We start from the raw sequence: 56,644 nt of genomic DNA, 5'->3' as shown, positions 1-56,644 counted from the left end.
CGACCCCACCTATAAAAATCAGGTGCAGGTGAGTCGTGATATTCCCGAGTTTGCCCTTGCGGATTTAATGCAGCCACAGGTCATCTACGACCAGAGCGTATTTAGCGGTGAAGTGACACTGCTTAATGTGTGGGGTGTTTGGTGTGTTACCTGTGATGTGGAACTGCCGTTTCTGAGCCAGTTGCGCGAGCAAGGCGTGCGTATTGTCGGTTTGTATTTACCTGAGTCGGTGGATGCTGATTTCGGCACGAAACCATTGGCACAATTGCAGCGTGAAGTGACCGCCAAGTTGCAGCGATTGGGCAATCCTTATCAGTTTAATATCCTCGATGCCGATCGTCAGTATTCCATTGACCTGGGGGTGACAGGCGCGCCAGAGACCTATCTGGTTGATAAAAAAGGCGTTATTCGTATGCACCTGATTGGGGATATCAATCCACAGAACTGGCAGACGCAAATTGCGCCGTTATATCAGGAGTTACTGGCCGAATGATGCGATGGATACTGATAGCACTGATGCTGGTTGTCACCAATGCCTTTGCGGTCGAGGAGATCTGGCAGTTTGATAACCCGGCCCAGCAGCAACTGTTTAACCAATTAAAAGAAGAGTTACGCTGCCCAAAGTGTCAAAACCAGAATATTGCCGATTCCAATGCGGTAGTGGCCAAAGACCTTCAGCGTAAGCTGTATCAATTGATTAAGCAGGGCAAAGATCGTGAGCAGATCCTGCAATACATGAAAGAGCGATACGGTGACTTTGTACATTATCAGCCGCCGGTTACGCCGTTAACCTGGGTATTGTGGGTATTACCGGTACTGGCCATTGTGCTGGGAGCGATATTTGTGCTGCGGCGAAGAACAACACAGACCACAGAACTGGACGTCAGCGAAGCGAAACGTCTGCTCGGGGAAGAATAATGACAACAATATATATGGGCATGGCCGGGTTATTACTGTTGGCCGTGGCATTGGTGATTGTGCCGTTATTGGGTAGTCGCCGTCAGCAGGCGCAACAGCGTGCCGACAGTCGCGAGATGAATATCCAATTGGCGAAGGAGCGTAAGGCTGAATTACAGCAGGAGCGTGAGGATGGATTGCTGTCTGAGCAGGATTATCAGCAGGCCCTTAATGAATTAACCCTGAGTCTGGCCAGCGACATTCAGCCGCAGGCCAGTCACAAAGGCCGTGTATCGGGCATTATTGCGTGGGGAATTGCCGCCGCAATCTGTGTGCTTTCTCTGGGTATATACAGTCAGGTTAGCGAACTGGATAAGATCGCCGACTGGCAGGATGCCAATCAGCAGCTCAGTGCTCTGGCAAAACGATTGGTGATAGACGGTGATGACAATGCCACAGAGCAGGATTACCAGCGCCTTATTCTGGCGCTTCGCACTCGTCTGAATGAACAGCCCGACGATCCAACCGGCTGGATGCTGATTGGCTCACTATATGGTTCATTGGGTTACGCTGAACCTGCGGTTGCCGCATTGCATAAGGCCCTTGAACTGACACCTGATGACAGCAGTATTCGTTTGCGCTTAGTTCAGGCGCTAATGGCCAGTGAGGATGAAGCAAAGCTCAAAGAAGCGGATTTTCATCTGCAGCAGTTGCGCGGCACGGAGCCGGACAATACCGACGTTATCGCGTTGTCTGCGATGCTGGCGGAGCAAAACGGCCAGCAAGCACTTGCAATGGAACATTGGCAACGACTGTTACCCTTACTGCCGGAAGACAGTGACGCCTATCGTGGTCTGCAGAAAAAGCTGCAGCGTATGCAGCAGGGTAATACGCTCATCGCTGTAAATGTAACGATTGCGCCAGAATTAGCAGAGCGCTTGCCAAGGCAGGCCAGTTTGTTTGTGTTTGCCAAAGATGCTGCTGGGCTGAATCCTATGCCGGCGGCGGTGGTAAGAATGCCATTGCCTGACTTACCCGTGACTGTGGTATTGTCTGACGAGCAGGCGATGACCAGCGAATACAGCTTGTCAGATTTGACCGATGTAGTGGTTACCGCGCGTGTTTCGTTAGATCAAAGCGCCGAAACCCGCAGCGGTGAATTACAGGGTCAGGCACAAATCAGTATTCGCGTTGGTGAGGAAAACGAATTGGCGGTAATAATCGACCAGGAGGTTACAAATTAATGGGTGTTTATTGGCGTAGTCTGCCGTTAATTTTATTGTTGCTGGGTGGCTGTGCATCACGTCCTCATGATGATGCCGAGTTGAGTAATAACCCAGGAGACCCGCGCGATCCGATTGAATCGTTCAACCGCGAGATGTGGGATTTCAACTGGAATGTGTTGGATAAACATATCCTGCGCCCGACCACTGAAGCCTATATCACTGTGATGCCGCGCTTTGCCCGTGATGGCTTATACAATGCGGCACTGAATCTGGAAGAGCCCGCCAACGCGGTGAATAACCTGCTGCAGGGTAAAGTCGGCGACTCGGCCGGCAGTGTTGGCCGTTTTGTGATTAACAGCACCATTGGCTTGCTGGGCTTTTTCGATGTGGCCAAACATATGGGCATTGAGCGCACGGAAGAAGAATTTGGCGAAACACTGGGTGTCTGGGGTGTCGGTACCGGGCCGTATCTGATGGTGCCGGCAATGGGCCCGAATGACCCGCGTAATCTGACCGGTGATATTGTGGATGGCTCGTATTTTCCCATGGCAGATTTGAATATCTATCTGTCGCTGCTGAGTACTGGTATCAAGGTGCTGGAAATTCGTGCCAGTCTGATGGAGCAGGAAAAACTGGTTGAACAGTCAGTGGATCCATACGCGCTGGTTAAAGACATCTATTTCCAGCAACAGGAATTCAAAGTTAAAGATGGTAAAGTAGAGAAGCCAGCAGAAGAGAAAGAGCTGGAAGACGATATCGATGCCTATCTGGATAACCTATAAGTGAGCAAAATGGACGCATATACAAAGTTACTTAACCGACTCGACACTGAACAATTCACCTGGCTGGTAACGGGCGCTGCCGGTTTTATTGGTTCGAATCTGGTTGAAGCGTTACTTAAGAAAAATCAGAAAGTGGTTGGCCTGGATAATTTCGCTACCGGTCATCAGAAAAATCTGGATGAAGTACAGGGGCTGGTGTCTGATTCACAGTGGCAGAACTTTACCTTTATTAATGGCGATATCCGTGAGCTGACTACCTGTCAGCAAGCCTGCGAAGGCGTGGATTATGTGTTGCATCAGGCGGCGCTCGGGTCTGTGCCTCGCTCGCTGGCCGATCCCATTACCAGTAATTCTGCGAATATTACCGGTTTTTTAAATATGCTGGTGGCGGCACGTGATGCTCAGGTGAAATCCTTTGTCTATGCTGCATCAAGTTCTACCTATGGTGATCATCCTGCACTACCGAAAGTTGAAGAAAACATCGGTAACCCGCTGTCTCCTTATGCAGTGACCAAATATGTCAACGAACTGTACGCGGACGTGTTCTCCCGTAGTTACGGTTTCCACAGTGCAGGCCTGCGTTACTTTAATGTATTTGGTCGTCGTCAGGATCCAAATGGTGCGTATGCGGCCGTGATCCCCAAATGGACGGCTGCGATGAACAATGGCGAAGACGTGTTTATTAATGGCGACGGTGAAACCAGCCGCGATTTTTGTTTTATTGAAAACGTGATTCAGGCCAATCTGCTCTCTGCCACCACTGAACTGGAGAAATCTGAGGTATTTAATGTGGCAGTGGGCGACCGCACCACATTAAACCAGTTGTTTGAAGCGATTCGTGCTGCACTGGCGGAAAATGGCGTTAATTATGACAAATCACCAGTCTACCGTGATTTCCGTGCTGGTGATGTGCGCCATTCTCAGGCAGATGTGGGTAAAGCGCAGCGATTGCTAGGCTATGCGCCGCAATATCGCATTATGCAGGGTATTAGCCTTACCATGCCGTGGTATATTAAAAACACCTGATAAAAAAACGCGCCAATCGGCGCGTTTTTTGTTTTAAGGAGCTAGCGGTTTATTCACTGTGAAACTTTACATAGGCTTCCAGGGTGTTTTCAATCAGGCTGGCTACCGTCATTGGTCCAACCCCGCCAGGTACTGGTGTGATCCAGCCTGCGATTTCACGAGCGCGTTCAAATTCAACGTCCCCCACCAGGCGTCCATCATTTTGTCGGTTAATACCTACATCAATTACGATGGCACCCGGTTTGATCCAGTCACCAGGGATAAATTCCGGCTTACCCACTGCCACAACCAGTAAATCTGCATGGCTGACATGGAACTGTAAGTCCTTAGTAAATTTATGGCATACAGTTGTCGTGCAGCCGGCCAGTAATAGCTCCAGTGACATAGGACGACCGACAATATTAGACGCACCTACCACCACAGCATTTAAGCCTTTCATGGGCTTTTTGGTTGATTCAATCAGGGTCATAATGCCCTTGGGCGTGCAGGGACGCAGCACTGGCATACGCTCCGCCAGACGACCAATGTTGTATGGGTGGAAACCATCTACATCCTTATGGGGATGAATCCGCTCTAAAATCTCATCCGCATGCAATCCTGCTGGCAATGGCAGTTGTACCAATATGCCATCGACGTCTTTGTCGTTGTTTAGTTGTTCAATCAGGTCGAGCAACTGCTGTTGGGTCGTATTGGAAGGTAAGTCATAAGATTTAGACACAAACCCGACTTCTTCACAGGCTTTTCGCTTACTGCCAACATATACCTGAGAGGCTGGATCGGCGCCGACTAATACCACGGCTAAACCAGGGGCGCGTTTACCACTTTCAACAATTAAACTGACTTGCTCGGCCACATGGCCGCGTACGCGCTGGGCAATTAATTTCCCATCTATGAGTTGAGCTGGCATAGGTGAATACTTCCTGGCTGGTGAGAAAGTCGAATTGTCCCATATTCTTTAAGGCAGCCGCAATCGCCTAATTTTTGAGGAAAAAGTGCATTAAATAAGCATGCTGAGCAAATAATGCGCATTTGAATTTTTTACCCGAAAAAGTGTTTGACGGGCATAGGGCAAGTGGGTAATATTCGCGTCCCGTAGCGGCAGGGCACTGTCGAGACAGTCAAAGTCCGGTGAGTAGCGCAGCTTGGTAGCGCACTTGTTTTGGGTACAAGGGGTCGCAGGTTCAAATCCTGTCTCACCGACCATCTTTGACTGCAATAGAAGTGCAGTACCATGCGCCCGTAGCTCAGCTGGATAGAGCAACGGCCTTCTAAGCCGTGGGTCGCAGGTTCGAATCCTGCCGGGCGCGCCAGTCGCGCTGCAACAATTCTATGGTGGGCGTAGCTCAGTTGGTAGAGCCCCGGATTGTGATTCCGGTTGTCGTGGGTTCAAGTCCCATCGTCCACCCCATATTCTGATAAACCGCTTAGGGTGACTTAAGCGGTTTGTTTTTTAAAGATTCCTGTCGGTGAGTAGCGCAGCTTGGTAGCGCACTTGTTTTGGGTACAAGGGGTCGCAGGTTCAAATCCTGTCTCACCGACCATATCTTCCCTCAATTCTCGCGGTTTCCCCGTTAATTTTGTGTTATTTCGGCTCGACTCTGAAAAAAGCTGTCGATATAATGCTGCGTCTTTTTCTAGGGTGTCGTCCTATAGCGGTTGGAAGGGTGGCGCAAGCCAACGTGGCCTCGCGTGTTTCATCTTAAGTCCCCTGCCTGTAAAACGGATGACCATAACAAGCGCCAGAGCGCAAAATGAGGTAACAAAATGCAAGTTTCAGTTGAGACGACTCAGGGTTTAGAACGCCGTCTGACTATCAGCGTTGACGCTGCTCAAATCGACACCGCGGTTAAATCACGCCTGCAACAGCTGGCGAAAACACAACGCATTAACGGTTTCCGCCCGGGCAAAGTGCCAGTACAAGTACTGCAAAAGCGCTATGGTCAGGCAGTTCGTCAGGAAGTGGCTGGCGATGTAATGCGTAACAGCTTTTTCCAGGCCGTTATCGAGCAAAAATTGAATCCTGCTGGTGCACCGACCTTTGAACTGAAGAACGATAAAGAAGGTGAGAGCCTGGAGTTCGTTGCTTCTTTCGAAATCTACCCAGAAGTAGAACTGAAAGGTCTGGACACTATCAAGGTAGAAAAGCCAGTAGTGAAAATCGCGGCTGACGACGTTAAAGCCATGATGGAAACCCTGCGTAAGCAACACGCGACCTGGAAAGAAGTGAAGCGTGCTGCCAAAGAAGACGACAAAGTAAACATCGACTTCGTGGGTAAAATCGACGGTGAAGAGTTTGAAGGTGGCAAAGCGGCTGGTTTCGATCTGGAACTGGGCAAAGGCCGCATGATTCCTGGCTTCGAAGATAACATCATTGGTGCCAAAGCCGGTCAGGACGTGGTTGCTGAAGTGACATTCCCTGAAGACTACCATGCAGAAGCACTGAAAGGTAAAGCTGCTACGTTTGATATCAAAATCAACAAAGTAGAAGCGCAACAACTGCCTAAGCTGGATGACGAGTTCGCAGTACTGTTCGGTGTTAAAGAAGGCGGTATCAAAGAACTGAAAGAAGAAGTTCGCAAGAATATGGAACGTGAACTGGCACAAACCCTGAAAGCACGCGTAAAAGAGCAAGTGCTGAGCGGTTTGGTAGAAGCCAATGACGTGACGCTGCCTAAAGCCCTGATCGACCAGGAAATCGATGTACTGCGTCAGCAAGCGCTGCAGCGTTTCGGTGGTCAATTTGGTAAAAACACCCCTGAACTGCCAGCCGATCTGTTTGCTGACAACGCCAAGCGTCGTGTCACTATCGGCCTGCTGTTAGGTGAAGTGATCAAGCAAAACGAACTGAAAGTTGACGATGCGCGCGTAACAGCACTGATCGAAACGGCTGCGTCTGCTTATGAAGATCCGCAAGAAGTCGTTGAATACTACAACAGCAACAAAGAGCTGATGGATCAAATGCGTAACGTTGCGCTGGAAGAACAGGCGATTGACCTGATTCTGGAAAAAGCCAGCGTGACCGAAGTTGAAAAGCAATTTGACGAGATCATGAACAAACAAGCCTAATAAATGGCTTGCTCGTTGACTTCCAAGGTCAGCTACTGATTAAATGCCCGGTGAGTACCGGGCATTTTTTTATTTATCAGGAAATGATAAGCCATATGATGAAAAGTAATTTTGACGTACAAGACGCGCTGGTTCCTATTGTTGTTGAACAAACCGCGAAGGGTGAGCGTTCTTACGATATTTATTCCCGACTGCTGAAAGAGCGGGTCATTTTCATGGTAGGTCAGGTGGAAGACCACATGGCCAATTTGATCGTGGCGCAGATGTTGTTCCTCGAGTCAGAAAACCCGGATCAGGACATCTACCTGTATATCAACTCGCCAGGTGGCTCGGTTACTGCGGGTATGGCGATTTACGACACCATGAAGTTTATTAAGCCGGATATCTCCACCGTGTGTATCGGTCAGGCTGCCAGCATGGGCGCGTTCTTATTATCTGGCGGTACCAAAGGTAAGCGTTATTGTTTGCCTAATTCGCGGGTGATGATCCACCAACCATTAGGCGGCTTCCAGGGTCAGGCATCTGACTTTGAAATTCACGCCCGTGAAATCCTGTCTATTAAAGATAAACTTAACCGTTTGTTGGCGGAGCATACCGGCCAGGATCTGGAGCGCGTTGCCCGTGATACCGATCGCGACAACTTTATGAGTGCTGCCGAAGCGGTGGAATACGGTCTGGTAGATAAAGTACTGACCAGTCGATTAGACAAATAATATTTGCATCGCGCGGTATCAGTGACTATCTAAATAAGGAGTCACTGACCCTGCGCGCAGGCAACCTGCAGAAAAACTGAGGTAGTGTTTAATGAGTGATGACCACAGCAAGAATGACAGCAAGCTTCTGTACTGCTCATTCTGTGGCAAAAGCCAACACGAAGTAAGAAAGCTAATTGCCGGGCCTTCTGTGTTTATTTGTGATGAATGTGTCGATTTATGCAATGACATCATTCAGGAAGAAATTTCAGAGCAAGCCCCAAAGAAAGAAAAGGCCTCTCTGCCGACTCCGGCCGAGATTGATAAGCACCTGGATGACTATGTTATCGGTCAGGAGCATGCCAAGAAAGTTCTGGCGGTAGCGGTATACAACCACTACAAGCGTTTGCGTAATGGTGACGTGCACGAAGGCGTAGAACTGGGTAAAAGTAATATCCTGCTGATTGGTCCTACTGGCAGTGGTAAAACCCTGCTGGCTGAAACGTTAGCGCGTTTGTTGGATGTGCCTTTCACTATGGCTGACGCCACTACATTGACCGAAGCCGGTTATGTGGGTGAGGACGTCGAGAATATCATCCAGAAGCTACTGCAAAAATGTGACTACGACGTGGAAAAGGCCCAGCGCGGTATCGTGTATATCGACGAAATCGACAAGATTTCCCGCAAGTCTGATAACCCGTCTATTACCCGTGATGTGTCCGGTGAAGGGGTGCAGCAAGCGCTGTTAAAACTCATCGAAGGCACGATTGCGTCGGTACCACCGCAAGGTGGACGTAAGCATCCACAGCAGGAATTTTTACAGGTAGATACCTCAAAGATCCTGTTTATCTGTGGTGGCGCATTTGCCGGGCTGGATAAAGTGATCGAACAGCGGGCCGTGACCGGTACCGGTATTGGCTTCGGTGCACAGGTCAAAGGTAAGGAAGATAAAGCCACATTGACTAAATTGTTCCAGCAGGTTGAGCCGGAAGATTTGGTCAAATATGGTCTGATCCCAGAATTCATTGGTCGTCTGCCAGTGGTCGCAACACTGGAAGAGCTGAACGAAGATGCACTGATTCAGATTCTGCGTGAGCCGAAAAATGCCCTGACTAAACAGTACGGTGCATTGTTCGCGATGGAAAACGTCGAACTGGAATTCCGTGACGATGCGCTGCACGCCATTGCGGCTAAAGCCATGGCACGTAAAACCGGTGCCCGTGGTCTGCGCTCTATCGTCGAGGCCGTGTTGCTGGACACTATGTACGAACTGCCTTCCATGCAGGATGTATGTAAAGTAGTGATTGATGATTCGGTGATCAAAGGTGAGTCCAAGCCGATTCTGATTTATCAGAACCAGGACAAAAAAGCGGTTTCTGAATAAAAAATCATCAAAAGGCCCTGCGGGGCCTTTTTTGTTTTCGCGCTTTAATTGATCTTTCTATCTTCAGCCCCATATGATGGGATATCGCAAAGACATTTCGTCTTTTTAATCCGAATTTATGAGAGCCACTATGAGCGAAAGCCCGGTCGAACAACTCGACATGCCAGTATTGGCGTTACGTGACGTCGTCGTATATCCGCATATGGTTATTCCTCTTTTCGTGGGAAGAGAGAAGTCCATCCGTTGTCTGGAAGCGGCGATGGACAGCGACAAACAAATTTTTCTGGTTGCGCAAAAAGATGCATCGGTGGATGAACCGGAGCAGGAAGACCTGTATGAAGTGGGCACGATTGCCACGGTTCTGCAGTTATTGAAATTGCCTGACGGTACGGTGAAAGTGCTGGTTGAGGGCAATAAACGCGGCAAAATGCAGGTATTCCGTAACGAGGAAGCGTACTTCTCTGCGACCATCAGCGTTGAAGCGGAAGTGAGCGTGCCGGAAAAAGAACAGGAAGTGCTGATTCGCTCGGCGCTGTCGCAGTTCGAAGGCTACGTAAAATTAAATAAAAAGATCCCACCTGAAGTCCTGACCTCACTCAATGGTATCGATGAGGCTGCACGTCTGGCCGATACCATGGCTGCGCATATGCCGTTGAAACTGGCGGAAAAGCAGAAAGTGCTGGAGATGGCCGACGTCAATGAACGTCTTGAATATCTGATGGCACTGATGGAAGGCGAAATCGATGTGCTGCAGGTGGAAAAGCGCATTCGTTCGCGGGTGAAAAAGCAAATGGAGCGCAGCCAGCGCGAGTATTATCTGAATGAACAAATGAAAGCCATTCAGAAAGAGCTGGGTGAACTGGACGATGCTCCCGATGAATTCGAAGCCCTGTCGAAGAAAATCGAAGAAGCGAAAATGTCTGCGGATGCCAAGCAAAAAGCCACCGCAGAATTGCAAAAGCTGAAAATGATGTCACCGATGTCTGCTGAGGCCACGGTCGTGCGCAGCTATATCGAGTGGCTGGTCAGCGTGCCATGGCATAAGCGCAGCAAGGTCAAAAAAGATCTGAAAATTGCCGAAGATGTACTGAATGCAGATCATTATGGTCTGGAGAAAGTGAAAGAGCGCATCCTCGAATATTTGGCTGTGCAGCAGCGTGTACGTCAGCTTAAAGGGCCGATTTTGTGTTTAGTTGGTCCGCCCGGGGTAGGTAAAACATCGTTAGGTCAGTCGATTGCTAAAGCAACTGGACGCAAATACGTGCGTATGGCGCTTGGTGGTGTGCGTGACGAAGCGGAGATCCGTGGTCACCGTCGCACCTATATCGGCTCAATGCCGGGTAAACTCATTCAGAAGATGGCCAAGGTTGAGGTGAAAAACCCACTGTTCCTGTTGGATGAAATCGACAAAATGTCATCTGACATGCGCGGTGATCCTGCGTCAGCACTGCTAGAAGTGTTGGATCCGGAGCAAAACAGCACCTTCAGTGATCACTATCTGGAAGTGGATTATGACCTGTCGGACGTCATGTTCGTTGCCACATCAAACAGCATGAACATCCCCGGTCCCTTACTGGACCGGATGGAAGTGATTCGTTTATCCGGTTACACCGAAGATGAAAAGCTCAACATTGCTACCCGCCATTTAATTACCAAGCAGATGGAACGTAATGGTCTGAAAAAAGGCGAGTTAGTTATCGAAGACTCCGCGATTATCGGGATTATCCGTTATTACACCCGCGAGGCGGGGGTACGGGCGCTGGAGCGGGAAATCAGTAAGCTTTGCCGTAAAGCAGTGAAGACCATCCTGCTGGATAAGAAAGTCAAAAAGGTGGTGGTCGATGCCGACAACTTGCCTGAGTTTCTTGGGGTGCAGCGGTTTGACTATGGTAAGGCCGATAAGAACAACCAGATTGGTCAGGTCACTGGCCTAGCGTGGACTCAGGTCGGCGGCGACTTACTGACTATCGAGACCACCTCTGTACCGGGTAAGGGAAAAACCACCTTTACCGGTTCACTGGGCGAGGTAATGCTGGAGTCGATTAAAACGGCAATGACAGTGGTGCGAAGCCGCGCCGACATGTTGCGCATAAATGAAGACTTCTATGAAAAGCGCGATATTCATGTCCATGTGCCTGAAGGCGCCACGCCGAAAGATGGCCCAAGCGCTGGTATCGCTATGTGTACCGCTCTGGTATCCAGCTTAACCGGTAATCCGGTGCGATGTGATGTGGCTATGACAGGTGAAATCACCCTGCGCGGTGAAGTGCTGCAAATTGGTGGCTTAAAAGAAAAGCTGCTGGCAGCACATCGTGGTGGCATCAAAACTGTGGTGATTCCGAAGGACAATGAACGGGATTTGCAGGATATTCCGGACAATGTAAAACAGGATTTAGACATCCATGCGGTACAGTGGATCGATGATGTTTTAGCAATTGCGCTAGAGCAGGACCCACGTGGCTTTACGCCTGTAGCGAAAAAATCCTAAAAAAGGGCCTAAAAAGGCCCTTTTTTTTACAAATTTTTCAAATTTGGGGCTTCACAGCAGGAAAAGTTGTGGTAGCCTAAGACTCAGTTTCGCCACAGGCCTTGTCGCAAAAGGGATAGCGGCGATTCTCACGAATCAACTTCAGTTTTTCAGTGTCTAACGTACTGAGTGAACTTGGGGTAAAAAAAACTGGTCACGTGGACCAAACAAATAATAACAATTGAAGGGGATGATATTGTGAACAAGTCTCAATTAATCGACAAAATCGCTGCTGGTGCAGACATTTCTAAAGCTTCTGCTGGTCGCGCTCTGGATGCGATGACTGATGCAGTGACTGAAGCACTGAAAGCTGGTGAGCAAGTTGCTCTGGTAGGCTTCGGTACTTTCAGCGTACGTGAGCGTTCTGCTCGCAGTGGTCGCAACCCACAAACTGGTGCAACCATTCAAATCGCTGCTGCAAAAGTACCTTCTTTCAAAGCTGGTAAAGCACTGAAAGACGCTTGCAACTAAGTCGATACTTGTTTTAAAAAAGGCGATGCGATGTCATCGCCTTTTTAATTGGTGCGGTAAAACCCCATTTGTCCATATTCAATGGGCTACCTTCTTAAAAACACCCCGATTCAGACTGCAAAAACCAGTCATCAGGCGCGTGAAACAGGTTATAATCCCGCCACCAAACCGCTACTGGTTTAATCTGGAGTTTAAAACCACATGTTAGAAAAAATTCGCGAAGAATCGCAGGGCTTTTGGGCCAAAGTGATCCTTGGTCTGGTAATTATTACCTTCGCGTTGGCCGGTGTGGGTAGTTATTTAAATACCCGTGGCGATGAGCCAATTGCCGAAGTGAATGGTGAAGAGATCAGTGTTGCAGCCTTTGAAGCGGCGTACCAGCAGGCACGTAACCGCATGGAGCAGCAATACGGCCAGCAATTTTCTGTATTAGCGGCCGATGCCAATTATCTGAAGACCTTCCGTCAGCAGATTCTGGAGCAAATGATTTCTGAGCGTCTGTTAGATCAGGCAACAGCGGAGATGGAGTTACGCGTCAGTGAAGAACGTGTAAACCGTGAAATCGTCGCGATTCCGGATTTCCAGGTAGAGGGCAAATTTGATAACCAGCGTTATAACGACTTATTACGCTTGAATGGTCGTCAGCCAGCTGAGTTTAAAGCCACATTGCGTGCACAGTTAACTCGTCAGCAATTAATTTCTGCCGTCACAGGCAGTGAATTCGCGCTGGGCTACGAAGTGAACCAACTACTGGCACTGCAACAACAACAGCGCGATGTACGCGTTGCCACAGTCAATGCTGAACAGTTTGTTGGCAGCATTGAGGTTACCGACGCCGACATTGAAGACTACTATCAGGCGAATCTGGCCAGCTACGATACAGAGGAAAAAGTTGCGGTACAGTACATTGAACTGGCACTGGACGATCTGATGGCGGGTATCGAGATTAGCGATGCGGATGTAGAGACTTACTACAGCGCTAACCAAAATCGCTATATGACCGATGCAAAGCGCAACGTAACTCACATTCTGATTGAATTTGGTGATGACGAAGCGGCGGCGCAAGCCAAAGCAGAGGCCTTATTGGCTGACCTGCAAGCCGGCGCGGATTTCGCGCAATTAGCCAAAGACAATTCTGCGGATAGTTTCAGTGCCGAGAAAGGCGGTGAGCTGGGCATGTTTGGTAAAGGTGAAATGGATCCGGCGTTTGAAGAAGCGGCATTTGCACTAAACACCCAGGGTGAATTATCCGCGGTTGTTAAGAGCAGCTTTGGTTTCCATATTCTGAAGTTGGTTGAAGCTCAGGATGAACAAGTATCACCACTGTCTGAAGTCAAAGACCAAATCGTCGCGGCCCTTAAGCGTGAGCGTGCACTGAGTGAGATGTATGAATTGCACGAGCAGGTGTCGCAACTGGCATTCGAACAGCCAGAGCACTTGGATGAAGTCGCTGCACTGTTGAAAAAGTCGCTGCAACAAACTGAACTGTTCAGTCACGATGACGCGCCCGCGCCATTTGATAACGCACTGGTGCAAAAGGCGGCGTTTGATGCTGATCTGATTCAGGACCGGGTAAACAGCGAAGTAATCGAGATTGAACCTAATCACTATGTGGTGTTCCGTGTCAGTGATTATCAACCAATTCGTACGCTGACACTGGACGAAGTCAGTGCCGATATCCGCAGCCTGTTAACTGAGCAAAAGGCACAGTTAGCGGCCAAAGCCTGGGCTGAGGAGCAACTGGCGAAGTTAACTGCGGGTGAGGATATCAGCGCAGCGCTAACTGAAAAAGGCAGTGAATGGCAGGCCCATGATGCGGTTGGCCGTTTCGCCAATGGCCTGGCGCCTGCGGTAAGTTCTGCGGCCTTTAAACTGGGTACAACCGCTGAGAATAACAGTGATGTGGTCGAGTTAAGCGATGGTAACGTTGCCATGGTGCAGGTACTGGCAGTGAAAGCCGGTGAAGCGCCAGCAGAAGACCTTATTAATAACATGCAGGGTCAGCTGCTGAGTGCCAATGCGCGCCAGATCGTTAACGATTTTGTGCAGGCATTGCGTGCCAAAGCCGAAGTGAAACAATACGCCGGGATTTAATCTCCGCGTGCTATAAAAAAACCGCCAGACCGGCGGTTTTTTTGTGGGTAATTGTCAGCTGGACACGCAGATAAGGCTGGGTGTCCGCAATTACTTTTTAGTGGTTAATGTCTGATAGGCCGAGACAATCTTTTGTGAATACTCGGTTTTTGGCCAGGTGAAGATATCATTGGTTTTACCGCTTTCCACTACACGACCCTCACGCATTACCAACACCCGATCACTGATGTGTCGCACAATACCCAGGTTATGGCTGATAAACACGAAACCTAAACCTAAATCATTTTGTAACTTCAGTAACAGGTTAACGGTTTGCGAGCGCACCGATGGATCCAGCGCCGCAAAGGGCTCGTCTGCGACCAAAACCTGAGGGTTAAGAATCAATGCCCGTGCCAGTGCAGCGCGCTGACGTTGGCCTTCTGAAAGCATATGGCGGTAATAATGGGCGTGGTCGGGCAGCATGCCCACCATAGTCAGGGTTTGCTCGATTTTTTCTTTGCGTTCTTTGCTATCCAGCGTGGTATTGAGTTTAAGCGGTTCATCCAGCAGGCTACCCAGGGTAATCGCGGGATTCAGTGATCCCTGACTATGTTGGAAAATCATGCGGATTTTCAGACAGCGCTCGCGAATATTATCCGGTGCCAGCTTTTCACCATTTAGATAGATATCGCCCTGGGTAGGGATTTCAGCGCCAACCAGCAACTTGGCTAAGATGGATTTGCCAGAGCCATTCTCACCCACAATCGCCATGGTTTCGCCGGGCTGTAATTCAAAATTAACCGGTTGCAGTTCAAATACCGAAGGCTTTTGAAACAGGCCGGTTTTAGTGACCTTACGCCAGCTCAGGTTTTCAACGGAGAGTAACGGCGTCATTTGGTCTCCGGTAATAAAGGAAAGTGGCAGTTGTAAAAATGGTTGTGCAGGCGATGGGTTTTCGGCGCTTTAACGCACTCCTTTCCCGCGCGTGGACAACGTGGCCCCAGTCGGCAGCCAATGGGTAAATGCTGCAGAGTCGGGATAGTGCCAGGTAGTGACGACAATGGCGTTTTACGCGGTAAGTCTTTGCGAAAGCTCGGTGCACTGTCCAGCAGCGCTTTAGTATAAGGGTGCAGCGGACTATGACGCAGCTCACTCATACTGCCGCTTTCTACCGTCTGGCCACAATACAGCACGGTCATATTGGTCGCCATGGTGGCGATAGCGAGTAGGTCGTGACTGACGTACAGAATACTCAGGTTTCTGGTTTGGTTTAATTTGGTCAGCAGGCGCAGGATTTGCACCTTGGTGGTGATCTCCATGCCCATGGTCGGATCATCGGCAATCAGCAGCTCGGGCTGCGATACCAGCGACATGGCTAACATCAGTTTTTGACACACATCATCGGCGACCTGATGAGGATAGGCCTTCATGCACAGTTCGTGATCTTTGATACCGACTTTATGCAGTTGCTTTTGGGCTAGCGCGAGACGGTGCTGGCGACGTTGCCAGAACATTGTCTTGGGCAACAGCCGATCCGGCACAGCTTCCAGCAACTGCTCACCTAAGGTTGCAGTGGGATCTAATGCGGTGACCGCATTTTGAAATACCACAGATACTTCATCACGGATAATTCGGCGACGTTTATGTTCTGACATGCCGAGCAAATCCTGACCTTTCCAGGTCAGGCGGTCTGCAGTGATATTCCAGCGATCCGGAATGGCACCGACGATAGTGCGCACAATCAGGCTTTTTCCTGAGCCAGACTCACCGACCAGCGCAGAGATTTCACCCTTTTTCAGCGACAGGCTGACTTTATCCAGCGCTTTAATGCTGCCGGATGCGGTAGGGATCTCCAGCGTCAGGTTCTTGATATCCAGTAACTGCATTATTGTTGTAGCCTGTAACGAAGTGCGGAGCGGATACCATCACCGACCAGATTGACGGACATCAGCATTAACAAAATGGCCGCGCCTGGAATCGCGATGGTCCACGGCGCAATGTAGGCCAGCTCTAATCCCTCTGATAGCAGCGTGCCTAATTCGGCGACAGGTGCCTGCGCCCCCAGATTTAAAAAGCCCAGCGCGCTGATATCTAATATGGCAGTCGAAAGTGCCATGGTTCCTGCCACCACGAGGCGCTCGGTCATATTCGGTAGGATGGAGTCGAACAGTATCCTGGTTTTACTGGCGCCATCCAGTCGGGCAGCCGTCACATATTCTTTATGCCACTCGGTACGCACTAAATCCCGGGTGAGGTGAATAAACTGTGGGATCAGCGCCAGGGTAATTGCCCACATACAGTTGGTCAGGCCGGTACCGACGATGGCAACGATAATAATCGCAATCAGCAGCGTCGGCAGGCTCATGATTGAGTCGAGTAAGTGATTCAGAATACTGGCACGCAGGCCCTTACTCATGCCGGCAAAGGCGCCAATGCTAAATCCAATCAGCATGGCCATCACCACCATTAACAGGCTAATCCCCAGGGTGGTGCGGCTGCCATAAATCACCCGGCTAAGCATATCGCGGCCCAGTGAGTCGGTACCAAACAAATAAACCACCGTACCACTTGGATCCCAGGCCGGCGGCAATAACAGCGCTTCGGTGTCCTGACCGCTGGCGCTATAGGGCGCGATAAGCGGCGCAAACAGCAGAATCAGCACAAAACAGATGAAAATCCACAGGCCGAACAGGGCGATATGGCTTTTACGAAATTCTTTCCAGGTTTGCTGGAAAGGTGAAGGGTAGTGACCTTCCTGATAAAAGTTAGATTGTGCCATGTACATCCCTTCTCTTCAGAGGGTTAAGCGCGCGTACCAGCACGTCCATAGTCAGGGTGAAGAAAATCACCACAGCCGACACTGCCAGCATGCCGCCACTGATCGCCGGGTAATCGCGCTGATAAATCGCCTGCAATAACCAGTTACCAATGCCAGGCCAGCTGAAAATCAGTTCCACGATCATGGCGTTGGTCAGCAATACGGTAAACTGCATCACAATCTGCGGCATAATCGGCAACAGCGCATTGCGCACGCCATGGCGCCACAAGGCCTGTGTGCGCGAGAGACCGCGGGCAATCGCCGCCTTGATATAATCACTTTGAATTACGTCAGCCACTGAGCGACGGGTGATCCGCATCACCACGGCACTGGTCACGATGGTAATCGACAAGGTCGGCAAAATCATATGCAAAAACGCGTTGTACAAGGCTTCGCGTTTATTGGGCACGTCTGACAGCAGAATATCCAGCACAATAAACCCACTACGCTCAGGTATATCAAACAGCAGGCTAATCCGACCCGACATTGGTAACAGGCCCAGATTGAGCGAAAACAGCATAATCAGAATCAGCGCCAGCCAGAATACCGGAATAGAGAAGCCCACCACGCTGCCTGTCATCACCGCATAATCCACACTACGGTGAAAGCGAATACCGGCCCAAAATCCCACCGGTATGCCAATCAATAGCGACATAAACAGCGCGTAAGTGCTCAGCTCTAGGGTGGCGGGCAGGTGGCTCAGGATCTCATCCAGCACCGGCTTACCACTGTTAATGCTTGTGCCCCAATCGCCATGCAGCAAATGGCCCAAATAGGTGAAAAAGCCAAAAATCGGATGGGCATCCATGGCGTATTTTTCTGACAGTGCCGCATAGGTCGTGTCGTTGGGATTGAGCTGACCGCTAAGGTTTTGCAATGCCTCGCCAGGGAATAAATAGGCCAGCGCATAAGAAGCGATGGTCAGAATAAATAGGGTCACCAGCAATAAATTGATTCTGCGCAGCAGATAGGACGTCATCATTTTTTACTGACTCCGACAAAGCTCACCCCACCATAGGGATTGAGCTCAAAGTTCTGCAACTGGCTTTGATAGGCCTGATAACGAAAGGCGTGGGCAATAGGCACCAGTGGCATGTCGTCACTGATAATATTGTTGGCCATATGGTAGAACAACTTACGTTGCTCAAAATCTGTGTATTGCAGCGCTTGATCGATAAGCTTATCAAATTCTTCATTACACCAGTTGGCGCGATTGGTACCGGAAAAAATCGCTGAGCAGCTAAGTAATGGCCGGTAAAAGTTATCTGGATCGCCACTGTCGGCCGACCAGCCGATCAGCACCGAATCATGGGTGCCTTCCTGCAATTTACGCCGGAATGTCGACCATTCAAAACTGACGATATTTACATTAATATCAATGGCTTGAAGATAGCCTTGGATCAATTCCGCCATGCGCCGCGCATTGGGGTTGTAGGCCCGTTCTACCGGCATAGCCCACACATCCATACTAAAGCCTTTCGGGATCCCCGCTTCATCCAGTAACTGGCGGGCCAATACCGGGTTATAACTGATGTCCCGCTGGCTGCTTTGGTAAGCCCAGGAGGTGGGGGGTAATAGTCCTTTGGCGCGTTCAGCAGAGCCGAAATACACCGCATTGATCAAGGTATCTTTGTCGATGGCCAGTGCCAGTGCTCGGCGTACCCGCGCATCATCGAAGGGCGGTTTTATCGTGTTAAATGCCCAGAATCCCACGTTCAGACCCGGTTTTTCATCCAGCACAATGTTTTGCCGTTGCTCGAGGATCTGTAACTCACTATGCGCAGGGTAGGCGATAGCGTCACATTCGCCGGTGATTAACTTGGCGATGCGCATGGAACTGCGCGGCGTAATCGAATAAATCAGTGGGTCGATAGCCACATCGCCGCCCCAGTATTGTTCATGGCGACGGTAGCGGATATAGCTGCCTTTACGAAAGCTTTCGAACTTATAGGGGCCGGTCCCAACCGGCTGGGTATCAATTAGTTCAGGGGTGCCGGCAGCCAGCAAATGTTCTGCGTATTCAGCAGACTGAACCACGGCAAAATTGGTTGCCATATTAGCCAAAAATGAACTATCCGGACGGTTCAATTCAATCTCAATCCGGTAGCCATTAATACGACGCACTTCTTTGATCAGCTGCGCCAGCCCCAGACTGGCAAAATAGGGATATTCGCCACCATTGACCTGATGATATGGATGACCAACCAAGCGCCAGCGGTCGATACTAAAGATGACGTCGTCGGCATTCAGGCTGCGCTGCGGCGTAAAATACGCGGTAGTGTGAAACTGCACATCACGACGCAGTTGAAACACATAGGTTTTACCATCGTCTCGCACCAGCCAACTGGTCGCCAGTGCCGGGACTAAGTCGTTACTTTTCGGATTGATTTCAAGCAGACGGTCATATAACTGGTGGGAGGTCGCATCCACTGTGGTGCCCGACGCATCCAATTGCGGATTAAACGTCGATGGGTCGCCCTCGGAGCAATATACCACGCCGGACTCGGACACACCGGTACGACGGTATTCGCTACAACCCGCCAGGCTGAACAGCACAATTACCAAACAAAAAAGTGGTGTATATGCACCACTTTTGTCATTCCTGATCATCATTATCCAGTAAATTATATTTCTTAAGATAACCACGCAGCTGATGATACGTTAAACACAGCTTTTCTGCGGTCTTTTTCTGGTTAAATTGACTATCAGCCAGCGCTGATTTGAGCAGTTTTATCTCAAAATCCTGCGAAACCTGTTTGAGGTCGAGCGGGAACTCAAATTCGTCATTGTCATTTGAGCTGGTCGCTGCCGGTGTACTTGATGCCGCTTGTGGGGCAGGAGTGGCAGCAGTAACGGGCACGGGCTGGCGATCCTGAGTTTTGATTCGGCCGGATGGACGGAACGGTGACTCAAACGGGTCGAGAATAATCTCGTGCACTGGCAGGTGCGGGTTATTACTGCGGTAGACTGCGCGCTCCACCACATTTTTCAGTTCACGAATATTCCCCGGCCAGTGGTAATCCAGTAGCGTGCGACGGGCTTTTTCGGTGAAGCCGCTGAACAGTTCCAGCTCCATTTCCCGCGCCATATTAATGGCAAAGTGTTCGGCTAACAGCAGGATGTCCTCACGACGCTCCCTCAAGGGCGGCAGCGTGATAACATCAAACGCCAAACGATCTAATAAGTCAGCGCGAAATTCACCACGGTCTGCCAGTGAGGGCAGGTCTTCGTTGGTGGCGGCAATCAGGCGTACATCTACTTTTACCGTGCGTGAGCCGCCAACCCGCTCAAATTCGCCATATTCAATGACGCGCAGCAGTTTTTCCTGCACCAGGCCAGAGGTATTGGCTAATTCATCCAGAAACAGCGTGCCATTATTGGCCGACTCAAAACGGCCTTCGTGGCGTTTACTGGCACCGGTAAAGGCGCCGGCCTCATGCCCGAATAACTCACTTTCCAATAAGTTTTCATTCAGGGCAGCGCAGTTTAAGGTCAGATAGGATTGATCCCAGCGGCGTGATAAATAGTGCAAGCGGGCTGCGATCAGTTCTTTACCCGTCCCCCGTTCACCGATAATCAGTACGGGTTTATTTAAAGGGGCAATTTGTGAGACCTGCTCCAGGACTTCCAGAAAACTGTTGGATTCACCCAACAAATTGTCCTGTTTACGAAAACGGCTCATGGCGTTGGCCTTGCGTTGTTAAAAAGTGGCGTAAACCACTAAAAGTTGGTTTAAGTACATATTATTGTAGTTGCACTCAAAAGGGTAGTAAATTAATAATGCTTATAAATCAGGCGTTTAATTAGTTTTGGCAAGCTGGCAAGGTATTTGAATGTTATCAGTACATACAGTTCAAAACTGCTAAACAGAGGTAAGTATTATGGGTATTTTTTCGCGTTTTACCGATATCGTGAACTCCAATATCAACGCTTTACTGGATAAAGCAGAAGATCCGGAGAAAATGGTTCGCCTGATCATTCAGGAAATGGAAGACACACTGGTTGAGGTGCGTTCTGTGTCGGCAAAAGCCATTGCCAACAAGAAAGACATCACCAGCCAAATGGCTAAACTGGAAGGTGCTGCCGATGAGTGGCAAGCCAAGGCCGAGCTGGCCATCAGCAAAGAGCGCGAGGATTTAGCCCGTGCAGCACTGGCCGAAAAGCAAAAAGCAGCCAATCATGCAGCGGCGTTAAAAGACGAAATGTTGCTGATTGACGAGCAAATCAGCAAACTGCAGGATGAAATCGTGCAGTTGCAGGAAAAGCTGGCGGATGCCAAAGCGCGTCAAAAAGCCATTATCCTGCGCCAGAAGACTGCGTCTTCACGTTTACAGGTGAAGCAGCGTCTGGATAGCACTAAAGTTGATGATGCCATGTTCCGTTTCGAGCGTTACGAGAGCAAAATCAATGAGTTAGAATCACAGGTGGAAGCCTATGATTTAGGCAAGAAATCGCTGGCTGACGAGTTTGCAGAGTTAGAAGCAGGCAACAAGGTCGACGAAGAGCTTGAAGCGCTGAAGAAAAAGATGAGCAAACCTGCAGCGACTAAAGCTAGCAAAAAATAACATCAGCACGCCGGCAGAGGAGTAACGCACATGGGAATTGAAGAAGCGATCTCTATCCCCTTGATCCTGTTCATGATTTTTGTGGCACCGATTTGGGTAATCATGCATTACCGCGCCCGCCGTCAAATCAGTCAGGGGTTGAGTGAAGAAGAGAAGACGAGTCTGCATAACCTGGCTGATAAAGCAGAAAGCATGGCTGAACGTATCCGTACCCTGGAGCAGATTCTGGATGCAGAATCCCCGGACTGGAGGAACAAAGTATGACTAAACGTGGCGAACTCTATCGTATTCCAAGCAAAGGCAAACTCGCCGGGGTGTGTGCTGGTTTCGCCGAGTACTTTGGCATCGAGGTGTGGCTGGTACGGATCATCTTCATCTCAGCGGTACTATTAACCGGCGGTCCGTTCTTTGTGGTGGCGTATATTGCCTGTTGGTTCATTCTGGATAAGAAAACCGACGACAAGAAAACCACCTCGACAGCCAGCAACTACAGTGGTGCAGATGGTAAAGGCTGGCGTAATGAGGACGAAGAAGGCCCGATTGAGGTGAAAACCAAGATTTGGCAGGCAGGCGAACCACCTCGTCAGGCCGCCCGGGACATCCAGACTCGTTATGAGCATATTGAAGCGCGGCTGCGTGGACTGGAAAAGTACGTGACCTCACAGGAATTCCAGTTAAATCGTGAGATTAGCCGTCTATAAACACTAGCGTGGAGGCAGAATTGCCTGCTGTACAGCCCGCCTTCTGGCGGGCTTTTTTATGCCGGAAACACCTCATCACTGGCAGGTTTTGTAAAAAATGCGTTACAAACTTTACAGAATTGTCAAAAGGCCGGTGTCTTTTCCTTAGCGAACAAATCCGTAGACTCTGTGGCCTAAATTTATCGAGGTGGATTGTCCACCACGACATAGGTGAAATATGAGCAAGCAGTCAAAGTACGTATCCAGAATGCCGGACGAGAATGGCATTATTCACTGGAGCGATGTGGAGAATGACACCTGGCGTCAGTTAGTGGAACGTCAGATGACATTGTTACCGGGACATGCCTGTCAGGAATATATGCAGGGCTTAGAGACGCTGAATCTGCCCACTGATCGCATTCCGCAACTGGACGAGATCAACGCCGTGCTTAAGCGCACCACGGGCTGGCAGGTAGCGCAGGTTCCTGCGCTGATTAATTTCGACAAGTTCTTCAATTTGCTGGCCAATAAGCAATTTCCGGTCGCGACGTTCATCCGTACCCCAGAAGAGTTCGATTACCTGCAGGAGCCGGATATTTTCCATGAGATCTTCGGTCACTGCCCATTGTTAACCAATCCTACCTTTGCCCACTTTACCCATGTGTACGGGCAGCTGGGCGCCGCGGCGAGCAAGCAGGAACGGGTCTACCTGGCGCGTTTGTACTGGTTTACGGTGGAATTTGGCCTGATGAATACCGCTGATGGCCTGCGTATTTACGGCGGTGGGATTTTATCGTCGCCGGGCGAAACGCACTATGCGCTACACAGTGAGGAGGCTCTGCGTGAGCCAATGGACGTGCTTAAAGCGCTGCGTACCCCATACCGTATCGACATTATGCAGCCGCAATATTACATTCTCGACCAGTTCAATGATCTGTTCGATATTACCCAAATGGATATCATGAGTCTGGTAAGTCAGGCCATGCAAATGGGTTTACTTCCGGCTCGATTTGAAAAAGCCGCCAGTTAATACAGGAAATAACATGACGACCTTAGCACAACAAAAATGTGAAGCGTGCCGCGCCGATGCACCAAAAGTTTCTGATCAGGAACTGGCAGAGTTGATGAAAATGATCCCAGACTGGGCTCCAATCGTGCGTGATAACGTGATGCAATTGCAGCGAGAGTTCAAATTCAGCAATTTCAAGAAAGCCTGGGCACTGTGCGATAAAGTTGCGCAGCTGGCCGAAGATGAAGGTCACCATCCAGAGATCGTGTTGGAATGGGGTAAACTAACCGTAACCTGGTGGACACATGCCATTAACGGTTTGCACAAAAATGACTTCATCTGTGCAGCCAAAACCGACGCTCTGCTGGAAAATTAATCACACCAACCCGGCGTTCGCCGGGTTTTGTTACAAATTTGCGAAATTCCTGATTGTCCCGTCACCTGCTTTCGTAATAAAATCTTTACGTTTCGTAAACATTTTTGGAAAAGTAGTATGCGCTTGGAAATTAGCTGCGAAGATCGCCTCGGCATTACCCAGAATGTATTGGATATTCTGGTCAGACACGAGATCGATTTACGCGGTATTGAAGTTGACGAAGCAGGCAAAATTTTCCTGCATATTCCGAATATCGAGTTCGCAGAATTCCAACACCTGATGCCCGAAATCCGCCGGATCAAAGGCATCATGGATGTTAAAACCACCCCTTATATGCCCATCGAGCGGGAAAAGCACCAATTAGTCGCGCTGTTACACAGCCTCAGTGAGCCGGTGTTTTCCATCGATGCCCGTGGCCGCGTGTTGCTGGTCAATAACGCGGTGGCCAACGGTGTCGAGCTGGATTTTAAATCAATCGTCGGCCGTGATATCGCCGAATTTATCAAAGGGTTTAATTTCAGCCGTTGGCTGGAAGGTAAAAAGATCACCCCACAATGCACCGCGGTGAAATTTATCGAGCAGGATTTCGTGGCGGAGTTACTGCCAGTGCAAGTCACGGATAAAGACGGCGAGTCAAATCTGGCCGGTGCTATGCTGGTACTCAAATCTGATGCGGTGTTAAGTCCACAACCGGGTGTGCTGCATGACAGTTTTGCCCCCTTAGCCGCTGCCAGTCAGGGCATGCGCAAAGTGGTTAAAGAAGCGAATAAAGTTGCCGGGCTGGACGCCCCTGTGTTGTTTATCGGTGAAACCGGCACCGGCAAAGAATTGCTGGCGCAGGCCTGCCATAAAGCCAGTAGCCGCGCGGATAAGCCATTTCTGGTACTTAACTGTGCCGCGCTGCCGGATAACGTGGCTGAGCCGGAGTTATTTGGCTACGCCCCGGGCGCCTATGGTAATGACAACAGCAAAACCGGCTTATTTGAACAGGCTCAGGGCGGCACGCTGTTACTGGATGAAATCGGCGATATGTCAGCACAGTTGCAGGCCAAGTTGTTGCGCGTTCTGGAAACCGGTTGTTTCCGCCGGGTAGGCGATAGCAACGAAGTGCGTGTGGATGTGCGGATTATGTGCACCACCCATAAAGACCTGGGTCAGTTGGTGATGGACGGTAAGTTCCGCGAAGATCTGTATTACCGTTTGAATGTGTTGTCTCTATCGCTGCCGCCACTGCGTGAACGTAAGCAGGATATCGTGCCGCTGGCGGAAAAGTTCGTGAAACAGCATGCGGCTAAGCTTGGCATGAAAGCGCCCAAACTAAGCCGCTCTTGTGTGGAATACCTGCAGGGTTATAGCTGGCCGGGTAACGTACGCCAGTTACAAAACTCCATGTTCCGTGCAGTATCCCTGCTGGAAGGCGATGAGATCCACAAAGACAATGTGCAGTTACCCTCTACCAGTAATGATGGCCCGTTTGTGCAGGCCGAGATCACCGGTACCTTGGATGAGGCGGTAAAACGTTTCGAAAAAGATCTGCTGCGTCGTTTGTATCCCACGTACCCCAGCACGCGCCAATTGGCCAGAAAACTGGGGTTAAGCCACACCGCGATAGCCAATAAGCTGCGCGACTATGGGATTAATAAACGTACTGTAAAGTTATAGTTACTAAAATGTAATGAATTCTGCACGATTTTAACCGTGTAAACCCCCGATACCCGCCAAATCTGGCGGGTATTTTATTTGTCTTGCCAACTGTACATCGGCCTGTACATTTACCCCCTTAATTGGCGCTAAACCCCTGAATGCTGGGACTCTTCCCTTGTTTTTAAATTCCCGCATGATGTCGTCATCGAGTAGTTAAAACTAACAGGAATAAAACGATGTCTGGCAATCAAAATTACAACCCACTGGGTACCGACGGTTTCGAATTTGTTGAATACACTGCCGCAGATGACGCCGGCATTCAGGCGCTGAAAGATTTGTTCAGCTCTCTGGGCTTTGCCGAAGTCGCCCAGCACCGCTCAAAACGCGTCTGGTTATACAAGCAAGGCGATGTGAACTTCATCGTTAACGCTGAGCCTTCTTCGCAGGCCGAGCAGTTTGCCAAAGAGCACGGCCCGTCTGTGTGTGGTATGGCATGGCGCGTTAAAGATGCGCAAAAAGCGCTGGCTCATGCACTGGAAAACGGGGCCAAACAGTTTGTGGGCAATCTGGGTGCAATGGAACTGAACCTGCCGGCGGTTTACGGTATCGGCGAAAGTACCCTGTATTTCATCGACCGTTACGGTGACCGCAACATCTATGAAATCGACTTTAACTTCTACCCGGATTGGGAAGCGCGCATGGCCGCTGCGGATGTAGGGTTGGAAACGCTGGATCACCTGACTCACAACGTACGTCGCGGCAACATGGCCATTTGGGCTGATTTTTACGAGCGCATCGGTAACTTCCGCGAGATCCGTTATTTCGATATCGAAGGTAAGCTGACGGGCTTGGTGAGCAAGGCCATGACCGGCCCATGTGGCAAAATCCGCATTCCAATCAATGAGTCATCTGACGATAAGTCTCAGATCGAAGAGTTTATCCGCGAGTACAACGGCGAAGGTATCCAGCATATCGCGCTGTCTACCAATGATATCTATAAAACCGTGCAAACCCTGCGTGAGCGTGGCATGGGCTTTATGGTCACCCCGGATACCTATTACGCCAAAGTGGACCAACGTGTAGAAGGCCACGGTGAAGATGTGGCGAAACTGCGCGAGCTGAACATCCTCATCGATGGCGCACCGATGAAAGACGGTATCCTGCTGCAAATCTTTACTGATACCGTGATTGGTCCGGTGTTCTTCGAAATCATTCAGCGCAAAGGTAACGAAGGTTTCGGCGAAGGTAACTTCAAAGCGCTGTTCGAGTCCATTGAAGAAGACCAAATCCGCCGCGGAGTGCTGGAGAATGCGTAAGTGGATTAGTTTTCCACAAACCCAGGGCACGGCTTCGCGCCAGGCCCATGCGGATTTTCCTGAGCAGGCGATTTATGAGCGCGAAGCGGGGCGCAGTGGCTTTTTTGGCCCGGCGACCCATTTCCACCATAAACATGCACCAACCGGCTGGACTAACTGGCAGGGGCCGTTGCGCCCCCGTCTGTTTGATTTGAACAAACTCAGCAAAATTGACACGCAGGATCCCTGGTCTCTGCCAAAAATCCTCACCAATGCCCACTGCAAAGTGCGCAAATGGCGCTTGCACGAGTCTATGACACGTCTGGTACGCAATGCCGACGGCGATGATTTGTTATTTGTGCATGCCGGAGAAGGCACGCTGTTCTGTGACTACGGCCGCTTGCCAGTACGTGACGGTGATTACATTGTGATCCCGCGTTCCACCACCTGGCGTTTAGAAGTGACCAGTCCGCTGACCATCCTGATGATTGAAGCCACCAACGACAGCTACCAGTTGCCGGAAAAAGGCATGGTGGGCAATCACGCGGTGTTCGATCCGGCGGTGCTGGATATTCCGCAAATTGATGAGGCGTTTCTGGCCCAGCAGGATGAAAACGAATGGCAAGTCGACGTCAAACGTCACGGCCAGGTTTCAACCATTACCTATCCGTTTAATCCGCTCGATGCCCAGGGCTGGCACGGTGACTTATGTGTGGTCAAACTCAACTGGCGCGATATTCGCCCATTGATGAGCCACCGTTACCATTTGCCACCGTCGGCGCACACCACCTTTGTGGCGCAACGATTTGTGGTATGTACCTTTGTGCCACGCCCGATTGAAAGCGATCCGGGCGCACTGAAAGTGCCGTTCTACCATAACAACGACGATTATGATGAAGTGCTGTTTTACCATGCCGGTGATTTCTTCAGCCGCGACAATATTGACGCGGGTATGATGACCTTCCACCCGGCCGGGTTTACCCATGGGCCGCACCCTAAAGCGTTTCAGGCCGGGCAGGAGTATCGTAAAAAGTTCACCGACGAAGTGGCGGTGATGCTCGATACCCGCGATGCACTGGAAGTGGGCGATGCCGCAACACACGTGGAAAACCCGGATTACGTCAACAGCTGGAAAGCGAAAACGGAATAACATTGCAATGAAGTTAGCAACGATTAAAAACGGCCGCCGAGACGGCCAACTGGTAGTCGTGAGCCGCGACCTGAGCCGCATGATCAGTGCCACCGGCATTGCCGACACCATGCAACAGGCGCTGGATAACTGGGAAGACATCAGCCCTAAACTGGCAGCCTTGTATGCGCAGTTAAACAGCCAGCAAGTCGCGGGCGAAGCATTTGAGCAAAGCCAGTGTGAGTCACCGTTGCCACGGGCCTATCAATGGGCCGATGGCAGTGCCTATGTGAACCACGTTGAACTGGTGCGCAAAGCGCGTAATGCCGAGATGCCGGAAACCTTCTGGACAGATCCGCTGATGTATCAGGGCGGCTCGGATGATTTTATCGGCCCGCGTGACGATATTCAGTTACCGTCCGACGAGTGGGGTATCGACTTCGAAGGCGAAGTGGCGGTGGTTACCGACGATGTCCCGATGGGTATCGATGCCGACAGCGCACTGCAGCATATCAAACTGATCATGCTGGTTAACGATGTGTCGCTGCGTGGCCTGATCCCGGGCGAACTGGCCAAAGGGTTTGGCTTCTTCCAGTCTAAGCCTGCCTCAGTGTTCTCACCGGTTGCCGTCACCCCGGATGAACTGGGTGATAAATGGCAGGGCGGAAAAGTGCATTTGCCACTTTTAAGTGAATACAATGGTAAGCCGTTTGGTAAGCCACAGGCGGGCGAAGACATGACCTTCCATTTTGGTCAGTTAGTGGCTCATGCCGCAAAAAGCCGCAATCTGGGCGCGGGCGCCATTATTGGTTCAGGTACTGTGTCGAACAAGCAGGGTACTGACCACGGCAGCGCCATCGAGCATGGCGGCGTGGGGTATTCCTGTATTGCCGAGGTGCGCATGATCGAAACCATCCGTGATGGTAAGCCGTCCACGCCATTTATGAAATTTGGTGACACCATCAAAATTCATATGCACGACGACGCCGGCCAGTGTATCTTCGGCAAAATTGACCAGAAAGTCGTGGCCTATAAGGGATAATGCATGGCACTCAAGCTGTATAGCTACTGGCGCTCGTCGGCCAGTTACCGGGTTCGCATCGCGCTGAATATTAAAGGGCTGGACTATACGCTCCAGCCGGTACATTTAGTTAAAGATGGCGGCCAGCAGCATAGTGATAACTATGCCGGCCTGAATCCGGCTAATCTGGTGCCGACGCTGGTGGATGATGACGAAGACGTCATCCTCAACCAGTCGCTGGCAATCTGTGAATATCTGGATGAGAAATACCCCAATTTGCCGCAGTTACTGCCAGAGCATGCGCTGGATCGCGCACGGGTGCGTACCGTGGCGATGGATATCGCCTGTGATGTGCAGCCGCTGGCTAACCTGCGTGTGCTGAACTATCTGGCCAGCGAATACGGGGTGGATCAGGGCGGCAAAGCCACCTGGGCTAAGCACTGGATCAATAAGTGTTTTGCTACGGTAGAAAAGCGCCTGCAAAACACCGCTGCCGACTATTGCTTTGGCTTTACCCTGTCACTGGCAGATGTGTGCCTGATGCCGCAGGTGTATAACGCTCACCGCTTTGGGGTGGATATGAGTCAGTTCCCGACAATTCAGCGAATTGCAGAGAATTTGGCGGAGTTGGAGGCGTTTAAGCGCGCCGCGCCAGAGAATCAGCCTGATGCTGAATAAGCTTTTGTTTTTATTGTAAAAAAGCCGTCCAACAGGACGGCTTTTTTGTGTTTGTGTCCCAACGAGCGCCAGCGAGTGACTACAGTGGTTTGTTAGCCTCAGACACTTCATTTAATACATCCTTGATGATCCTTCTAGATCTCACCAATGAAAACGGAAAAGGTCGATAACTGATGCAAAATAATGAAACACAATTTTCTGAATAAATGGCATAAAAGTCGTCGTTCACATAATGCCCGAGTTTTGTAAATTGAGCAGCGGTAAATTGCTTGTTGTCATAATGAGTTATGAAATCCAACTTCTTAAGATATTTTGTTAAGGCTTCACGAAATTCATCCGATTTTAAAACAACCGCATGCGTCCCACGAAACTGCAACTTAAACGTTAAAAAACCAAAAAACGTTGAGAAAAAAAGAGTTGCCACAGCAAACCATGCGTTTTTTGCTGTTGGGAAAGTAAACTCAAAAAATGCGATAGCTATAATGAGGAAAATGACACCGTGAAATGCAGCGTTAAGTAAAAGGTCTGCATAAAGACTTAAAGAGGAACCTTCCGCAGCCAAATTATTAGTTCGTTTCGTTTGAGAAATCTTAGGTTTTTTCATAATTGGCTAACGCCCGCTTAACAGACTTAAAAAGCTTGGCTAAAATTAGGAACGAAGTGACGCAAGCCAAGCTTTTTACGTCCTTGTTGAATCGTTTGTTAGCTTTTTACCAAGCCACGTTGTTTCCTTTACCTTGCTCAACCGCAAACTGCTTAGAATAGCTAAGTAGCTGGTCAAATAACTCATTTTGCCTAAGCATCATGGACGCGAAACCAAAAGAATGAATAGCACGAAAGAAATTATTAAATAGATCGTCTTTATGGTCTTCGTAAAAAGGCGATGTTGCGTTCCCTGTGGTTTGAAACTTTAACGGTGTCCCAAAGTATAATTCCATTATTTGAGGCGATGCACAGTGGACATAACCAGAATAGGTTTTACTCAAAGTTCTTGATGTTTCGATAGAAGAACTTTGCTTTGATTTCTCACCACGAGGTTTGTTTATGTAAGCTCTAACTTTTTTTCTTGAAATCATAGGTCTTTTTTGAGTTGACTCAATCGCACTCTCTGGGATATCAAACTCTTCTTCGTAGAAAGCGTCTAAATATTTCTGATGTAATTCAGTTCGGTCGTCAAATAAAAACGGGAAAGTGAGAAACATTATATCTTCATCTAGCTCGTCTAATACTCGTTGTAGAGAGGCTTGCTCTTGAAGAAGACCATTTTGATTAAGTAAAAGTAATGCCCTTAAACCTGTAATTGTTCTAGCAAGCTTTTGAATTACAGCTTGTTGGTAAGATTTTTCTCTGTACCGATAAACATAGCCGCCACCAAATTCCTGTTTAATAGGTGGTGCTATTTTTTGCTCTAGAAATTCAAAAGCATTTGTTAATAAACTAATTATATTTTCATATTGAAGCATCAATAATAACCAGAGCTAGAGGAAAAGCTAACGCCCTAAGCAGCTGGCCCGCAAGCGTTTAATGGCCTGCTTTTCAAGGCCATTGCTTGCGTGGGTCAGCTGGCTTGGTTTGTTAGGCATTTTTTGAGCTGTACTTTAAAACTAATTTCTTAACTACTTCGGCAAAATACTCATAGTTGAAATCTTTTGGCTTGCGTTTTAATACGCTAACTCGGGTAGCGGACTCAACTATGGCCTCGGCTAATCTTTTGAGTTGACTTTTAAAATCCAAGTCTTTTACCGAAAGCCATTCAATTTGACCGACTGATACTAGAGTTTTAGACTTTGGGCGATAGCTTATATATTCTTTTGTTGAGGCAAAGAATTCACCCCACAACTTTGTGTCGGCTATTTCAAAGCCAAAACAATATGTCTCTATGCTTTGGCCAAAGTCTAAGTCTTTAATTTTGTTGGTTAGATATTTTTCAAAATCAACCATATCTATACGCCATCTTCCAAGCTCTCCCTCCGCGACACTTTGTTTTTCAAGCGGGATTGAAGAGTAGATAACTTCTTTACCACTGCTTTGCTGTACCACGAATTCCATATTGATGCCTAACAATTTAATAGTGCGCGTTTGGGTCGTTTTTCTGCCGACGCGTCGCGCGTTTTTGTCCTGCCGTATTTTTAACAGGTATGGTAAGTGATTGCCATACAGTACATTTTTATCTGTGTTGCAAATTGGCAACAGGACAAAAACGACCCAATGGGTCGTTTTCCAGAATATAGGGGAAACTCTGATTTACTGTGATTTTTTACACTATTTTGTACAGCGCAATACGTGGGCAATTTGTCGCGGTGGCGACAGCACCCAAAGGGGGTTTGTGCCAAACCCCTTTGGAATCCCCGGCATCCCGACGGCGGAATAACATAAAATCCTATCGCCGGTAAAAGCCTAACCGCGTTACAGGGGCTTTCCATGCCACCTATAACGCTCGCCCCATCATCCATGATGTGGCGTTAGGCTTTTACATCGGCTCCTGAATTTTACTTCCGCCCACGGGAGAGAATATGCCAACCAAAGTCCAGTTCTTAACCCCAACCAAATAAGCTGGTAGCGTGTACCAGAGGAATTGTCGCGCTCCGCGTGATTCTTTTGGCGGCGAAGCCGCCGTAAATTAGCGAGGCAATCGGGACGCGCAGTCTTGCCCGAAATAAAACAGATTTCGCCTTGGCCTGACAGGACGTCAGGCCAAGGCGCATAGCCTTACATGGATGTTGCCTTGCGCCGGTTCGATTAGCGGAATTTGTTTTATGAGGGATCAGCAAATTGCCGGAGCGAGAGACCTTTTCCCTCCTTTTGGGTCTGTCCAAAAGGAGGTCGCCCCTATCGGGACGGGGCGAAAACCGACAGGGAGGTCATTCTCTAAAGTTGATTTGAATTCCCTAACGGTGCTGTCGCCACCGCGACAAAATCTCACAGTCTCACGCACCATTCCAACAAAAAAGCCGTTCAACAGAACGGCCTTTTCAAAAATCAAAACAGCAGGTTACGCGTCTACACGACTAACCAGGGTGTAGCCTTCTTTTTCATAATCGTTAATGCACTTCTGAAATTTATTCTGGATCTTAATTTCATCAAAGTAGCCATAGGCGTAGGCATCACACTTCACTTTCATCTTTTCGCTGTTTTCTAAAATGGCGCTCATTTTCAGTTCGGCAAAGCCCAGCTTGTAGGAGATTTCATTGAACTGTGTGTACAGCACGGCGATCAATAGGATGGCTAAAAATGTGGCGATGTCTTTTTTCATTGTTACATTCCCTTAAATGACGTGTTCGAGTCAGATACAGCAATCAGTGTGCCAACGCGTAAAGCCAGAAAATACAGGTGTTTCAGCGAGTTAGCATTATTTGGTGCAGCACATTAGCCACAAATTTTGGCGAAAACAACAACATTTTGGTGAGCCGTTGGCAACATTTACCAACCTGTGACATGCTGGCTGCTCAATGTTTGTTAAGGACAACCAAATGAAAATTCTTGTCAAAGCCCATGTTAACACCAGCGCAGAGCATGCCTGGGCGGTGTATACCCAACCACAGCATATTGTTAACTGGAACTTTGCCAGCGATGACTGGTGCTGCCCATCCGCCGATTATGATGTGCGGGTTGGCGGGCGCTTTACCAGCCGAATGGAGGCCAAAGATGGTTCGATGGGCTTTGACTTTGGCGGCAGCTTTACCCATGTGGTGCCGATGCAGGCGCTGGATTATCGTATGGACGATAACCGTGAGGCGGCGGTGCGGTTTACCCAAAAGGGGCAGGGGGTTAATGTCACGGTAGAGTTTGACGCCGAAACCACCCACAGCGCCGAGATGCAGCGTGGCGGCTGGCAGGCGATATTAGATAATTACGCCCGCTACGCCGAAGCACAGGCCTGATAACTATTGAGGTAAATGTGGTTTTGCCGGGCGGGGTGTAAATATCCGCCCCAAAGGTTTCAGGCACAGCACTAACAGCAATTCATACAGCAGGGCCGCCAGAATACCGCCCGCCAGGGCCGCAATCAGTGCCGGTTGGGTCAGCGGGATCGTGGCCTGATAATGGTTCACGGTTTCTTCGGCGATTTCCTGATCCGGGTGGCGAAGGGCATACCAGGTTTGTTGCCAAACATTACCGGACAGACCCTCGCGCAATTGGCGCAGGTAGGTTTCGCGCGCAATCAGTTGTTTAATCGGCTCGGCTTCTTGCTGAAACAGCACCTCGCCACTTTGCTGATGTTTTTCAATTAGCGCCTGCATCGAGCCATTAAATAACTGATTGGCCAGCAGGTGATAGGGCGCGGCAGCGCGCTCGGCCTCGAGATAATGGGCATCCACCCGCTGCGCATACTGGTGCATGGCATTGGGCAACTGCACCCCCAGTAAAATACCGGCAGCGACAAACAACATCGATAAATAGTGATTAATTTTACTCATGGTGCTTTATGGGCAGATAAGTACAATGCCTATCATGTTAGTAAGTGAATTATTCTGCAAGCCCGGTCTGGGCGTATAAACAGGAGATAGCATGTCGTTTCAGGGGACTGAATCCTATATTGCCAGCGATGATCTGCAACTGGCGGTCAATGCTGCCATTACGCTGCAAAAACCGTTATTGATAAAAGGGGAGCCGGGCACCGGCAAAACCATGCTGGCGGAAGAGCTGGCCAAAGCGCTGAATACCGACCTGATTCAGTGGCATATCAAATCCACCACCAAAGCCCATCAGGGACTGTACGAATACGATGCGGTTTCGCGCCTGCGTGACTCCCAATTAGGGGATGAAAAAGTACACGATATCAGCAACTACATTATCAAAGGCAAGTTGTGGGAAGCGTTTACCGCTGATGCGCGGCCGGTGCTGCTGATTGATGAAATCGATAAAGCTGATATCGAATTCCCCAATGACCTGTTGCAGGAACTGGATAAGATGGAGTTCTACGTGTACGAGACGCGGCAGACCATAAAAGCCAGTCAGCGGCCGATTGTGATCATTACCTCCAATAACGAAAAAGAACTGCCAGACGCGTTTTTGCGCCGCTGCTTTTTCCATTACATCCGGTTCCCGGATAAAGACGAGATGCAGCAAATCGTTAACGTGCATTTCGATGGATTAAAACAGGAACTGCTGGCCGAAGCGTTGGAGTGTTTCTTTAACTTACGCCAAATACCGGGGCTGAAGAAAAAGCCTTCTACCTCGGAGCTGATCGACTGGCTGAAATTACTGGTAGCCGAGGATATTCCGCCAGAGGTACTCAAAGACAAAACCAACAAAAATGCCATCCCTCCGCTGTATGGTGCGCTGCTGAAAAACGAGCAGGATATTCACCTGTTCGAGAAACTGGCGTTTATGGCGCGGCGCTAATGCTGATTGAGTTTTTCTTCACCCTGCGCCGCTATGGCCTGAAAGTCAGCCTGCGCGAGCTACTGGATTTACTGGGGGCGCTAAAAGCGCGGCTGGTATTTGCCGATATTCAGCAGTTTTATTATCTGGCGCGGCTGTGCATGGTTAAAGATGAAGCCCAGTACGATAAGTTCGACCGGGCGTTTGCCGATTATTTTGAAGGGGTCGAATCGCTGGATTTGTTTGGTGATGAAATCCCTGAAGACTGGCTGCGGCGCGAAATTTTTCGCCAGTTCAGCGACGAAGAAAAAAAGCAAATCGAGGCTATGGGTAGCTTAGAAGAGCTGATGAAAACCCTGCGCGAACGGTTGGAAGAACAAAAAGGTCGCCATCAGGGCGGCAATAAATGGATCGGTACCGGCGGCACTTCGCCCTTTGGTGCTTATGGCTATAACCCCTCTGGGGTGCGTATCGGTCAGGATGGCAACCGCCAGTTTTCTGCCGCCAAAGTGTGGGATAAGCGCGAGTTTCAGGACCTCGCCAGTGATGTGGAACTGGGCACCCGCAATATCAAGGTGGCGCTGCGCAAGTTGCGCCAGTTTGCCCGCAGTGGGGCAGAGCTGGAGCTGGATATGCACGGCACCATTGAGGCCACCTCGAAAAATGCCGGTTATTTGGATATCCGCATGCTGCCTGAGCGGCATAACGCGATTAAGGTGTTGATGCTGTTTGATGTGGGCGGCTCGATGGATGGCCATATTCAGCAGGTAGAAGAACTGTTTTCGGCGGTGCACACGGAGTTCAAACACCTGGAGTATTTTTACTTTCACAACTGCGTGTATGAAGGAGTGTGGAAGAACAATCGCCGTCGCCACGAGGAAACCATCCCGGTGTGGGATCTGATCCATAAATTTGGCCGTGATTACAAACTGATCCTGGTTGGCGATGCCACTATGGGGCCCTATGAAATTACCTACCCAGGCGGCAGTGTCGAGCACTGGAACGAAGAAGCCGGCGCGGTGTGGTTGCAGCGTTTACTGCATCATTTTAATAAAGCGGTGTGGCTGAATCCGCAGCCGGAAAGCTACTGGCGCTATTATCAATCCATTGGCATACTGCACGATATAATGGATAAGCGGATGTTTCCTTTAACGATCAAAGGCTTAGACGACGCAATTAAAACCTTGCTGTAATTTACCGGACGACCACCATGGACGCAGAACAGGACTTTAGCAGTAACGGTCAGAAGATGACCGACAAACAGATCCGCGATGTGATTACGCCCTATGAATTTGGCGTATCCGACCATCTTATCGGTACCGCGTTGGCGCGCCCCAAACGCCGCGGCTTTGCCATGCTGTTGGATATGCTGTTTGTGTCGATGTTAACCGGTTTGCCGAGCATTCTGCTGGCGGGTGTCGGCGCGGTGGTGTTTTGGCGAGCGGGCAATAAAAAGGAAATCAAACCGCGCTTTAACTGGCTGCGCAAAACCCTGCGTTTTATTGCGGCTTTTCTGCTGTTCGGTGTGCTGATAGCGGTGTTTGAGGAAAGTAAACCCAGTAGCTGGAATGACGACGGCCCCAAAGACGTGAAGGGGATGACTGGTTTACAGGGGATTGCCACCGCCGGGATGATGATTCAGCACAGTAACCAGATGGAGGCCATCGAACAGCGCATTGCCGCTGGAGCCTGCGAGCCTTATGCCTGCTGGGAAGGTTATATCACAGTGTTTAGCACTACCTTGGGTGAACTGGGGCTGGAGGATAAATTCAGTAATGAGATCCTGCAGGATATGCAAACCAATATGCAGAAACACCTGAGCGATGAGCAAACTGCAACCTTGTTAGCTATGGCCAAAGAGACGCTTAAACAGCATTCGGCCAAGTCGCAGCCGCTGGCTGAAAAAACCGATAAACCGGCGGCCGACAAGCAGGATGACAGCTTCCAAATTCCCAAAAATGATGATGGCGATCCCAGTCTGCTCGCTTGGGTGCGCGGCTTGCTGGAAGACTTAGGCATTGGTTTTGGTTGGGCGGCGCTGTATTTCACCGCGTTTACCTACTGGTTTAAAGGCCAGACGCCGGGCAAAAAAATCATGGGGATTAAGGTCATCAAGCTGGATGGTAATACCATGACGTTGTGGGAAAGCTTCGAACGTTATGGCGGCTATGGTGCGGGGCTGGCGACCGGCTTACTGGGCTTTTTACAAATTTACTGGGAGCCTAATCGGATGGCGATCCAGGATAAGATTTCTGAGACACTGGTGATCCGGCTGGGGATGGATAAGCTGGATGTGCATGCCATCAACGAGAGTCAACGTGCGTTAAAAAGTGAATCCAAGCCGGAATAAGAGTACAATTCGGCTAATTTTGTCTGCAAAGTTAGCCAATTTATGACCCAACAAGTTGTGTTAAGCGGGACCGGATTATGGAATCCACCGCACACTATCACCAACGAAGAGTTGGTTGCTGCCTACAATGCCTGGGCGGAAAAATACAATCACACCCATGCCGATGCCATCGCCGCGGGCGAAGTAGAAGCTAAACCCTTCTCTAGTGCCGAATTTATTGAAAAAGCCTCCGGCATCAAATCCCGCTATGCCTATATCAAAGACGGCATTCTGGATGTCGATCGCATGCGTCCTCGCATTCCGGCGCGTGCCGATGATGCACTGTCTGATCAGGCCGAAATTGCTCTGCATGCGGCTAAAGCGGCGCTGAAAGCGGCCAATAAACAGCCCGAAGATATCGATGCGATTATCGTATCCTGCGCCATTACCCAGCGCAGTTTCCCCGCTATTGCCATCGAAGTGCAGGAAGCATTAGGCGTAAAAGGCTTTGCCTTCGATATGCTGGTGGCCTGTTCTGCGGCCACCTTTGGTTTACACCGCGCTTACGAGATGGTTAAAGCCGGTACCGCCCGTGCGGTGCTGGTGATTAATCCGGAACTGACGTCGCCGCTGGTCAATTACACCGATCGCGACAGCCATTTTATTTTTGGTGATGTGGCCACCGCGGCGGTAATAGAGTCAGCCGAGACCTGCAATTCAGCAGAAGCGTTTGATATTGTCAGCACTAAAGCGGTGACGCAGTTTTCCAATAATATTCGTGCCAACTTCGGTTATGTAAATACTTCGAACGATCAAGACCCGGCCGGCGCCGATATGCTGTTTTATCAGTATGGTCGCAAGGTGTTTAAAGAAGTGTGCCCAATGGCGGCTGAGCATATTTTGGAGCATATCGCTCGTCATGATTTAACCCCGGTGGATGTAAAACGCTGGTGGCTGCATCAGGCCAATATCAATATGAACGTGCTGATCAGTAAGAAGATCCTCGGCCGCGACCCGGAGCCCGGTGAAGCGCCGATTGTACTGGATACCTATGCCAATACGGCTTCAGCGGGTTCGTTAATTGCATTTCATCTGTATAAAGACGGATTTAATGCCGGAGAATATGGTTTGCTGTGCTCATTCGGGGCAGGCTATTCCATCGGAAGTCTGGTTCTGCAAAAGCGTTAACCACCAGAACTTAAAGAGTTGAAGGCCGCTATTGCGGCCTTTTTAATTGGCTCCAACTTGCAAAGCGGGCATGGGCGAACCATGCTCATAAGTACTGAGTATGGATGCTGGTATGACGCGACTAACCTTTCTGTTTCGATTATTTCTCTCCCTGTTGATGCTTTTCCCTGCGAGTTTACAAGCAGCCGAAGGGCAACTGGTGTTTACCTGCCCGGCTGAGTCACCTGAAAATAACGCATCGGCACTGGTGCTGCGTGAAGCTTACGCGCAATTGGATTTGGCTATTCAATTCAATCCGTTGCCGCCGGCGCGGGCGTTTAAATTAGCGAATGCAGGGGAAGCCGACGGTGAGATGGCGCGGATTGCTGGTATCGAACGACTGTATCCTAATCTGGTGAGGGTACCCGTGGTGATCAACCGAATTAACCTGGTGGCGTACCGGATGCGCATGGATGAGCGTGAAGCTGCCAGTCAGTGGCTGGCGGGCTCGCACCGTCGGTTGGGGTGTCAGCAGGGTGTCGTTGCGATTGATATGCTCAGTCAACAGATGGGCTTAGCATGTGAACCCATCATTCATAGCGATGCTGCGCTGGAAATGCTGATGATGGGACGGATTGATGCGCTGGTGATCCCCGAACCACTGGCCATGCGGATTTTGGCAGAAAATCCCGACTGGCAGGCACAGTTGGAGCGCATTGTGTTGAACCAGATTGATCTTTACCACTATTTACATAAGTCACGACAGGACTTGCTGGAACCTATCACGTCGGTGTTAACCGAGATGCAAAATCAGGGGCGCATAGAGGAACTGATTGCCGGCGCGGAGCAAACCACACCCGTGCGCACCATTCCGTCGGTAAGAGCATTGCGAAGCACGCAATGACGAATTACAAATTTTCGCGGATCAGGTATTCCACAATCACCACATCCAGCCATTGGCCGTTTAGCTGGCCATGGGCCTCATATACGCCGACCTCACGAAAACCGAGCTTCTGACACAGTGCCCGGCTGGCATGATTAAAAGTAAAAATACGCGAAACCAGTTTGGTAAATGTCAGCGATTTTGCGCGCTCAATCAAGGCGGCTAATAGTGTGCTACCAAAACCTTTGCCCTGTGCCTCGGGATGCAGATAAATGGAATATTCCGCGATGGAGGCATAGCAGGCGCGCGGACGGTATTCGAACAGGCGCGCAAAGCCGGCTACTTCACCGGCTTGCTCAATTACCAGCACGGGATAGCGTGCGGCTTTGTCCAGCCAGGCAGCGATTTCTGCTGGCTCGCGGGGATGGGTATCCAGTGTGCCGGTACCTGAGGCAATACCCAGATTGTAAATCCGGGTAATCGCCTCAACATCCGCGCTGATCGCATCGCGCACTGTGAGCATGTTAGTTGAACCAGTGCCGCGTGCGGTTGGCAAAATACACCAGAGACAGCATCACGGGGACTTCAACCAAAACGCCAACCACCGTCGCCAGTGCGGCGCCCGAGTGCAGACCAAACAATGAAATTGCCACGGCAACGGCCAGCTCGAAGAAGTTTGAGGTACCAATCATGCAGGCTGGCGCGGCCACATTGTGCGGCAGTTTCATCCATTTGGCGGCCAGATAGGCAATCGCGAAAATACCGTAGGTTTGAATTATCAGGGGGATGGCAATCAGGCCAATCACTAACGGCTTGGCCAGAATCGTTTCAGCCTGAAAGCCGAATAACAACACGATGGTGGCCAGTAGGCCGATGATCGACCAGGGCTTAAGGCGACTGACCAGGGCATTGACCGCGCTATGGTCATCGCGTTTATCCAGTGCTTTTCGGGTCAGATAACCGGCTAACAGCGGCAGTACCACATATAACACGACCGACAAAAGCAGGGTTTCCCACGGTACCTGAATATCGCTGATCCCCAGCAGGAACGCGGCAATCGGCGCGAAGGCGAAAACCATTATGATGTCATTGATCGACACCTGTACCAGGGTGTAATTAGGGTCGCCTTTGGTCAGTTGGCTCCAGACAAATACCATGGCGGTGCATGGCGCAACGCCTAACAGGATCATGCCGGCGATATATTCGCTGGCGGATTGCGGGTCGACCATGTCGGCAAAAATGCCCTGAAAAAACGCCCAACCCAGCAATGCCATGCTGAAGGGTTTAATTAACCAGTTGATTACCAGGGTTAGTACCAGCCCCTGGGGCTTTTTGCCCACATCTTTAAGGGCGGAAAAATCCACCTGCACCATCATGGGGTAGATCATCAGCCAGATCAGCACTGCCACCGGCAGGTTAACGTGGGCGACTTCCAGCGCCGCAACGCTGGCAAACAGAGCAGGGAACAGCGAGCCGAGCAGCACGCCTGCGGCGATACACAAGCCGACCCAGACAGATAAATAACGTTCAAATAATCCCATGGTTGTAATCGTCTCTTGTTATTTTTGGTTAACGCGTTTCATCAGTTCTTCGGCGCTTTCGACCCGCTCAGAGTAGCGGTGAGTTAAAAACGCACTGTTATCGCGGGTCAGCAGGGTGAATTTCATCAGTTCCTCCATCACATCAACGATGCGATTGTAGTAGCCGGACGGTTTCATGCGGCCGTCCTCTTCAAATTCCAGAAAGGCTTTGGCCACTGAACTTTGATTGGGAATGGTCAACATGCGCATCCAGCGCCCCAGAATACGCATTTGGTTTACTGCATTGAACGACTGACTGCCACCACAAACCTGCATCACGGCCAGAGTTTTACCCTGGGTTGGGCGCACCGCACCGAGGGATAAGGGGATCCAGTCAATCTGGCACTTCATGATGCCGGTCATGGCGCCATGACGTTCCGGTGAACACCACACCTGACCTTCTGACCAGGTCACCAGTTCGCGCAGCTCCTGCACTTTGGGATGGCTGGCGTCCTCTCCATCGGGCAGTGGCAAACCACGCGGGTCGAAAATTTTAGTCTCGGCGCCCATGGCTTGCAGTAATCGCTCGCACTCTTCAACCACCAGACGGCTGTATGAGCGTTCCCGCAATGAGCCATACATCAGTAAGATGCGCGGTTTATGCTTGCTAAAGATTTTGCTGAAGTTCTCAACCTCAGGCACAACAAACTGCTCATTGTTGATATTAGGTAAGTGCTCAGTGCTCATAGATGCACTCCGGCCTTTTGCAGCGCATCACGCCAGGTATCGCGCGGCTCGGCAGCGATACGGGATAAAATCGCGACCCGCTGGCGGATCTCCTCGATAGTGGCGCGAAATGCATTAGCGATGGTGGCTTCATCACCAGTGAGTTTGGATGGGTCACTTAATCCCCAGTGGCCCTTGATGCTGTTGCCAAACCATACCGGGCAGGTTTCACCTGCGGCCGAATCGCATACCGTAATCACCACATCCGGCGCAAAGTCCTCGAACTCATCCCAACTTTGGCTTTGTAGCCCATTGGTATTGATGCCGGCTTCCTGCAAATACTTAATTGAAAGTGGATGGACTTCACCCACAGGCTGGCTGCCGGCACTTTTGGCCTCAATAGCGCCATTGGCCAGGTGATTAGTGATAGCCTCGCTGAGAATGCTTCGACAGCGGTTATGGGTGCAGATATAGAGTACTTTCATCGGGTTACTCGTTAACAGTCACAGGTTAATTGGTTGATCAGCCTATCCAAACGGGATGTGTCTTGCTGTGCGGCCAGCGTCAGTACCTCAAGGCACCAGGCGGGCAACGCCGGGTGCAGACGGTAATACATCCATTTGCCACGGCGCTCGGCTTCCACCAGTTGTTGATTACGTAAGTCGGCAAGATGACGGGAAATCTTTGGCTGACTCAGCTGCAGCATGCTCTGAAAATCACACACGCACAGGCTTTGCCTGCGCACCAGCAGTAATAAACACAGCAGACGGGTTTCGTCGGACAGGCTTTTAAAAAAAAGTATCGGTTGCATGGGTGGCAATGTAGTACATATATGAAAATTTGTATATATGAATTTTCATATGTGTAAGGCTGACCTGCCACGATTATAACCGTGTCGCCCCTAGAGCTTATCTGTGCAACGGCGTATGCTGGTGATGTATCTGACAAGTGCTAAAGAAGTACAGAATTTGCCTGAGTCTGCAGTTCTTTATCACTTTTAGGAACACAACATGACGCAGTCTATTCCCTCTATTGTCATCGTAGGCGGTGGCGCAGGCGGGCTGGAGCTGGCTACCCGGCTCGGCCATAAACTCGGTAAAAAGCGGCGCGCGGATATCGTGCTGGTAGATAAAAACCGTACCCATATCTGGAAACCCTTATTGCATGAAGTGGCAACCGGTTCGCTGGATACCAGTATCGACGGTGTGGCCTATTCGGCGCATGGCGCCAAACACGGCTTTCGCTTTGTATTGGGCGAGCTCACCGGCGCGGACGCCAATGCAAAGACCCTTAGCCTGCGTAGCCATGAGCGTCAACATACCCTGGCCTATGACACCCTGGTGATTGCCATTGGCAGTATTTCTAATGACTTTAATACCCCAGGCGTTAAGGACCACTGTTATTTTCTCGACTCTCAGGCACAGGCCGAGCGTTTTCAGCATGACCTGCTTAATCGCTTTACCTGGGCTCATCAGGATGACGAGCCGGGCAGGGTGGAAATTGGCATTGTCGGTGGTGGGGCGACCGGCGTGGAATTATCGGCCGAGTTGTATCATGTGACCCGCTTGCTGCAACGTTATGGCATGAGTCATATGACGCCGGATCGTTTGCATATTCGCCTGATAGAGGCGGGGCCACGCATTTTGCCCGCGCTACCAGAGCGGATTTCCCAGGCTGCCAAGCAGGAATTACAAAAGCTCGGTGTCGAAGTGCTGGAAAATTGCAAAATCACCGAGGCGAACGAACAGGGCTTTGTTACTGATAGCGGTGAGGTGCTTAACGCCCAATTGAGATTGTGGGCCGCGGGCGTGAAGGTGCCGGATTTTGTGCGACGTATTGATGGGCTGGTATTTAATCGTGCAAACCAGATTGAGTGTGATGCACATCTGCGCGCCAAACAGGTAGATGGAATCTATGTGATTGGCGATGCCTGTGGCTTTTTGCAAGCGGATGGTCGCTATGTGCCTCCGCGCGCCCAGGCTGCACATCAAATGGCAGATACCGCCGCAACGAATATCATCGCCGCACTGAACGATAAACCTTTGCAGCCGTTTGAATACAAAGATCATGGCTCGCTGGTCAATCTGGCACGTTTTAGTGCGGTAGGCAGCCTGATGGGCAACCTGACCAAAGGCAGTTTATTTGTGGAAGGCACGCTGGCGCGGCTGATGTATATGTCACTGTACCGCATGCACCAAAAAGCGGTACATGGGCTGGGGAAAACCATCGCCCTGTGGCTGGCAGAAAAGTTGATTCGTTCGGTTAAACCCAAAATGAAATTACATTAACCCGTACAAATTTGTGCTGGATCAGACAAAAAACTGTTCGTTTCTCAATTGGTTACTACTCTTAGTAAAGTTGCCAACGAGTAAAATGGATAGTGTATTTTTGCCGTGAATACAGCTAAAGGGAACCCGAGTTCAAATCAACGCCAGTACGAGTACAATATTTCCCAGATTTTCGTCCGGGTACTGCTGATCATCTTGTTTGTGGAGGGCGGCATTATGCTGCTCTTTCAAATCCTGCCATCCGAATTGCATGGATGGCAGGAGATTGTCCTCGATGTCACGTTGTTGGCCGTTATTTCTACCCCACTGGTGTATTTTTTGGGAATACGCCGCTACGTAAAGATGACGCGGGCTGCCAGACTGTCTGAAACATTGAGTCAACGGGCGTTAGCAGAGGCAAATCGAGATTTAGAATTTCAGAAGCTTACCCTGGACGAGCACGCCATCGTCAGTATCACTAACACGAAAGGTGATATTACCTACGTAAACGACAAGTTTTGTGAGATCAGTGGATATACGCAGGACGAATTGATTGGTCAGAATCATCGCATGCTTAATTCTGGCCATCACCCTAAAGTGTTTTTCGTGGAGTTGTGGCAGCGAATTGTGTCAGGTAAAGCCTGGCATGGGGAAATTAAAAATCGAGCCAAAAATGGTAGCTTTTATTGGGTAGAAGCGACCATCGTGCCATTTTTGAATGAGAAGGGGAAGCCATTCCAATACGTTGCCGTCCGCACTGATATTACCCGTCAAAAACAGATGCAGGAGGCACTAAAGCAAGCTCAGCGAGTGGCTAGTATGGGCAGTTGGAGCCTTGATTTACTATCCAATCAGCTAATTTGGTCCGATGAAATATTCAATATCTTTGGCGCGAATCCAATTGATTTTCCTGCGTCGCTGGAAAACTTTTATCTCACCGTACACCCAGAGGATCTGGCATTCGTGCAGGATGCGTTTGAGCGATCCAAACAGCCTGGGCATAACTATGATATTGAGCATCGGATTATACGCCGTGATGACCATCAGGTACGTTGGGTGCATGAAATGTGTGTGCATCAATACAATGAGCGTGGAGATGTTATACGCTCAGATGGCACGGTGCATGACATTACTGAGCGTAAACTGGCGCAGCAGGAAATCCACCGCCTGGCAATGACAGATCAGCTTACCGGGCTGGCTAACCGTCTGGCCTTTTTCGGCCACTTCAAACAATTGTTGGAGCGGGCTGAACCATCAAATGAGATTGCGGTGTTGCTGCTCGATCTCGACAAATTTAAGCCAATTAATGATACCTACGGTCATAAAATGGGTGATGAGTTGCTCAAGTTTGTTGCGGATATTTTTCGACATCATTGCCGTCAGACAGACATGGTGGCGCGCCTTGGCGGCGATGAATTTGCCATACTGCTCGATCAGCCGCAGGGCAAGGAAGGTATTTTGTTATCCGCACAACGGATTCTCAACGCGATTCAACAGCCAATTACGATAGAGGGACAGACATTACATATCGGTGTCAGTATTGGTTGCGCGTGCTATCCGATGGATGGCAACAGTAAAGATGAATTGTTGGAAAAAGCGGATATCGCCCTCTATCGTGTGAAACGGGAAGGCCGTCATGGCGTTCAATTTTATGCAGATATCGACGACGCGAAACATTGAACCAATAACCCCTGTTGCAGCGCTTAGAACATTTCACACCGTCTCCTGCGTCCGTTGCATAAAGCGCTATACTTGGCCAAATTTGAACAATTAAGTGAGGTATGACGTTGCTGTTTTTCACTCGCCTGGTGCACTGCGTTTGGCTGTTAAGTATAGCGATTTCATGTTCGGTCAATGCAATGCCGCCATCAGAAAAAGTGGTCAGAGTTGCCAGCATCGAGCGCGAACCCTATGCCGGACAGCAACTGCCGGACAGGGGCATGGTCAATGAATTGATCACCGCCGCCTATGCGCAGGTGGGGGTAAGGGCAGAAATCGAATTTTACCCCATGGCCAGGGCCAGGGTATTGCTGGAAACGGGTCAGGTGGATGCCATTGCACCTATTCGTATTCTGCAGCAGTCCAGCGAGCGGGCTTCGTCTGGCGAGTTTGATAACTTGGCGACGCAATACCGCTATTCTTCCGTGCTGCCGGGCGCACAACAGGTATTACTAAAGAAAAAATCTACTGTGCTGGATGTGCAGACACTTTCCTTACCCGGCGCTCAGCCTGTTCGGCTGTCTGCGCTGCGCGGTACCTTATCGATACCTTCGGAATTAAAAAAGCTCAACGTGGTGCCGGTATTTGTTGCAGAAGAATTTCAACAGTTAGGCATGCTGGCACTGGATCGGGTTGATCTGGCCTTAATGGACAAATACACGGCAGCGGATTTGATGGTAACCCAGCGCCCGGATTTAATTGGCCAACTGGATTTTTTACCGATCAGTGAGCAAACCAATGGCTATCATCTGGCCTTTAATCCTTCGTTGTCATACAGCGAGCAAGCGCTGGCATGGTTTGAGCAGGGATTGGATTTATTGGCTGAGTCGAATCAGTTACGTGGGATTCTGAATAAACATGGCTTTTTTCAGCGCCAACTGGCGGATGGCAACAAAACAGAGATAGTCATCGGGGCAGTCGATATTTATCTGGCTGAGCAAATGCAGCAACTGACCGACGAATTTGAAGCGGCCCATCCGCATATCAAACTGACCTGGCGGGTAATGGAGGAGAATATTTTACGTACTAGGCTGATGTCCGATTTAGCCGTGGATGACGGCCAGTTTGACGTGATTATGGTGGGGGATTATGAAGCGCAAACCTGGGCAAAGAATCACTGGCTGGTGCCCATCGATATCGATACCAACACCCCGGAATTTGCCGATGTGTTGCCTGTAGTACGTGATAATTTATTGAAAGATAACGAAATCGTTGCCTTACCACTGCAAAGCGAAACTTCCATTACGTTTTATCGTAAAGATATTTTTGCCGCGTTGGGACTGACCATGCCGGACAACCCCAGTTATGCGGATATTCAGCGTCTGGCTGCGCAAATTATTGACCGTGACGGGCAGCGCTATGCGGTGGGATTTCGCGCCAAACCCGGTTGGGGCCAGAATATGGCGTTTTTTACCACTTTGGTACATAGCTTTGGCGGCAAATGGTTCGACGATGATTACCATCCGTTGCTTAACACCGCCCCCTGGCTCGATGCACTGGAATACTATATTCAGATGCTGCAGCGTTATGGGCCGCCGGATCCGGAAAACTATGGCTGGCGTGAAAATCTGGACTTATTTGTCGCTGGTAAGCTGGTCATGGTCGTGGATGCGACCAGTGCGGCCAGTCGGTTATTTGACCCGGCGGAATATAGCCATCCGGAACGCATTGGTTATGTCAGTCACCCAACCCAACGCACCCATATTGGTTCGCGCTGGTATTGGGGCTGGAATCTGGCGATTCCGACCAGCAGTCGGAATAAACCTTATGCGCAACAATTGGCGGCCTGGTTAGGCTCGGCTGACGTGAACAAACGTTTGCTGGCAAAAAATCCGACCCCGATTGGGGCACGCTATTCATCTTACGAATTGAATTTTGGCGTGGCACAGGATTACGCCCAATTTGTTCTCAAGCAATTGGAAAATGATCTGCCCCATGCCGGCCGGCCGGCCCCCACCGTGGGGATGCAATATGTGCCGATTCCAGAGTTTCCGGCTATTGGTCAGCAGGTGGGTTTGTTGATTGCCAGTGCCGTGCGGGGCGATATCAGTGCAGACGAGGCGCTTAAACGGGCCCAGCGACAGGTAGAAAAAATCATGCTGGATGCCGGTTATTTCGAACGAACAAAATAAAAGGGGCGTTTCGCCCCTTATTATCTTATTTGCCGTGGCGAGCTTTGAGTACACCTACCACATCATCCAGCGACAGGTTGCTGGCTTGCAGCAGCACCAGTAGATGGTATAGCAAATCCGCGGACTCGTTTTTCAGCTCTTCCAGATCCTGTACGGTAGCTGCTAACGCGGTTTCCACGCCTTCCTCACCGACTTTCTGTGCGATGCGCTTAATGCCTTTGGCATACAGGCTGGCAGTGTAACTGGAGTTTGGATCTGCGCCTTTACGCGAGGCAATCACTTGTTCCAGTTCGGCAATAAAACTGACCGACGGGGTGGCGGCCTCTGCCCAACAGGTTGGTGTGCCTTTATGGCAGGTTGGTCCATGGGGGATGGCCAGCACCAAGATTGCGTCGTTATCGCAATCGGCACTGATATCAGCTAACTGTAATACGTGGCCCGAACTTTCACCTTTAGTCCATAAACGTTGTTTGCTGCGGCTGAAAAAGGTCACATGGCCGCTTTGCAGGGTGTGCGCCAGTGCCTCGCGGTTCATGTAGCCCTGCATTTGCACCGTACCGGTTTGCGCGTGTTGCACGATGGCCGGCAGTAATCCGTCCATTTTATCCCAGGCCAGTTGTTCGAGGGTTTCCAGGGTTAGTTTCATGCTCCACTCCGAATCGCGATTCCGGCCTTATGCAGCGCGGCTTTTAGTTCATCCATGTTAATTATGGCTTTGTGAAAGACGGATGCGGCCAGCGCGCCGTCTACGTCGGCTTGCTGAAATACATCAATAAAGTGTTCAATGGCACCGGCGCCACCAGAGGCAATCAACGGCACCTTGCAACTTTGGCGGATGGCGGACAACTGGGCGATATCATAACCCTGACGTACGCCGTCCTGATTCATGCAGTTAAGCACGATCTCGCCGGCGCCGCGCTGTTGCACTTCTTTGACCCAATCGGCGGTTTGCCAGCGTGTTTTCTGAGTGCGGGCTTCGTCGCCGGTAAACTGATGAACCTGATAAGTACCGCTGTTTTCATCAAAAAAACTGTCGATACCGACCACCACACATTGCTGACCGAAGGTGTCGTGCAGGCGGGTTATCAGGCTGGGATCGGATAAAGCCGGGGAGTTAACCGACACTTTGTCGGCTCCCATTTCCAGAATGCGTCCGGCATCTTCCACGGATTTAATTCCGCCAGCCACACAAAACGGGATATCGATAACCTCGGCAATACGATTAACCCAGCTTTTATCTACTACGCGGTCATCGCTGGAGGCGGTAATATCGTAAAACACCAGTTCGTCAGCACCGATACTGGCGTAATGTTCTGCCAAGGGAACGATATCACCAATGATTTCGTGATTACGGAACTTAACCCCTTTGACCACTTTGCCATCGCGTACATCGAGGCACGGAATTATGCGTCTTGCCAGCATTGGATTGCCTCCTTCAGGGTGAATTTACCTTCCAGCAGGGCGCGACCGAGAATGACCCGGTCAACCCCGCTGGGTTTGAGGCGCGCGATATCGGCCAGTGAGCCAATGCCGCCAGATGCCTGCCAGGCCACAGTAGGAAATTGCTTGGTCATATCGCGGTACAGAGCTTCATTGGCACCTTGCAGGGTGCCATCGCGGCTGATATCGGTGCACAGCACGTATTTGGCGCCCGCAGCCAGATAGCTCTCCAGTAGCGGTTCTAATGCCACACCGCTGTCCGTTTGCCAGCCGTGGGTGGCGATATGCTTATTGCCGTTGGCATCGATATTTACATCCAGTGCCAGCACGATTTTTTCCGCACCATAGGTGTGCATCCACTGTTGCACGGTATCTGGTTGGCTGACTGCCACAGAGCCAATCACCACACGGCTGACGCCCGCGTCGAGAAAATCCACAACATCCTGTTCGCTGCGAATGCCACCGCCGGCCTGAAACTGCATACGGCCGGTAGCAACCATTTGTTTGATTAAGCCAAGCTGACGTTTGGCCGGGTCTTTGGCACCGGTTAAATCAACAATATGTAACCAGTCGGCGCCTTGATCGGCGTAACTGTGCACAACGTCGATGGGGTCGAGCTGATACTCGGTTTTCTGGCCATAGTCACCCTGATACAGGCGCACGACTTTGCCATCAATAAGGTCAATTGCAGGAAGCATCATAATTAGCACTGCTCTATAAAATTGCGCAACAGGCGCGCACCATTGGTGCCGGAACGTTCCGGGTGGAATTGCACGCCCATAAAATTGTCTTTGCCGATACTGGCAGAGAAGGCCTGGCCATAGTCGCAGGACGCCAGCGTGACGTCGGAGACGGGGGCAGCAAAGCCATGTACGAAGTAGAAATAACTGTCATTGGCGATGCCATCGAACAACGCGTGATTTTGCGTCACGCGGATCTGGTTCCAACCCATATGCGGCAGTCGCAGGTTACCTACCTGAAGTTTGTTGACGCGGGTTGGGATCATGCCGAGGCATGGCACATCGCCCTCTTCGGAAAAAGCCGTTTGCAATTGCATGCCAAGGCAAATACCCAGCACCGGCTGAGTCAGGAATGGCAGGATTTTGTCTAAGCCTTTGGCTTGAATTTGGCTCATGGCTGCGCCAGCAGAGCCTACGCCGGGCAGAAAGACTTTATCCGCATCTTTGATTACCGCGGCATCATCACTGACCTGCACGGCATATCCCAGTCTCTCGATGGCAAAGCGTACCGAGGCAATATTGGCGCAACCGGTGTTGACGATCACCAGTTCCATCACAATGCCCCTTTTGATGAAGGCAGATCATTACCTTGTTTGCTGACAGCCTGGCGCAGCGCGCGGCCGAATACTTTAAACAGGCTTTCTACCTGATGGTGTGCATTGCCCTCGGTGGTGGACAGGTGCAGGGAAATGCCCATGCTGTCGGCCAGTGAACGAAAGAAATGCGGTACCATCTGCACCGACATTTCTCCCACTTTTTCCTGGGTAAAGTCGGCGTCAAATTTCATCCACGGGCGGGCGCTGATATCCAGCACGCATTCGGCACGGCATTCATCCATCGGCAGAGCAAAGCCAAAGCGACCGATACCACGCTTGTTACCCAAGGCTTTACGCAGCGCGTCGCCCAGTGCCAGCGCGGTATCTTCAACGCTATGGTGTTCATCAATATGCAGATCACCGCTGACCGCAATTTGCAGGTTAATCCCGCCGTGGGTGGCGATTTGATCCAACATGTGATCGAAAAAACCGATACCGGTATGAATGGTGGACTTACTGCTGTCATCCAGATCGACCCGCACGCGAATATCGGTTTCTGACGTTTTGCGGTGCACCTCGGCGATACGGTTTTTACCCAGCAGCTGTTTCTCAATGGCCAGCCAGTTGTTTTGCTCACGATCGTAGCGAATGCCGACAATGCCCATGTTTTCTGCCAGTTGGATATCTGTCTGGCGGTCGCCAATCACAAAAGAATTAGTGAAATCCACTTTGCCCTGTTGCAGGTAATCTTTCACCAGACCCAGTTTCGGCTTGCGGCAACTGCAGTTATCGCTGTCGAAATGCGGACAAATCAACACATCGTCAAAGCGCACGCCCTGAGACTCGAACACCTGCATCATTTTATCGTGGGGCAGGTCAAAATCCGCTTGTGGGAAGCTGTCGGTGCCCAGTCCATCCTGATTAGATACCATAACCAGTCGGTAGCCAGCCTGTTGCAGACGGGTCAGCACCGGCAGCACCATAGGTTCAAACACCAGCTTTTCTAAGCTATCCAGTTGTTTGTCTACCGGCGGCTCCTCTACCAGGGTTCCATCACGGTCAATAAATAAAATGGCTTGTTGGCTCATGCTTGTTCACTCTGATAAAAACGCTGGATGGCTTCCAGTAAGCGTTGGTTTTGTTCGTCACTGCCAACGGTAATTCGTAAACAGTCTTGTAAATTCAGTTGCTTGGACTGATCGCGGATTAGAATGCCCTGACTGACTAAATAGTTCATCAGGCCCTCGCGCTGCGCTGCACGTAGCAAAATAAAGTTAGCGGCACTGTCACCAACTTGTTCAAACTGTGGCATCTCCAGCAGGTTGTAGAGTAATTTGCCTTTTTGCTGATCCAGAATCGCAATCTGCTGCTTGATGTGCAGGATGCTTTCATCGGTCAGTGCCTGCGCTGCAATTTGCGCCACCGGCTCTGGCAATGGATAGGGTGCAATGACCTTTAGCAGCGCCTGAATAATTTCTGCCGACGCTAACGTAAAGCCACAGCGGATCCCGGCCAGTGCGAACGCTTTGGACAGGGTGCGCAACACCACCAGATTAGGATACTGCGCCAGTTTACTCGCCCAGCTTTGGGCGGATGAAAACTCAATATAGGCCTCATCCACTACTACAATAGCGCTATCCGCAAAGGCATTGAGTACCTTTTCAATTTGCGCGGCGGGCACATCGGTGCCGGTGGGGTTATTTGGCGAGCAAATAAATACCACTTTGACCTTGCCGACCAGGGCACACATCGCATCGGTATTCAGACTGAAATCGTCGTTTAACGCTACTTGTTCAACCCCAACATTGAAGGTCTGCGCGCTGATGGCGTACATACCGTAAGTAGGCGGGCAAATCAGTACGCTGTCTTTGCCGGGTTCACAGAAGGCGCGCACCAGTAGTTCAATGCCTTCGTCGGCGCCACGGCTTACCAGTGTCTCTTCCGGTTTCACGCCGGCGTAACTGGCATAAGCGTTAATCACGCTAGATGGCTGACAGCTGGGGTAACGATTGAGTTTGCTGCTGTCCAGTTGATAGTCATTGGCAAACGGAGATTCGTTGGCGTTCAGCCAGTCCTGTCCGCCTGAATAGAGGCGGCGTGCAGACTGGTAAGGTTGCAGCGCTTTGACATAGCTGCACAGTAAATTTTTTACGAGTTGGCTCACTTTAACATCTCCATGCGTTTCGCCACGGCCTGCAGGTGGGCATCAAGACCCTCGGCGTTGGCTAGCGCCATAATCGCCGGGCCAATATTTTTTAAACCCTGTTCAGTCAGTTCCTGCACGGTATAACGGCGCATAAAATCCATTAATCCCAGGCTGGAATAGTTTTTGGCATAGCCATAAGTAGGTAATACGTGATTGGTGCCGCTGGCATAATCGCCGGCCGACTCCGGCGACCAGGCGCCGAGGAACACCGAACCGGCGTTTTTTAGCTGACCGAGTAAACTGCGGGCATCGCGGGTCTGCACAATAAGGTGCTCCGGTGCATAGGCATTAGAAACGGCAATACTCTCTTGCAGCGAGTCGGTCAGAATATAACGGCTGTTGGCCATGGATTGGGCGGCGATCTCACGGCGGCTCAGCGTAGCTAACTGTTTGTCGACTTCGGCTTTTACCTGAGCAATCAGCGCTTCACTGTTACACACTAAGATGGCCTGTGAATCGCTGCCATGCTCCGCCTGAGACAGTAAGTCAGCGGCGACAAACACCGGATTGGCTCCACTATCGGCCAGCACCAGCACTTCGGACGGACCGGCAGGCATATCAATGGCTGCACCATCGGCGCGCTGGCTGACCTGTTGTTTGGCTTCGGTAACATAGCTGTTGCCCGGGCCAAAAATTTTATCCACTTTCGCGATAGATTCCGTGCCAAACGCCATGGCAGCGATGGCCTGTGCGCCACCGACCAGGTAAATTTCACTGATGCCACACAGTTTGGCCGCGTAGCGGATCTCCGCGGCGATACGACCGTTGTTGCCTACTGGCGTACACAACACTTTGCGTGCACAACCGGCAACCTGCGCTGTGGTACCTAACATCAGCACGGTGGAGGGCAGGGGCGCGGTGCCGCCCGGAATATACAGTCCTACCGCGTCCAGCGGTGCGTGCTTTAATTCGCACACTACGCCGGGGCGGGTTTCAACCCGGATATCCTGTGGCATTTGCGCGCTGTGAAACGCGCGAATATTGTCATAGGCCAGTTCGATAGCCTGTTTAACCTCGGAGCGCAGTTCTGCCTCGGCACTGTCCAGTTCAGATTGTGGCAGCGCCAGTGAGTCCAGCGTGACGCCTTCAAAACGCGCTGTCAGCGCTTTGAGTGTGACATCACCGTTTTGCTCCACGTTGCGTAAGATGCCAGCTACCGTATCACGCAGTGCCTGTTCCTCGGCCAGCGCCGGACGAGCCAGAGCGGCCTGTTGTTGTGTAGCGGTGAGGGAATTCCAGCGTAACATGCTTTACCCCATCATCTTCTCAATGGGCATGACCAGGATAGAACTGCAGCCCAGGGCTTTGAGTTTTTCCATGGTTTCCCAGAACAGAGTCTCGGTGCACACCACATGCATCGCCACGGTATTTTCGCAATTGGCCAGCGGCAACAGGGTTGGATTTTCTGCACCCGGCAACAGAGCGGTGACTTCGGTGAGTTTATCTTTTGGTGCATGCAGCATGATGTATTTGGACTCTTTGGCCTGCATCACACCGGCAATACGCGGCATCAGCTTATCGATCAGCGCCTGTTTGGCCACCGGCATGTCGCCTTTGCGCTGAATCAGCACGGCTTTGGATTGAAATATTTCCTGCACTTCTACCAGACCGTTGGCTTCCAACGTGGCGCCGGTTGATACCAGATCGCAAATGGCTTCGGCCAGGCCAGCGCGAGGTGCCACTTCCACCGAACCGGTCAGCATCAGTGCGGTGGCATTGACGCCTTGCTGTTTAAAGAAACGCTCCAGTAAGTAAGGGTAGGTAGTGGCGACGTTGCAGCCGGCCAAATCCTGTGGTCCGGCATAGGACATTTCTTTTGGTACGGCGATAGACAGGCGACAGTCACCAAAATCCAGCTTGGTTAGCACGTCATAGTCGGACGCTTTGCCAGCTGCCGCGCGTTCCAGTGCTTTTTCTTCGAGCTCGTTCTCACCGATAAAGCCCAGATCAACCACACCATCCATGACCAGCCCTGGGATATCGTCATCGCGTACCTGCAACAGGTCGATAGGCAGGTTAGTGGAGTGGGCAATCAGCAGACGGTCGCGAATAGAGAGTTTGACGCCAATGGCTTTTAGCAGCTTCATGCTGCCTTCGTTTAAACGTCCGGATTTTTGTACCGCAATGCGAAGTCGATTTTTATCTGTCATGGATTTGCCCTTATTTGTTACAGCCTTAAAACGAAAAACCCCCGGAGGCCTTCCGGGGGTTTAGCTGTAACACTGTTCCGCTGAAAGGCATCCATAGACCTTCCAGCACGAACCTGAAAGGTTATGCTTGATGATGGTGATGGTGGAAATTGCGTTTCAGGTTCAGCACATTGAATTCGTTTAATAAATTAGTGGGGTCAAAGCTAACCAAATCATAAGCAAATTGCAACCGCTTATTTTTGCGAGCGCAGTCAAAAAGGGAGCGGCCCCGATGCCCGAGTGCATCGGGGTAATGTGATTTACTGCCTGAAGTCAAATGGGTGATTGGCAGCAAACCAGGTAAACAGGCTAAACACAGAGGTGTTGAATTTCAGTGCCTCTGGGTCGACCTTATCCAGGGTGTCGTTAGGCGTATGGTGCCAGTCGAAGTAGTCGCTGCCATCCGGCGCAAAGTTTACCGCAGGTACGCCTGAGTAACCCAGTGCACTCATGTCTGACTGACCTTTGGCATCATTGCGGGCGCTAAGAGAAATGCCGAGCTTCGCCAGATAGTCGGCAAAGTCCTGTATGTGTGCCAGTGCCATAGGGCCAACGCCCGGCGTCATCTGGTAAATATTGCCGTTACCAAAATCCCATTCAAAGCCCATCTGGTGATTGGCAAGCTCATCTTTGTGGGCGGCCACATAGGCGCGGGCACCTAACAGACCGACTTCTTCTGCTCCAAACAGAATCACACGGATGGTGCGTTTTGGTCGCCCGGTGAACGACGCCACCTGATGCGCTGCGCTGATTGTCATACCCACACCCAAGCCGTCATCGACGGCACCGGTACCTACATCCCAGCTGTCCAGGTGCGCGCCAAGTGCAATGATTTGCTCGGGAAATTCACTACCGGTGATTTCACCCATCACGTTATAAGACGTCACGCTTTGGTCGTCATGACGTTTCGCCCCAACGTTTAGGCTAAGTTGCACTGGTTGGCCGCGTTTAAGTTGATTTTCCAACAGGTCTGCATCCGGGTTAGAAATTGCCACAGCCGGAATACGGGCAACCCCATCCTGATAGCGCATCATGCCGGTATGGCCATGGCGGTTGTTATCGGTCCCGACTGAACGTAAGACAAATGCAATTGCACCTTTTTCCGCCGCAACTGATGCACCAGCACCACGGGCACCTACTGCCTCACCATAACCATGGCCATCTTTATGGCGGCTCATACGAAAACCGACATAAGCGATTTTACCGTCCAGGCTGCCCGGTCTGGCGTCTTTTAGTGCTGCGAAATCAGGGAAATACACCACCTCTGCGTTGAGGGTGTTGCCGTCCGTACCCACGCTACCACCTAAGGCCAGGCCTTCCAGCGTGTGTGGATAAGGGCCACTGATTTGGATAGATAAATCACCGCGGGTCCAGGGATGAACCTCGAATGGCTCTTTCCATACTTTGTCAAAGCCCAGCCCCTGCATCATGTCCATCGCCCAAGCCACGGCTTTACGATCGCCTTCGGATCCCGCCATACGGTGGCCCACTTCGGTGGTCAGTGACTCAACCAGCGAATAGCTTTGGGTGTGTTGACTGACGTGCTGATGGAGTTTGTCCAATGTGGCGGTTTGTTCTGGTGTCAGTGCAGCGTTGGCATTTAGCCCCAGCAAGGCCAGACACAACAGTGCCGGACGAAAAGACATTCGGTTCATGAGTATTCCCTGATGTTGTTATTTGCCAAGCATGCTAACAGGCGCTGACGTGTCAGCGTAGCCAAATTAGTCGGAAATTTTCTGTTAGTGGACGAAACGAGGAAAACCCGCGTCAGGCGACGCGGGTAGGGCAATAATGTTGAATAAATGTCTGATGACTAGGGAGTTGCGCAACCAGGCGTTGCACATTGGATTGAATGTGTTTCAAAAATTCATCCAATTCTTGTTCACTCATCATGTCGACGATCGGGTGATATTGCTCAGGTAACAGCCCTTGTCCCAGCATCACCTGCACCCAGGAATTTTCGCCAAACAGTTCATTCGGCACTTTGAAGACCCGGCCGGTACGCTTAAACAGGTCGATACGATGTTGCAGAGACGCAGGGATATCCATATTACGACAGTGATTCCAAAATGGGCTGTCACTGCGATTAGTGACGTGATAGTGCAA

The 56,644-nt window shown here is 50.5% G+C and carries 57 protein-coding genes, 4 tRNA genes and 1 other annotated feature (2 of these 62 only partly in view); of the genes, 34 read left to right on the top strand and 27 right to left on the bottom strand.

The window, feature by feature from the left end; translation table 11 throughout:
- The 5 genes in view from TK45_RS03875 to TK45_RS03855 are tightly spaced (at most 9 nt apart) and all read left to right on the top strand, a layout consistent with a single transcriptional unit that may run on beyond the window.
- A protein-coding gene (locus TK45_RS03875) for a redoxin family protein (RefSeq protein WP_131257309.1) crosses the window boundary here: on the top strand, positions 1-493 show its 3' portion. It extends 80 nt beyond the left edge of the window; the window shows 493 of its 573 coding nt (coding positions 81-573); the start codon falls outside the window, past its left edge; its stop codon occupies positions 491-493.
- Positions 490-918 carry a cytochrome c-type biogenesis protein gene (locus tag TK45_RS03870; RefSeq protein WP_131257308.1) on the top strand — a complete coding sequence of 143 codons (429 nt, stop codon included), beginning with the start codon at positions 490-492 and terminating at the stop codon, positions 916-918. The genes TK45_RS03875 and TK45_RS03870 overlap by 4 nt, the downstream gene beginning before the upstream one ends.
- Complete coding sequence (gene ccmI / locus TK45_RS03865; protein ID WP_131257307.1) at positions 918-2,141, top strand: c-type cytochrome biogenesis protein CcmI; 1,224 nt, start codon at positions 918-920, stop codon at positions 2,139-2,141. The genes TK45_RS03870 and ccmI overlap by 1 nt, the downstream gene beginning before the upstream one ends.
- Positions 2,141-2,905: a VacJ family lipoprotein gene (locus TK45_RS03860; protein ID WP_131257306.1), complete on the top strand. Its 765-nt coding sequence runs from the start codon at positions 2,141-2,143 to the stop codon at positions 2,903-2,905. The genes ccmI and TK45_RS03860 overlap by 1 nt, the downstream gene beginning before the upstream one ends.
- 9 nt (positions 2,906-2,914) lie before the next feature.
- Positions 2,915-3,931, top strand: coding sequence for an SDR family oxidoreductase (locus TK45_RS03855; RefSeq protein WP_131257305.1), 1,017 nt, complete (start codon positions 2,915-2,917; stop codon positions 3,929-3,931).
- Positions 3,932-3,980: 49 nt separating this feature from the next.
- Here TK45_RS03855 and folD read toward each other — a convergent pair whose 3' ends face one another.
- Complete coding sequence (gene folD / locus TK45_RS03850; protein WP_131257304.1) at positions 3,981-4,838, bottom strand: bifunctional methylenetetrahydrofolate dehydrogenase/methenyltetrahydrofolate cyclohydrolase FolD; 858 nt, start codon at positions 4,836-4,838, stop codon at positions 3,981-3,983.
- Positions 4,839-5,057: 219 nt separating this feature from the next.
- On the opposite strand from folD, the gene TK45_RS03845 reads away from it, so the two are divergent.
- From TK45_RS03845 to TK45_RS03800, 10 genes are all read left to right on the top strand, one after another.
- Positions 5,058-5,134: transfer RNA gene (locus tag TK45_RS03845), tRNA-Pro, on the top strand.
- A gap of 30 nt (positions 5,135-5,164) precedes the next feature.
- Positions 5,165-5,241, top strand: a tRNA-Arg gene (locus tag TK45_RS03840).
- 22 nt (positions 5,242-5,263) lie between these two features.
- Positions 5,264-5,339, top strand: a tRNA-His gene (locus tag TK45_RS03835).
- 56 nt (positions 5,340-5,395) lie between these two features.
- Positions 5,396-5,472 (top strand) — tRNA-Pro (locus tag TK45_RS03830).
- Positions 5,473-5,695: 223 nt separating this feature from the next.
- On the top strand, positions 5,696-6,997 hold the full coding sequence (gene tig / locus TK45_RS03825) for a trigger factor (protein ID WP_131257303.1): 1,302 nt from the start codon (positions 5,696-5,698) through the stop codon (positions 6,995-6,997).
- Positions 6,998-7,092: 95 nt separating this feature from the next.
- Complete coding sequence (gene clpP, locus TK45_RS03820; RefSeq protein WP_131257302.1) at positions 7,093-7,710, top strand: ATP-dependent Clp endopeptidase proteolytic subunit ClpP; 618 nt, start codon at positions 7,093-7,095, stop codon at positions 7,708-7,710.
- A gap of 91 nt (positions 7,711-7,801) precedes the next feature.
- Positions 7,802-9,073 carry an ATP-dependent protease ATP-binding subunit ClpX gene (clpX, locus tag TK45_RS03815; RefSeq protein WP_131257301.1) on the top strand — a complete coding sequence of 424 codons (1,272 nt, stop codon included), beginning with the start codon at positions 7,802-7,804 and terminating at the stop codon, positions 9,071-9,073.
- A gap of 130 nt (positions 9,074-9,203) precedes the next feature.
- The gene (gene lon / locus TK45_RS03810) at positions 9,204-11,561 is read left to right on the top strand and encodes an endopeptidase La (protein ID WP_131257300.1); all 2,358 of its coding nucleotides are present in this window, start codon (positions 9,204-9,206) and stop codon (positions 11,559-11,561) included.
- A gap of 237 nt (positions 11,562-11,798) precedes the next feature.
- Complete coding sequence (hupB, locus tag TK45_RS03805; RefSeq protein ID WP_131257299.1) at positions 11,799-12,071, top strand: nucleoid-associated protein HU-beta; 273 nt, start codon at positions 11,799-11,801, stop codon at positions 12,069-12,071.
- Between the two features lie 201 nt (positions 12,072-12,272).
- Positions 12,273-14,165 (top strand): SurA N-terminal domain-containing protein, encoded by a 1,893-nt coding sequence (locus TK45_RS03800; RefSeq protein WP_131257298.1) that lies wholly within the window; start codon positions 12,273-12,275, stop codon positions 14,163-14,165.
- A gap of 90 nt (positions 14,166-14,255) precedes the next feature.
- On the opposite strand, the gene TK45_RS03795 is transcribed toward TK45_RS03800, so the two are convergent.
- The 6 genes from TK45_RS03795 to pspF are packed head-to-tail and all read right to left on the bottom strand — an operon-like array spanning position 14,256 to position 20,644.
- A complete protein-coding gene (locus TK45_RS03795; protein ID WP_131257297.1) occupies positions 14,256-15,038 on the bottom strand; it encodes an ATP-binding cassette domain-containing protein in 783 nt (260 codons plus the stop codon).
- Positions 15,035-16,030 (bottom strand): oligopeptide/dipeptide ABC transporter ATP-binding protein, encoded by a 996-nt coding sequence (locus tag TK45_RS03790; protein WP_131257296.1) that lies wholly within the window; start codon positions 16,028-16,030, stop codon positions 15,035-15,037. Before TK45_RS03790 ends, TK45_RS03795 begins: the two co-directional genes overlap by 4 nt.
- On the bottom strand, positions 16,030-16,923 hold the full coding sequence (locus TK45_RS03785; RefSeq protein WP_131257295.1) for an ABC transporter permease subunit: 894 nt from the start codon (positions 16,921-16,923) through the stop codon (positions 16,030-16,032). The genes TK45_RS03790 and TK45_RS03785 overlap by 1 nt, the downstream gene beginning before the upstream one ends.
- Positions 16,910-17,941, bottom strand: coding sequence for an ABC transporter permease subunit (locus tag TK45_RS03780; RefSeq protein ID WP_131257412.1), 1,032 nt, complete (start codon positions 17,939-17,941; stop codon positions 16,910-16,912). The genes TK45_RS03785 and TK45_RS03780 overlap by 14 nt, the downstream gene beginning before the upstream one ends.
- The gene (gene sapA, locus TK45_RS03775; RefSeq protein WP_131257294.1) at positions 17,941-19,575 is read right to left on the bottom strand and encodes an ABC transporter substrate-binding protein SapA; all 1,635 of its coding nucleotides are present in this window, start codon (positions 19,573-19,575) and stop codon (positions 17,941-17,943) included. The genes TK45_RS03780 and sapA overlap by 1 nt, the downstream gene beginning before the upstream one ends.
- Complete coding sequence (gene pspF / locus TK45_RS03770; protein WP_131257293.1) at positions 19,559-20,644, bottom strand: phage shock protein operon transcriptional activator; 1,086 nt, start codon at positions 20,642-20,644, stop codon at positions 19,559-19,561. The genes sapA and pspF overlap by 17 nt, the downstream gene beginning before the upstream one ends.
- 199 nt (positions 20,645-20,843) lie before the next feature.
- Between pspF and pspA the strand changes: the two genes are divergently transcribed.
- From pspA to maiA, 10 genes are all read left to right on the top strand, one after another.
- Positions 20,844-21,527 carry a phage shock protein PspA gene (gene pspA / locus TK45_RS03765; RefSeq protein WP_131257292.1) on the top strand — a complete coding sequence of 228 codons (684 nt, stop codon included), beginning with the start codon at positions 20,844-20,846 and terminating at the stop codon, positions 21,525-21,527.
- 30 nt (positions 21,528-21,557) lie between these two features.
- Positions 21,558-21,791, top strand: a complete 234-nt coding sequence (gene pspB / locus TK45_RS03760; RefSeq protein ID WP_165490686.1) for an envelope stress response membrane protein PspB — start codon at positions 21,558-21,560, stop codon at positions 21,789-21,791.
- A complete protein-coding gene (pspC, locus tag TK45_RS03755; protein ID WP_131257291.1) occupies positions 21,788-22,228 on the top strand; it encodes an envelope stress response membrane protein PspC in 441 nt (146 codons plus the stop codon). Before pspB ends, pspC begins: the two co-directional genes overlap by 4 nt.
- Positions 22,229-22,445: 217 nt before the next feature.
- On the top strand, positions 22,446-23,237 hold the full coding sequence (phhA, locus tag TK45_RS03750; RefSeq protein WP_131257290.1) for a phenylalanine 4-monooxygenase: 792 nt from the start codon (positions 22,446-22,448) through the stop codon (positions 23,235-23,237).
- Between the two features lie 13 nt (positions 23,238-23,250).
- Positions 23,251-23,592, top strand: a complete 342-nt coding sequence (locus TK45_RS03745; RefSeq protein ID WP_131257289.1) for a 4a-hydroxytetrahydrobiopterin dehydratase — start codon at positions 23,251-23,253, stop codon at positions 23,590-23,592.
- A gap of 117 nt (positions 23,593-23,709) precedes the next feature.
- On the top strand, positions 23,710-25,254 hold the full coding sequence (gene tyrR / locus TK45_RS03740) for a transcriptional regulator TyrR (protein ID WP_131257288.1): 1,545 nt from the start codon (positions 23,710-23,712) through the stop codon (positions 25,252-25,254).
- A 218-nt stretch (positions 25,255-25,472) separates the two neighbouring features.
- The gene (gene hppD, locus TK45_RS03735) at positions 25,473-26,552 is read left to right on the top strand and encodes a 4-hydroxyphenylpyruvate dioxygenase (RefSeq protein ID WP_131257287.1); all 1,080 of its coding nucleotides are present in this window, start codon (positions 25,473-25,475) and stop codon (positions 26,550-26,552) included.
- Positions 26,545-27,681, top strand: a complete 1,137-nt coding sequence (locus TK45_RS03730; protein ID WP_131257286.1) for a homogentisate 1,2-dioxygenase — start codon at positions 26,545-26,547, stop codon at positions 27,679-27,681. The genes hppD and TK45_RS03730 overlap by 8 nt, the downstream gene beginning before the upstream one ends.
- Before the next feature lie 7 nt (positions 27,682-27,688).
- Positions 27,689-28,702 (top strand): fumarylacetoacetate hydrolase family protein, encoded by a 1,014-nt coding sequence (locus TK45_RS03725; protein WP_131257285.1) that lies wholly within the window; start codon positions 27,689-27,691, stop codon positions 28,700-28,702.
- Between the two features lie 3 nt (positions 28,703-28,705).
- A complete protein-coding gene (gene maiA, locus TK45_RS03720) occupies positions 28,706-29,359 on the top strand; it encodes a maleylacetoacetate isomerase (RefSeq protein ID WP_131257284.1) in 654 nt (217 codons plus the stop codon).
- A gap of 79 nt (positions 29,360-29,438) precedes the next feature.
- Here the strand turns inward: maiA and TK45_RS03715 are convergent, their stop codons facing one another.
- The 4 genes from TK45_RS03715 to TK45_RS03700 all read right to left on the bottom strand — a co-directional run bounded on the left by TK45_RS03715 (position 29,439) and on the right by TK45_RS03700 (position 32,612).
- Entirely contained in the window at positions 29,439-29,963 is a 525-nt protein-coding gene (locus TK45_RS03715) for a hypothetical protein (protein ID WP_131257283.1), read from the bottom strand.
- Between the two features lie 106 nt (positions 29,964-30,069).
- Positions 30,070-30,822, bottom strand: coding sequence for a hypothetical protein (locus TK45_RS03710; RefSeq protein WP_131257282.1), 753 nt, complete (start codon positions 30,820-30,822; stop codon positions 30,070-30,072).
- Between the two features lie 112 nt (positions 30,823-30,934).
- Entirely contained in the window at positions 30,935-31,408 is a 474-nt protein-coding gene (locus tag TK45_RS03705) for a hypothetical protein (RefSeq protein WP_131257281.1), read from the bottom strand.
- Between the two features lie 943 nt (positions 31,409-32,351).
- Positions 32,352-32,612 (bottom strand): hypothetical protein, encoded by a 261-nt coding sequence (locus tag TK45_RS03700; protein WP_131257280.1) that lies wholly within the window; start codon positions 32,610-32,612, stop codon positions 32,352-32,354.
- A gap of 217 nt (positions 32,613-32,829) precedes the next feature.
- Here TK45_RS03700 and TK45_RS03695 point away from each other — a divergent pair, with 217 nt between their 5' ends.
- Positions 32,830-33,240, top strand: coding sequence for an SRPBCC domain-containing protein (locus TK45_RS03695; RefSeq protein ID WP_131257279.1), 411 nt, complete (start codon positions 32,830-32,832; stop codon positions 33,238-33,240).
- 3 nt (positions 33,241-33,243) lie between these two features.
- Here the strand turns inward: TK45_RS03695 and TK45_RS03690 are convergent, their stop codons facing one another.
- Positions 33,244-33,777, bottom strand: a complete 534-nt coding sequence (locus tag TK45_RS03690; protein WP_131257278.1) for a DUF2937 family protein — start codon at positions 33,775-33,777, stop codon at positions 33,244-33,246.
- A gap of 91 nt (positions 33,778-33,868) precedes the next feature.
- Between TK45_RS03690 and TK45_RS03685 the strand changes: the two genes are divergently transcribed.
- The 5 genes from TK45_RS03685 (at position 33,869) to TK45_RS03665 (ending at position 39,084) form a co-directional block, all read left to right on the top strand.
- The gene (locus TK45_RS03685; protein WP_131257277.1) at positions 33,869-34,705 is read left to right on the top strand and encodes a MoxR family ATPase; all 837 of its coding nucleotides are present in this window, start codon (positions 33,869-33,871) and stop codon (positions 34,703-34,705) included.
- Positions 34,705-35,877: a VWA domain-containing protein gene (locus TK45_RS03680; RefSeq protein ID WP_131257276.1), complete on the top strand. Its 1,173-nt coding sequence runs from the start codon at positions 34,705-34,707 to the stop codon at positions 35,875-35,877. Before TK45_RS03685 ends, TK45_RS03680 begins: the two co-directional genes overlap by 1 nt.
- 17 nt (positions 35,878-35,894) lie before the next feature.
- The gene (locus TK45_RS03675) at positions 35,895-37,034 is read left to right on the top strand and encodes an RDD family protein (RefSeq protein WP_131257275.1); all 1,140 of its coding nucleotides are present in this window, start codon (positions 35,895-35,897) and stop codon (positions 37,032-37,034) included.
- Between the two features lie 42 nt (positions 37,035-37,076).
- Positions 37,077-38,201, top strand: coding sequence for a beta-ketoacyl-ACP synthase III (locus TK45_RS03670; RefSeq protein ID WP_131257274.1), 1,125 nt, complete (start codon positions 37,077-37,079; stop codon positions 38,199-38,201).
- A gap of 112 nt (positions 38,202-38,313) precedes the next feature.
- On the top strand, positions 38,314-39,084 hold the full coding sequence (locus TK45_RS03665; protein WP_165490685.1) for an ABC transporter substrate-binding protein: 771 nt from the start codon (positions 38,314-38,316) through the stop codon (positions 39,082-39,084).
- A gap of 4 nt (positions 39,085-39,088) precedes the next feature.
- Here TK45_RS03665 and TK45_RS03660 read toward each other — a convergent pair whose 3' ends face one another.
- Genes TK45_RS03660 through TK45_RS03640 form a run of 5 tightly spaced genes read right to left on the bottom strand, consistent with a single transcriptional unit; the run spans position 39,089 to position 42,120 of the window.
- Entirely contained in the window at positions 39,089-39,586 is a 498-nt protein-coding gene (locus tag TK45_RS03660) for an arsinothricin resistance N-acetyltransferase ArsN1 family A (RefSeq protein WP_131257272.1), read from the bottom strand.
- Between the two features lies 1 nt (position 39,587).
- Complete coding sequence (gene arsB, locus TK45_RS03655) at positions 39,588-40,604, bottom strand: ACR3 family arsenite efflux transporter (RefSeq protein ID WP_131257271.1); 1,017 nt, start codon at positions 40,602-40,604, stop codon at positions 39,588-39,590.
- Between the two features lie 18 nt (positions 40,605-40,622).
- Entirely contained in the window at positions 40,623-41,330 is a 708-nt protein-coding gene (arsH, locus tag TK45_RS03650) for an arsenical resistance protein ArsH (RefSeq protein ID WP_131257270.1), read from the bottom strand.
- A complete protein-coding gene (locus TK45_RS03645; RefSeq protein WP_131257269.1) occupies positions 41,327-41,794 on the bottom strand; it encodes an arsenate reductase ArsC in 468 nt (155 codons plus the stop codon). The genes arsH and TK45_RS03645 overlap by 4 nt, the downstream gene beginning before the upstream one ends.
- An 11-nt stretch (positions 41,795-41,805) precedes the next feature.
- Positions 41,806-42,120 carry a metalloregulator ArsR/SmtB family transcription factor gene (locus TK45_RS03640; RefSeq protein WP_131257268.1) on the bottom strand — a complete coding sequence of 105 codons (315 nt, stop codon included), beginning with the start codon at positions 42,118-42,120 and terminating at the stop codon, positions 41,806-41,808.
- A 199-nt stretch (positions 42,121-42,319) separates the two neighbouring features.
- On the opposite strand from TK45_RS03640, the gene TK45_RS03635 reads away from it, so the two are divergent.
- The 3 genes from TK45_RS03635 (at position 42,320) to TK45_RS03625 (ending at position 47,427) form a co-directional block, all read left to right on the top strand.
- Complete coding sequence (locus TK45_RS03635; RefSeq protein WP_131257267.1) at positions 42,320-43,597, top strand: NAD(P)/FAD-dependent oxidoreductase; 1,278 nt, start codon at positions 42,320-42,322, stop codon at positions 43,595-43,597.
- Between the two features lie 216 nt (positions 43,598-43,813).
- Positions 43,814-45,256: a sensor domain-containing diguanylate cyclase gene (locus TK45_RS03630; RefSeq protein ID WP_131257266.1), complete on the top strand. Its 1,443-nt coding sequence runs from the start codon at positions 43,814-43,816 to the stop codon at positions 45,254-45,256.
- A 179-nt stretch (positions 45,257-45,435) separates the two neighbouring features.
- Entirely contained in the window at positions 45,436-47,427 is a 1,992-nt protein-coding gene (locus TK45_RS03625) for an extracellular solute-binding protein (protein WP_165490684.1), read from the top strand.
- Positions 47,428-47,452: 25 nt separating this feature from the next.
- Here TK45_RS03625 and hisIE read toward each other — a convergent pair whose 3' ends face one another.
- The 10 genes from hisIE to TK45_RS03575 form a co-directional block, all read right to left on the bottom strand.
- Positions 47,453-48,073, bottom strand: a complete 621-nt coding sequence (hisIE, locus tag TK45_RS03620; RefSeq protein WP_131257264.1) for a bifunctional phosphoribosyl-AMP cyclohydrolase/phosphoribosyl-ATP diphosphatase HisIE — start codon at positions 48,071-48,073, stop codon at positions 47,453-47,455.
- Complete coding sequence (gene hisF / locus TK45_RS03615; protein WP_131257263.1) at positions 48,070-48,849, bottom strand: imidazole glycerol phosphate synthase subunit HisF; 780 nt, start codon at positions 48,847-48,849, stop codon at positions 48,070-48,072. The genes hisIE and hisF overlap by 4 nt, the downstream gene beginning before the upstream one ends.
- Entirely contained in the window at positions 48,831-49,568 is a 738-nt protein-coding gene (gene hisA, locus TK45_RS03610; RefSeq protein WP_131257262.1) for a 1-(5-phosphoribosyl)-5-[(5-phosphoribosylamino)methylideneamino]imidazole-4-carboxamide isomerase, read from the bottom strand. Before hisA ends, hisF begins: the two co-directional genes overlap by 19 nt.
- A 2-nt stretch (positions 49,569-49,570) precedes the next feature.
- Positions 49,571-50,161 (bottom strand): imidazole glycerol phosphate synthase subunit HisH, encoded by a 591-nt coding sequence (gene hisH / locus TK45_RS03605; protein ID WP_131257261.1) that lies wholly within the window; start codon positions 50,159-50,161, stop codon positions 49,571-49,573.
- On the bottom strand, positions 50,161-51,231 hold the full coding sequence (gene hisB / locus TK45_RS03600; protein ID WP_131257260.1) for a bifunctional histidinol-phosphatase/imidazoleglycerol-phosphate dehydratase HisB: 1,071 nt from the start codon (positions 51,229-51,231) through the stop codon (positions 50,161-50,163). Before hisB ends, hisH begins: the two co-directional genes overlap by 1 nt.
- On the bottom strand, positions 51,228-52,307 hold the full coding sequence (hisC, locus tag TK45_RS03595; RefSeq protein WP_131257259.1) for a histidinol-phosphate transaminase: 1,080 nt from the start codon (positions 52,305-52,307) through the stop codon (positions 51,228-51,230). Before hisC ends, hisB begins: the two co-directional genes overlap by 4 nt.
- A complete protein-coding gene (hisD, locus tag TK45_RS03590; RefSeq protein ID WP_131257258.1) occupies positions 52,304-53,596 on the bottom strand; it encodes a histidinol dehydrogenase in 1,293 nt (430 codons plus the stop codon). Before hisD ends, hisC begins: the two co-directional genes overlap by 4 nt.
- A 3-nt stretch (positions 53,597-53,599) precedes the next feature.
- Positions 53,600-54,499, bottom strand: a complete 900-nt coding sequence (gene hisG, locus TK45_RS03585) for an ATP phosphoribosyltransferase (RefSeq protein ID WP_131257257.1) — start codon at positions 54,497-54,499, stop codon at positions 53,600-53,602.
- 29 nt (positions 54,500-54,528) lie between these two features.
- Positions 54,529-54,645: a sequence feature (His leader region), on the bottom strand.
- Positions 54,646-54,798: 153 nt separating this feature from the next.
- Positions 54,799-56,193, bottom strand: a complete 1,395-nt coding sequence (locus TK45_RS03580; protein WP_131257256.1) for a M20/M25/M40 family metallo-hydrolase — start codon at positions 56,191-56,193, stop codon at positions 54,799-54,801.
- Positions 56,194-56,305: 112 nt separating this feature from the next.
- Positions 56,306-56,644, bottom strand: partial view of a tryptophan halogenase family protein gene (locus TK45_RS03575; RefSeq protein WP_131257255.1) — the 3' portion only. The gene runs 1,152 nt beyond the window's last position; 339 of the gene's 1,491 nt are visible here — the last part of the coding sequence; the start codon falls outside the window, past its right edge; its stop codon occupies positions 56,306-56,308.

It is taken from the genome of Bowmanella sp. JS7-9, assembly GCF_004329715.1.
In the GTDB taxonomy this organism is placed as follows: domain Bacteria; phylum Pseudomonadota; class Gammaproteobacteria; order Enterobacterales; family Alteromonadaceae; genus Pseudobowmanella; species Pseudobowmanella zhangzhouensis.
This window is presented reverse-complemented; position numbering and strand designations above follow the sequence as displayed.

What these genes read in the sequence shown, in the direction of transcription:
- TK45_RS03870 (WP_131257308.1), top strand. Translation starts at nt 490, where the DNA reads ATGATGCGATGGATACTGATAGCACTGATGCTGGTTGTCACCAATGCC.
- ccmI (WP_131257307.1), top strand. Translation starts at nt 918, where the DNA reads ATGACAACAATATATATGGGCATGGCCGGGTTATTACTGTTGGCCGTG.
- TK45_RS03860 (WP_131257306.1), top strand. Translation starts at nt 2,141, where the DNA reads ATGGGTGTTTATTGGCGTAGTCTGCCGTTAATTTTATTGTTGCTGGGT.
- TK45_RS03855 (WP_131257305.1), top strand. Translation starts at nt 2,915, where the DNA reads ATGGACGCATATACAAAGTTACTTAACCGACTCGACACTGAACAATTC.
- folD (WP_131257304.1), bottom strand. Translation starts at nt 4,838, where the DNA reads ATGCCAGCTCAACTCATAGATGGGAAATTAATTGCCCAGCGCGTACGC.
- tig (WP_131257303.1), top strand. Translation starts at nt 5,696, where the DNA reads ATGCAAGTTTCAGTTGAGACGACTCAGGGTTTAGAACGCCGTCTGACT.
- clpP (WP_131257302.1), top strand. Translation starts at nt 7,093, where the DNA reads ATGATGAAAAGTAATTTTGACGTACAAGACGCGCTGGTTCCTATTGTT.
- clpX (WP_131257301.1), top strand. Translation starts at nt 7,802, where the DNA reads ATGAGTGATGACCACAGCAAGAATGACAGCAAGCTTCTGTACTGCTCA.
- lon (WP_131257300.1), top strand. Translation starts at nt 9,204, where the DNA reads ATGAGCGAAAGCCCGGTCGAACAACTCGACATGCCAGTATTGGCGTTA.
- TK45_RS03800 (WP_131257298.1), top strand. Translation starts at nt 12,273, where the DNA reads ATGTTAGAAAAAATTCGCGAAGAATCGCAGGGCTTTTGGGCCAAAGTG.
- TK45_RS03795 (WP_131257297.1), bottom strand. Translation starts at nt 15,038, where the DNA reads ATGACGCCGTTACTCTCCGTTGAAAACCTGAGCTGGCGTAAGGTCACT.
- TK45_RS03790 (WP_131257296.1), bottom strand. Translation starts at nt 16,030, where the DNA reads ATGCAGTTACTGGATATCAAGAACCTGACGCTGGAGATCCCTACCGCA.
- TK45_RS03785 (WP_131257295.1), bottom strand. Translation starts at nt 16,923, where the DNA reads ATGGCACAATCTAACTTTTATCAGGAAGGTCACTACCCTTCACCTTTC.
- TK45_RS03780 (WP_131257412.1), bottom strand. Translation starts at nt 17,941, where the DNA reads ATGACGTCCTATCTGCTGCGCAGAATCAATTTATTGCTGGTGACCCTA.
- sapA (WP_131257294.1), bottom strand. Translation starts at nt 19,575, where the DNA reads ATGATGATCAGGAATGACAAAAGTGGTGCATATACACCACTTTTTTGT.
- pspF (WP_131257293.1), bottom strand. Translation starts at nt 20,644, where the DNA reads ATGAGCCGTTTTCGTAAACAGGACAATTTGTTGGGTGAATCCAACAGT.
- pspA (WP_131257292.1), top strand. Translation starts at nt 20,844, where the DNA reads ATGGGTATTTTTTCGCGTTTTACCGATATCGTGAACTCCAATATCAAC.
- pspB (WP_165490686.1), top strand. Translation starts at nt 21,558, where the DNA reads ATGGGAATTGAAGAAGCGATCTCTATCCCCTTGATCCTGTTCATGATT.
- pspC (WP_131257291.1), top strand. Translation starts at nt 21,788, where the DNA reads ATGACTAAACGTGGCGAACTCTATCGTATTCCAAGCAAAGGCAAACTC.
- phhA (WP_131257290.1), top strand. Translation starts at nt 22,446, where the DNA reads ATGAGCAAGCAGTCAAAGTACGTATCCAGAATGCCGGACGAGAATGGC.
- TK45_RS03745 (WP_131257289.1), top strand. Translation starts at nt 23,251, where the DNA reads ATGACGACCTTAGCACAACAAAAATGTGAAGCGTGCCGCGCCGATGCA.
- tyrR (WP_131257288.1), top strand. Translation starts at nt 23,710, where the DNA reads ATGCGCTTGGAAATTAGCTGCGAAGATCGCCTCGGCATTACCCAGAAT.
- hppD (WP_131257287.1), top strand. Translation starts at nt 25,473, where the DNA reads ATGTCTGGCAATCAAAATTACAACCCACTGGGTACCGACGGTTTCGAA.
- TK45_RS03730 (WP_131257286.1), top strand. Translation starts at nt 26,545, where the DNA reads ATGCGTAAGTGGATTAGTTTTCCACAAACCCAGGGCACGGCTTCGCGC.
- TK45_RS03725 (WP_131257285.1), top strand. Translation starts at nt 27,689, where the DNA reads ATGAAGTTAGCAACGATTAAAAACGGCCGCCGAGACGGCCAACTGGTA.
- maiA (WP_131257284.1), top strand. Translation starts at nt 28,706, where the DNA reads ATGGCACTCAAGCTGTATAGCTACTGGCGCTCGTCGGCCAGTTACCGG.
- TK45_RS03715 (WP_131257283.1), bottom strand. Translation starts at nt 29,963, where the DNA reads ATGAAAAAACCTAAGATTTCTCAAACGAAACGAACTAATAATTTGGCT.
- TK45_RS03710 (WP_131257282.1), bottom strand. Translation starts at nt 30,822, where the DNA reads ATGCTTCAATATGAAAATATAATTAGTTTATTAACAAATGCTTTTGAA.
- TK45_RS03705 (WP_131257281.1), bottom strand. Translation starts at nt 31,408, where the DNA reads ATGGAATTCGTGGTACAGCAAAGCAGTGGTAAAGAAGTTATCTACTCT.
- TK45_RS03700 (WP_131257280.1), bottom strand. Translation starts at nt 32,612, where the DNA reads ATGAAAAAAGACATCGCCACATTTTTAGCCATCCTATTGATCGCCGTG.
- TK45_RS03695 (WP_131257279.1), top strand. Translation starts at nt 32,830, where the DNA reads ATGAAAATTCTTGTCAAAGCCCATGTTAACACCAGCGCAGAGCATGCC.
- TK45_RS03690 (WP_131257278.1), bottom strand. Translation starts at nt 33,777, where the DNA reads ATGAGTAAAATTAATCACTATTTATCGATGTTGTTTGTCGCTGCCGGT.
- TK45_RS03685 (WP_131257277.1), top strand. Translation starts at nt 33,869, where the DNA reads ATGTCGTTTCAGGGGACTGAATCCTATATTGCCAGCGATGATCTGCAA.
- TK45_RS03680 (WP_131257276.1), top strand. Translation starts at nt 34,705, where the DNA reads ATGCTGATTGAGTTTTTCTTCACCCTGCGCCGCTATGGCCTGAAAGTC.
- TK45_RS03675 (WP_131257275.1), top strand. Translation starts at nt 35,895, where the DNA reads ATGGACGCAGAACAGGACTTTAGCAGTAACGGTCAGAAGATGACCGAC.
- TK45_RS03670 (WP_131257274.1), top strand. Translation starts at nt 37,077, where the DNA reads ATGACCCAACAAGTTGTGTTAAGCGGGACCGGATTATGGAATCCACCG.
- TK45_RS03665 (WP_165490685.1), top strand. Translation starts at nt 38,314, where the DNA reads ATGACGCGACTAACCTTTCTGTTTCGATTATTTCTCTCCCTGTTGATG.
- TK45_RS03660 (WP_131257272.1), bottom strand. Translation starts at nt 39,586, where the DNA reads ATGCTCACAGTGCGCGATGCGATCAGCGCGGATGTTGAGGCGATTACC.
- arsB (WP_131257271.1), bottom strand. Translation starts at nt 40,604, where the DNA reads ATGGGATTATTTGAACGTTATTTATCTGTCTGGGTCGGCTTGTGTATC.
- arsH (WP_131257270.1), bottom strand. Translation starts at nt 41,330, where the DNA reads ATGAGCACTGAGCACTTACCTAATATCAACAATGAGCAGTTTGTTGTG.
- TK45_RS03645 (WP_131257269.1), bottom strand. Translation starts at nt 41,794, where the DNA reads ATGAAAGTACTCTATATCTGCACCCATAACCGCTGTCGAAGCATTCTC.
- TK45_RS03640 (WP_131257268.1), bottom strand. Translation starts at nt 42,120, where the DNA reads ATGCAACCGATACTTTTTTTTAAAAGCCTGTCCGACGAAACCCGTCTG.
- TK45_RS03635 (WP_131257267.1), top strand. Translation starts at nt 42,320, where the DNA reads ATGACGCAGTCTATTCCCTCTATTGTCATCGTAGGCGGTGGCGCAGGC.
- TK45_RS03630 (WP_131257266.1), top strand. Translation starts at nt 43,814, where the DNA reads ATGCTGCTCTTTCAAATCCTGCCATCCGAATTGCATGGATGGCAGGAG.
- TK45_RS03625 (WP_165490684.1), top strand. Translation starts at nt 45,436, where the DNA reads ATGCCGCCATCAGAAAAAGTGGTCAGAGTTGCCAGCATCGAGCGCGAA.
- hisIE (WP_131257264.1), bottom strand. Translation starts at nt 48,073, where the DNA reads ATGAAACTAACCCTGGAAACCCTCGAACAACTGGCCTGGGATAAAATG.
- hisF (WP_131257263.1), bottom strand. Translation starts at nt 48,849, where the DNA reads ATGCTGGCAAGACGCATAATTCCGTGCCTCGATGTACGCGATGGCAAA.
- hisA (WP_131257262.1), bottom strand. Translation starts at nt 49,568, where the DNA reads ATGATGCTTCCTGCAATTGACCTTATTGATGGCAAAGTCGTGCGCCTG.
- hisH (WP_131257261.1), bottom strand. Translation starts at nt 50,161, where the DNA reads ATGGAACTGGTGATCGTCAACACCGGTTGCGCCAATATTGCCTCGGTA.
- hisB (WP_131257260.1), bottom strand. Translation starts at nt 51,231, where the DNA reads ATGAGCCAACAAGCCATTTTATTTATTGACCGTGATGGAACCCTGGTA.
- hisD (WP_131257258.1), bottom strand. Translation starts at nt 53,596, where the DNA reads ATGTTACGCTGGAATTCCCTCACCGCTACACAACAACAGGCCGCTCTG.
- hisG (WP_131257257.1), bottom strand. Translation starts at nt 54,499, where the DNA reads ATGACAGATAAAAATCGACTTCGCATTGCGGTACAAAAATCCGGACGT.
- TK45_RS03580 (WP_131257256.1), bottom strand. Translation starts at nt 56,193, where the DNA reads ATGAACCGAATGTCTTTTCGTCCGGCACTGTTGTGTCTGGCCTTGCTG.